Annotated in this window: 52 protein-coding genes (2 of these 52 running past the window's edge); 25 read left to right on the top strand and 27 right to left on the bottom strand. The window is 57.6% G+C overall.

Translation table 11 applies throughout. The features are described from left to right. The 4 genes in view from ABJM11_RS10340 to ABJM11_RS10325 are tightly spaced (at most 38 nt apart) and all read right to left on the bottom strand, a layout consistent with a single transcriptional unit that may run on beyond the window. Positions 1 to 1,370 carry the 5' portion of a DUF5666 domain-containing protein gene (locus ABJM11_RS10340; RefSeq protein WP_348295648.1) on the bottom strand. 136 nt of this gene lie to the left of the window's left edge, so 1,370 of the gene's 1,506 nt are visible here — the first part of the coding sequence; it begins with the start codon at positions 1,368 to 1,370; its stop codon lies off the left edge, out of view. Positions 1,371 to 1,408: 38 nt separating this feature from the next. Beyond that, positions 1,409 to 1,813 carry a hypothetical protein gene (locus ABJM11_RS10335; RefSeq protein WP_348295647.1) on the bottom strand — a complete coding sequence of 135 codons (405 nt, stop codon included), beginning with the start codon at positions 1,811 to 1,813 and terminating at the stop codon, positions 1,409 to 1,411. Continuing rightward, positions 1,810 to 2,667: a DUF6502 family protein gene (locus tag ABJM11_RS10330; protein WP_348295646.1), complete on the bottom strand. Its 858-nt coding sequence runs from the start codon at positions 2,665 to 2,667 to the stop codon at positions 1,810 to 1,812. The genes ABJM11_RS10335 and ABJM11_RS10330 overlap by 4 nt, the downstream gene beginning before the upstream one ends. 37 nt (positions 2,668 to 2,704) lie before the next feature. Further along, positions 2,705 to 4,144 carry a DUF5666 domain-containing protein gene (locus ABJM11_RS10325; protein WP_348295645.1) on the bottom strand — a complete coding sequence of 480 codons (1,440 nt, stop codon included), beginning with the start codon at positions 4,142 to 4,144 and terminating at the stop codon, positions 2,705 to 2,707. 161 nt (positions 4,145 to 4,305) lie between these two features. Here ABJM11_RS10325 and ABJM11_RS10320 point away from each other — a divergent pair, with 161 nt between their 5' ends. Next, complete coding sequence (locus ABJM11_RS10320) at positions 4,306 to 4,476, top strand: DUF6435 family protein (protein ID WP_348295644.1); 171 nt, start codon at positions 4,306 to 4,308, stop codon at positions 4,474 to 4,476. 32 nt (positions 4,477 to 4,508) lie between these two features. On the opposite strand, the gene ABJM11_RS10315 is transcribed toward ABJM11_RS10320, so the two are convergent. Further along, complete coding sequence (locus tag ABJM11_RS10315; RefSeq protein ID WP_348295643.1) at positions 4,509 to 4,853, bottom strand: chaperone modulator CbpM; 345 nt, start codon at positions 4,851 to 4,853, stop codon at positions 4,509 to 4,511. Between the two features lie 12 nt (positions 4,854 to 4,865). Then, positions 4,866 to 5,843, bottom strand: coding sequence for a DnaJ C-terminal domain-containing protein (locus tag ABJM11_RS10310; RefSeq protein ID WP_348295642.1), 978 nt, complete (start codon positions 5,841 to 5,843; stop codon positions 4,866 to 4,868). Between the two features lie 210 nt (positions 5,844 to 6,053). Here ABJM11_RS10310 and ABJM11_RS10305 point away from each other — a divergent pair, with 210 nt between their 5' ends. Continuing rightward, a complete protein-coding gene (locus ABJM11_RS10305; protein ID WP_348295641.1) occupies positions 6,054 to 6,806 on the top strand; it encodes a TVP38/TMEM64 family protein in 753 nt (250 codons plus the stop codon). Beyond that, a complete protein-coding gene (locus tag ABJM11_RS10300; RefSeq protein ID WP_407069989.1) occupies positions 6,803 to 9,034 on the top strand; it encodes a hypothetical protein in 2,232 nt (743 codons plus the stop codon). Before ABJM11_RS10305 ends, ABJM11_RS10300 begins: the two co-directional genes overlap by 4 nt. A 175-nt stretch (positions 9,035 to 9,209) precedes the next feature. Here ABJM11_RS10300 and fba read toward each other — a convergent pair whose 3' ends face one another. The 4 genes from fba to tkt all read right to left on the bottom strand — a co-directional run bounded on the left by fba (position 9,210) and on the right by tkt (position 14,678). Further along, positions 9,210 to 10,274, bottom strand: coding sequence for a class II fructose-bisphosphate aldolase (gene fba, locus ABJM11_RS10295; RefSeq protein ID WP_348295640.1), 1,065 nt, complete (start codon positions 10,272 to 10,274; stop codon positions 9,210 to 9,212). A gap of 186 nt (positions 10,275 to 10,460) precedes the next feature. Further along, the gene (locus tag ABJM11_RS10290; RefSeq protein ID WP_348295143.1) at positions 10,461 to 11,621 is read right to left on the bottom strand and encodes a phosphoglycerate kinase; all 1,161 of its coding nucleotides are present in this window, start codon (positions 11,619 to 11,621) and stop codon (positions 10,461 to 10,463) included. 28 nt (positions 11,622 to 11,649) lie between these two features. Beyond that, complete coding sequence (gap, locus tag ABJM11_RS10285; protein ID WP_348295144.1) at positions 11,650 to 12,678, bottom strand: type I glyceraldehyde-3-phosphate dehydrogenase; 1,029 nt, start codon at positions 12,676 to 12,678, stop codon at positions 11,650 to 11,652. Then, the gene (gene tkt / locus ABJM11_RS10280; protein ID WP_348295145.1) at positions 12,678 to 14,678 is read right to left on the bottom strand and encodes a transketolase; all 2,001 of its coding nucleotides are present in this window, start codon (positions 14,676 to 14,678) and stop codon (positions 12,678 to 12,680) included. Before tkt ends, gap begins: the two co-directional genes overlap by 1 nt. A 234-nt stretch (positions 14,679 to 14,912) precedes the next feature. On the opposite strand from tkt, the gene ABJM11_RS10275 reads away from it, so the two are divergent. The 7 genes from ABJM11_RS10275 (at position 14,913) to ABJM11_RS10245 (ending at position 22,080) form a co-directional block, all read left to right on the top strand. Further along, the gene (locus tag ABJM11_RS10275) at positions 14,913 to 15,914 is read left to right on the top strand and encodes a metalloregulator ArsR/SmtB family transcription factor (protein ID WP_348295146.1); all 1,002 of its coding nucleotides are present in this window, start codon (positions 14,913 to 14,915) and stop codon (positions 15,912 to 15,914) included. A 149-nt stretch (positions 15,915 to 16,063) separates the two neighbouring features. Continuing rightward, the gene (metK, locus tag ABJM11_RS10270; RefSeq protein ID WP_348295147.1) at positions 16,064 to 17,254 is read left to right on the top strand and encodes a methionine adenosyltransferase; all 1,191 of its coding nucleotides are present in this window, start codon (positions 16,064 to 16,066) and stop codon (positions 17,252 to 17,254) included. A gap of 68 nt (positions 17,255 to 17,322) precedes the next feature. After that, positions 17,323 to 18,717, top strand: coding sequence for an adenosylhomocysteinase (ahcY, locus tag ABJM11_RS10265; protein ID WP_348295148.1), 1,395 nt, complete (start codon positions 17,323 to 17,325; stop codon positions 18,715 to 18,717). 15 nt (positions 18,718 to 18,732) lie between these two features. Then, positions 18,733 to 19,602 carry a methylenetetrahydrofolate reductase [NAD(P)H] gene (gene metF / locus ABJM11_RS10260; protein WP_348295149.1) on the top strand — a complete coding sequence of 290 codons (870 nt, stop codon included), beginning with the start codon at positions 18,733 to 18,735 and terminating at the stop codon, positions 19,600 to 19,602. A gap of 218 nt (positions 19,603 to 19,820) precedes the next feature. Then, a complete protein-coding gene (locus tag ABJM11_RS10255; protein ID WP_348295150.1) occupies positions 19,821 to 20,579 on the top strand; it encodes a transporter substrate-binding domain-containing protein in 759 nt (252 codons plus the stop codon). A 69-nt stretch (positions 20,580 to 20,648) separates the two neighbouring features. After that, complete coding sequence (locus tag ABJM11_RS10250) at positions 20,649 to 21,320, top strand: amino acid ABC transporter permease (RefSeq protein WP_348295151.1); 672 nt, start codon at positions 20,649 to 20,651, stop codon at positions 21,318 to 21,320. 13 nt (positions 21,321 to 21,333) lie between these two features. Further along, positions 21,334 to 22,080, top strand: a complete 747-nt coding sequence (locus ABJM11_RS10245; RefSeq protein ID WP_348295152.1) for an amino acid ABC transporter ATP-binding protein — start codon at positions 21,334 to 21,336, stop codon at positions 22,078 to 22,080. 19 nt (positions 22,081 to 22,099) lie between these two features. Here ABJM11_RS10245 and ABJM11_RS10240 read toward each other — a convergent pair whose 3' ends face one another. Then, on the bottom strand, positions 22,100 to 22,588 hold the full coding sequence (locus ABJM11_RS10240) for a DUF2505 domain-containing protein (RefSeq protein ID WP_348295153.1): 489 nt from the start codon (positions 22,586 to 22,588) through the stop codon (positions 22,100 to 22,102). A gap of 179 nt (positions 22,589 to 22,767) precedes the next feature. Here ABJM11_RS10240 and ABJM11_RS10235 point away from each other — a divergent pair, with 179 nt between their 5' ends. The 4 genes from ABJM11_RS10235 (at position 22,768) to ABJM11_RS10220 (ending at position 27,541) form a co-directional block, all read left to right on the top strand. Continuing rightward, entirely contained in the window at positions 22,768 to 24,120 is a 1,353-nt protein-coding gene (locus ABJM11_RS10235; RefSeq protein WP_348295154.1) for an adenosylmethionine--8-amino-7-oxononanoate transaminase, read from the top strand. Between the two features lie 9 nt (positions 24,121 to 24,129). Then, entirely contained in the window at positions 24,130 to 24,864 is a 735-nt protein-coding gene (locus tag ABJM11_RS10230; RefSeq protein WP_348295155.1) for a 16S rRNA (uracil(1498)-N(3))-methyltransferase, read from the top strand. A 282-nt stretch (positions 24,865 to 25,146) separates the two neighbouring features. Beyond that, positions 25,147 to 26,376 (top strand): hypothetical protein, encoded by a 1,230-nt coding sequence (locus ABJM11_RS10225; RefSeq protein WP_348295156.1) that lies wholly within the window; start codon positions 25,147 to 25,149, stop codon positions 26,374 to 26,376. Between the two features lie 124 nt (positions 26,377 to 26,500). After that, the gene (locus tag ABJM11_RS10220) at positions 26,501 to 27,541 is read left to right on the top strand and encodes an HDOD domain-containing protein (RefSeq protein WP_348295157.1); all 1,041 of its coding nucleotides are present in this window, start codon (positions 26,501 to 26,503) and stop codon (positions 27,539 to 27,541) included. On the opposite strand, the gene ABJM11_RS10215 is transcribed toward ABJM11_RS10220, so the two are convergent. The 4 genes from ABJM11_RS10215 to ABJM11_RS10200 all read right to left on the bottom strand — a co-directional run bounded on the left by ABJM11_RS10215 (position 27,538) and on the right by ABJM11_RS10200 (position 33,009). Next, positions 27,538 to 28,857 carry a YihY/virulence factor BrkB family protein gene (locus ABJM11_RS10215; protein ID WP_348295158.1) on the bottom strand — a complete coding sequence of 440 codons (1,320 nt, stop codon included), beginning with the start codon at positions 28,855 to 28,857 and terminating at the stop codon, positions 27,538 to 27,540. The genes ABJM11_RS10220 and ABJM11_RS10215 overlap by 4 nt on opposite strands. Positions 28,858 to 28,956: 99 nt before the next feature. Then, positions 28,957 to 30,693: a methyl-accepting chemotaxis protein gene (locus tag ABJM11_RS10210; protein ID WP_348295159.1), complete on the bottom strand. Its 1,737-nt coding sequence runs from the start codon at positions 30,691 to 30,693 to the stop codon at positions 28,957 to 28,959. An 11-nt stretch (positions 30,694 to 30,704) separates the two neighbouring features. Next, entirely contained in the window at positions 30,705 to 31,922 is a 1,218-nt protein-coding gene (gene malE, locus ABJM11_RS10205; RefSeq protein ID WP_348295160.1) for a maltose/maltodextrin ABC transporter substrate-binding protein MalE, read from the bottom strand. A gap of 154 nt (positions 31,923 to 32,076) precedes the next feature. Further along, positions 32,077 to 33,009 carry a D-2-hydroxyacid dehydrogenase gene (locus ABJM11_RS10200; RefSeq protein ID WP_348295161.1) on the bottom strand — a complete coding sequence of 311 codons (933 nt, stop codon included), beginning with the start codon at positions 33,007 to 33,009 and terminating at the stop codon, positions 32,077 to 32,079. 98 nt (positions 33,010 to 33,107) lie between these two features. Here ABJM11_RS10200 and tmpT point away from each other — a divergent pair, with 98 nt between their 5' ends. The 4 genes from tmpT (at position 33,108) to ABJM11_RS10180 (ending at position 38,803) form a co-directional block, all read left to right on the top strand. Further along, positions 33,108 to 33,761, top strand: a complete 654-nt coding sequence (gene tmpT, locus ABJM11_RS10195; protein WP_348295162.1) for a thiopurine S-methyltransferase — start codon at positions 33,108 to 33,110, stop codon at positions 33,759 to 33,761. A gap of 234 nt (positions 33,762 to 33,995) precedes the next feature. Beyond that, positions 33,996 to 35,918, top strand: coding sequence for a PrkA family serine protein kinase (locus ABJM11_RS10190; RefSeq protein ID WP_348295163.1), 1,923 nt, complete (start codon positions 33,996 to 33,998; stop codon positions 35,916 to 35,918). Between the two features lie 48 nt (positions 35,919 to 35,966). Next, positions 35,967 to 37,262: a YeaH/YhbH family protein gene (locus tag ABJM11_RS10185; RefSeq protein WP_348295164.1), complete on the top strand. Its 1,296-nt coding sequence runs from the start codon at positions 35,967 to 35,969 to the stop codon at positions 37,260 to 37,262. Beyond that, positions 37,259 to 38,803: a SpoVR family protein gene (locus ABJM11_RS10180; protein ID WP_348295165.1), complete on the top strand. Its 1,545-nt coding sequence runs from the start codon at positions 37,259 to 37,261 to the stop codon at positions 38,801 to 38,803. Before ABJM11_RS10185 ends, ABJM11_RS10180 begins: the two co-directional genes overlap by 4 nt. Here ABJM11_RS10180 and ABJM11_RS10175 read toward each other — a convergent pair. Genes ABJM11_RS10175 through ABJM11_RS10165 form a run of 3 tightly spaced genes read right to left on the bottom strand, consistent with a single transcriptional unit; the run spans position 38,800 to position 41,173 of the window. After that, entirely contained in the window at positions 38,800 to 40,095 is a 1,296-nt protein-coding gene (locus ABJM11_RS10175) for a HAMP domain-containing sensor histidine kinase (protein WP_348295166.1), read from the bottom strand. The genes ABJM11_RS10180 and ABJM11_RS10175 overlap by 4 nt on opposite strands. A 38-nt stretch (positions 40,096 to 40,133) precedes the next feature. Continuing rightward, on the bottom strand, positions 40,134 to 40,805 hold the full coding sequence (locus ABJM11_RS10170) for a response regulator transcription factor (RefSeq protein WP_348295167.1): 672 nt from the start codon (positions 40,803 to 40,805) through the stop codon (positions 40,134 to 40,136). Then, a complete protein-coding gene (locus ABJM11_RS10165; protein WP_348295168.1) occupies positions 40,805 to 41,173 on the bottom strand; it encodes a PepSY domain-containing protein in 369 nt (122 codons plus the stop codon). The genes ABJM11_RS10170 and ABJM11_RS10165 overlap by 1 nt, the downstream gene beginning before the upstream one ends. A 155-nt stretch (positions 41,174 to 41,328) precedes the next feature. Between ABJM11_RS10165 and ABJM11_RS10160 the strand changes: the two genes are divergently transcribed. The 3 genes from ABJM11_RS10160 to ABJM11_RS10150 are packed head-to-tail and all read left to right on the top strand — an operon-like array spanning position 41,329 to position 44,019. Further along, positions 41,329 to 41,799 carry a hypothetical protein gene (locus ABJM11_RS10160; RefSeq protein ID WP_348295169.1) on the top strand — a complete coding sequence of 157 codons (471 nt, stop codon included), beginning with the start codon at positions 41,329 to 41,331 and terminating at the stop codon, positions 41,797 to 41,799. 2 nt (positions 41,800 to 41,801) lie between these two features. Beyond that, positions 41,802 to 43,742 (top strand): alkaline phosphatase D family protein, encoded by a 1,941-nt coding sequence (locus ABJM11_RS10155; protein WP_348295170.1) that lies wholly within the window; start codon positions 41,802 to 41,804, stop codon positions 43,740 to 43,742. A gap of 7 nt (positions 43,743 to 43,749) precedes the next feature. Beyond that, positions 43,750 to 44,019 (top strand): hypothetical protein, encoded by a 270-nt coding sequence (locus ABJM11_RS10150; protein ID WP_348295171.1) that lies wholly within the window; start codon positions 43,750 to 43,752, stop codon positions 44,017 to 44,019. A gap of 115 nt (positions 44,020 to 44,134) precedes the next feature. Here the strand turns inward: ABJM11_RS10150 and ABJM11_RS10145 are convergent, their stop codons facing one another. From ABJM11_RS10145 to ABJM11_RS10130, 4 genes are read right to left on the bottom strand one after another with little or no spacing between them, the layout of a single operon-like run. Next, on the bottom strand, positions 44,135 to 46,207 hold the full coding sequence (locus tag ABJM11_RS10145) for a TonB-dependent receptor (protein ID WP_348295172.1): 2,073 nt from the start codon (positions 46,205 to 46,207) through the stop codon (positions 44,135 to 44,137). Between the two features lie 13 nt (positions 46,208 to 46,220). Beyond that, a complete protein-coding gene (locus tag ABJM11_RS10140; protein ID WP_348295173.1) occupies positions 46,221 to 46,946 on the bottom strand; it encodes an LrgB family protein in 726 nt (241 codons plus the stop codon). Next, on the bottom strand, positions 46,939 to 47,319 hold the full coding sequence (locus ABJM11_RS10135) for a CidA/LrgA family protein (RefSeq protein ID WP_348295174.1): 381 nt from the start codon (positions 47,317 to 47,319) through the stop codon (positions 46,939 to 46,941). Before ABJM11_RS10135 ends, ABJM11_RS10140 begins: the two co-directional genes overlap by 8 nt. Then, positions 47,316 to 48,203 carry a bile acid:sodium symporter family protein gene (locus ABJM11_RS10130; RefSeq protein WP_348295175.1) on the bottom strand — a complete coding sequence of 296 codons (888 nt, stop codon included), beginning with the start codon at positions 48,201 to 48,203 and terminating at the stop codon, positions 47,316 to 47,318. Before ABJM11_RS10130 ends, ABJM11_RS10135 begins: the two co-directional genes overlap by 4 nt. Before the next feature lie 200 nt (positions 48,204 to 48,403). Here ABJM11_RS10130 and ABJM11_RS10125 point away from each other — a divergent pair, with 200 nt between their 5' ends. Beyond that, on the top strand, positions 48,404 to 49,879 hold the full coding sequence (locus ABJM11_RS10125) for a wax ester/triacylglycerol synthase family O-acyltransferase (protein WP_348295176.1): 1,476 nt from the start codon (positions 48,404 to 48,406) through the stop codon (positions 49,877 to 49,879). A 30-nt stretch (positions 49,880 to 49,909) separates the two neighbouring features. Here the strand turns inward: ABJM11_RS10125 and ABJM11_RS10120 are convergent, their stop codons facing one another. Next, entirely contained in the window at positions 49,910 to 50,539 is a 630-nt protein-coding gene (locus tag ABJM11_RS10120; RefSeq protein ID WP_348295177.1) for a TetR family transcriptional regulator, read from the bottom strand. A gap of 182 nt (positions 50,540 to 50,721) precedes the next feature. Here ABJM11_RS10120 and ABJM11_RS10115 point away from each other — a divergent pair, with 182 nt between their 5' ends. Beyond that, positions 50,722 to 51,825, top strand: coding sequence for a ferredoxin reductase (locus ABJM11_RS10115; protein ID WP_348295178.1), 1,104 nt, complete (start codon positions 50,722 to 50,724; stop codon positions 51,823 to 51,825). Positions 51,826 to 51,894: 69 nt separating this feature from the next. Further along, positions 51,895 to 52,992 (top strand): acyl-CoA desaturase, encoded by a 1,098-nt coding sequence (locus tag ABJM11_RS10110; protein ID WP_348295179.1) that lies wholly within the window; start codon positions 51,895 to 51,897, stop codon positions 52,990 to 52,992. On the opposite strand, the gene ABJM11_RS10105 is transcribed toward ABJM11_RS10110, so the two are convergent. The 4 genes from ABJM11_RS10105 to ABJM11_RS10090 all read right to left on the bottom strand — a co-directional run bounded on the left by ABJM11_RS10105 (position 52,983) and on the right by ABJM11_RS10090 (position 56,067). Further along, positions 52,983 to 54,827 (bottom strand): 7TM diverse intracellular signaling domain-containing protein, encoded by a 1,845-nt coding sequence (locus ABJM11_RS10105; protein WP_348295180.1) that lies wholly within the window; start codon positions 54,825 to 54,827, stop codon positions 52,983 to 52,985. The genes ABJM11_RS10110 and ABJM11_RS10105 overlap by 10 nt on opposite strands. A 136-nt stretch (positions 54,828 to 54,963) precedes the next feature. Further along, complete coding sequence (locus ABJM11_RS10100; protein WP_348295181.1) at positions 54,964 to 55,401, bottom strand: Rrf2 family transcriptional regulator; 438 nt, start codon at positions 55,399 to 55,401, stop codon at positions 54,964 to 54,966. Between the two features lie 29 nt (positions 55,402 to 55,430). Then, a complete protein-coding gene (locus ABJM11_RS10095) occupies positions 55,431 to 55,799 on the bottom strand; it encodes a YbaN family protein (protein ID WP_348300474.1) in 369 nt (122 codons plus the stop codon). Positions 55,800 to 55,851: 52 nt separating this feature from the next. Next, positions 55,852 to 56,067, bottom strand: coding sequence for a hypothetical protein (locus ABJM11_RS10090; protein WP_348295183.1), 216 nt, complete (start codon positions 56,065 to 56,067; stop codon positions 55,852 to 55,854). A 215-nt stretch (positions 56,068 to 56,282) separates the two neighbouring features. On the opposite strand from ABJM11_RS10090, the gene ABJM11_RS10085 reads away from it, so the two are divergent. Next, on the top strand, positions 56,283 to 56,971 hold the start of the coding sequence (locus ABJM11_RS10085) for a nitric-oxide reductase large subunit (RefSeq protein ID WP_348295184.1). The gene runs 1,603 nt beyond the window's last position; the window shows 689 of its 2,292 coding nt (coding positions 1–689); it begins with the start codon at positions 56,283 to 56,285; its stop codon lies off the right edge, out of view.

The following is a 56,971-nucleotide window of genomic DNA, read 5'->3' as shown; positions in this document are numbered from 1 at the left end:
AACTCGGTGTCGATGTCGAATTGCATGCTCACACCCAGCACATCGATTCCATTGAGATCCGCACTCCGCAAGCGCCCGACCAACTCAAACCCACCATCAGAAAACTCGTCATCAACGTCGACCTTGAACGCCTCGAGGTAGACAACGCCATTGGCACCAACCCGCTCGATGCCACTAACTTCCACTTCCTCCGGCCCTCCAAGTTGCTGAAACCTGATGCTGAGATCATCGTCACTTGTCAGGGTGGTCAGCGGTGTTACCTGGACCAGAACCCCGCCGATACGGAACGTTTGGTCGTTTGAATTGACACTGTTGGTTGCGATACGGCCCTCAACCCCGGATTCGCCTTCGCGCAGCTCTATGTCCTCAGCTTCTATCGAGCCGTCGCTCAGGAACTTACCTTCAATCTGAATCAGAAGGTCCGGAACGAGATCGTTTTCCGACAGACCATCATCAAACCCGGTTTCGTTGGTTACCCGAACGACAAGGCCATTGATCCCGAACGTTCTGTTATCGGAATCAAGTGCACGACTGACGGGACCTGCAAATTCAATATCGTCTTCATCCCCCCGGCGATACCGGCGAAGATCATCTTCCCGAATTTCCCAGGCGGACAACACGCTGCCGGTAATCTCCCCCTCTACTTCGATAAAGGGCTCATCGGTCAGGTCCGACGGCTCAATGCCGTCAAAATCGGTGTCATCCACATCACAGTTCACAATGATGTTACCGATTTCGAAGGTGCAAAGGTCCGGATTGAAATTACTGACCTTACCTTCGACTTCGATTTCGTTATCCGAATCAAACTCACCAACAGCTGAGTCATCACGGACGCGGAGCAGACTGGCCCGGAACTCTCCGTTTGGCAATCTCCAGGCGCTAACCCGGGCAAAATCGCCGTTCGCAAGATCCGTCACTTGCTTGCCCTTGACGACTGTCTGGTTATCAATATGAACAACCAGCCCGTAAATGCTGAGTGTGGCTGTCTTTGTTGCAAGGTCCCAGCGCTGCGTAACAACAATCTCGCCCCTCAACGTATCGTCATACTCAACGCTGTTGGCAGTGCCCGTGCCATCATCCCGCCATTCGCCGTCAATCCGCAGGATCATACCCTCGTCCAGTTCGGACTCTGTGGTGATGCCGTCATCGCTTTGAACCTGGCCGTTCAGATCCCCTGTATCAAACCGGACCCCGTTAACAAATACGCTACCAAATCCGGAAACCGGCCCCACGCTGGACCCCGTGCCACGAATGCCACCATCCGCGACATCGAGGCTGTCACTGCCTCCGCCACCGCAGGCGGCCAGGATACCGATGGCCAGTGCACTTAACGTAAACCGGGTAGCTAACTGGATGGACTTCGGCTTCATGCGTGTTTCTCCCTGGCCAGCAACGGGGCCAACAGTGTTCATCGAAAATCGTTACTCCGCCGGCGAAGAGCCCTGCCGGCTTCCGCCTGCTCTTCTGTGCAGGGAGCTGTATCGCCCTGACGGGGCACTTCCGGTACATAGGCACTGCGGCGCAACAGCAGGCAGCCGTTTTCATGCTGCTCGACGATTCCCTTGCGAAGTAATTCGTTGAATATGACCGTTGGTGCAAGATCACTGTTCACCAACCCGACCAGCGCGTTGAAACCCGTCTCATCCGAGCTTGCCATTGGCAGCAACGTCGGTTCGTTGTTGGCGTCCAGGAACGGGCGACTGCTGATCCAGTGCCGGACGACTTCCCTGGCATTGACGGATAACAAGGTGCTCACCAGTTCCGTCGGCTGCCAGCAGTGCCCGTTTCGTGAAAACCTTCCACGGTTCGTCATGTCTGTTCTCCACCCACATCGGGCTGAACCGGATCTTCAAAATAGAAAATACCTACTCCCGTTCGGACTGCATCTCCGGTCACATTGTTTTCGCCATGGCCGGCGATGTCACGGTCATGGGGGCCAAGCCACTTGTCCAGCTGTTCCAGCATGGCCTGTGACTGTTGCGCCGCATACCGGCGCCAGCGCGCCATGATTTCCGGAGGTATGTTGTTATACACCAGTGTTCTCTGGAAAAGAGGCGGAGTTTCAGCCTCGCTGCCCACCAGATTGTGGTCGATGGTCGCTATAAGATCTGATACGTCCTCACCGAAGATCTGGAGCATTTCTTCACTGTCTCCGGCGGGTACATAGGCCCGCTGGCGCAATGCCAGCTTACCGGATACTTCAGTCTCCACTACGCCTACCCGCATCAACTCCTGAAGAACCGCCCGTGGCGTCATATCACCACTGTAACGTTTAACCAGTTCGCTGAAGCTGAGCGGACCATCGAACGGCAACTCTGCCGGTTCGCCGAGACCGGTCTGAAACGCCGAATCATGAACCCACCCGGAAACAACGCGCGAGGCTCGGTTTTCATGCCGATTGCCCGGGCTGGCGTCGTGCTCACCCGAAAGGATCTCACGCTGTTTTCTGACCTCTTTTCGTGTCAGGCCTGTCATTACCGCAGCGCGGGAGTCTGTCGGTTTTTTGCGGTTATCGGAGAAGTCTTCCAGGGCGGCATCCACATAGGCACGCCTGGCCAGCTCCGCAAACTCCGCAAATGGAATGCCATTGCGGAGCAGCAGACGAGCCAGGGGGCGCAGAATTCGGTACAGCGCCCGGTGCAGGGGTTGGGTATTGGGCTTTCTCATGTTTGGGATTGTATTCCCATAGTGACGTCAAGACCAATCAGTCGTCTTCCTCGATTTCGTCGATCACATAGCCACCGCCCGCGTTGCGGAAGTAGTCGACTTCTACCTGGTTGCCCACACGGATACCCGACAGATCCGCGCCGCCAACTGACAGCGTGAGACCAAGAACCGTAACAGAGCTGTCAGTAACGGCCGTTACGCGCCCTTCCATCTCATAGCCGTCGTCATCACCGTCCTCACGTTCGATTTTGATCGCTTCCAGATAACCACCACCGGACGAACGCTGGCGACCTTCAATCTCTATAAAGTCACCAACACGAAGGCTTTCAATATCGCGGGTTCTCATGGTGATGTTGTCACCATCGTCGTCATCTTCGATAAGGGTGTTACCGGAGAGCACGACGCGTACACCGCTGACAACAAGTTCGTCATCATTTCTGGATTCAATGACGCCATCCAGTTCAGCATCACCATCACGGGGTTCGATCTCTTCGGCCACGAGCACACCGTTACGGAAACCACCCTCGACTTTGACCAGCAGCCCATCGCCAAGGTCGGTTTCCCTCAGGCCGTCGTCAAACTCGGTGCCGCCAGTGACCTGGACGGTAATACCGTTGAGGCTGAACTGCCTGCCGGCATCGTCGTAGTCTCCGGAGATGGCCCCGGCAATCTCCACATCGTCGTCGTCATCAAACAGCTCGTCTTCCTCGTCAATCTCTTCGGCAATCAGAACGCCATTACTATCAATGAACCCCTCAACTTCGACAGCCAGGTCATCAGCGAGATCGCCCGGCTCCAGATCATCGTCAAACTCGGCACTCTGGTAATCCACGTCAATGCCATTGATCCGGAATGTCTGCGCGACGCTGTCCAGGTTTCGAATCAGGCCTTCGATCTCCACTTCGTTGATGTCATCGAAATCTTCGCTGACGGGTTTTATCCCCACGAAACTGGCGCGGAAGGTACCATCGTCAAGGCGCCAGGCACTGACTCGAGCACGATATGTGCCAGAGGCCACACCATTCAGTTCAGCGGGGGTAGCGCCCTTGAAGACCGTTTGCCCGTCCACAAGGATGGTCTGCCCGGCGACAATCAGCCTGCCTTCTCCATCCAGCAGGTCCGGCCCGTTCCAGTTCGCGGACTGTAATTCGCCGCGGAGGGTGTCGTCGTAATCCAGGCGATCTGCTTCGCCCTGGCCGTCATCGCCCCACCGGCCACGTACTTTGAGAATCATGCCTTTCTCGAGCTGAGTTTCCCGCTCAATACCGTCGTCGCTGTTTACGCTGCCGTTGGTATTAAAGCGGGTGCCGTTCACATAAACACTGCCAAAGCCGGAGACCGGCCCGACACTGGTGCCAGAGGACGCGGAGTCATCACTGGGTGAGCCGGAACCGCCGCCACCGCAGGCTACCAGGGAGCCGGCGATTGCACCTGTAACGGCCAGTTTGATCGCTGTTGCTAAGGGATTAGGCTTCATTGGTTTTCTCCTTCCATTATTGGGATTATTTTCCCAATTTATAATTGGGAATTTATTCCCATATTTTTGAGTTGTCCAGCTATAAACATGAAAATTGTGTGAACTTTCCGGCCCAGGAGGCGTAACCTACTGAACACACGAATGAATACAGGTGATAAACAATGCTGGGATTTCTGAAGGGCGATCCGAAGAAAAAGCTACAGAAAGAGTATGAGGCGAAGCTGGAGAAAGCACTGCATGCCCAGCGCAATGGCGACCTGCGTACCCATGGCACGCTTATGGAGGAAGCTGAGAAAATCTATGCGGAATTGCAGAGGATGGAGAAGGAGTAAACCTCCGAGTTAGCGGGAGGGCCGGCCGGGAACTAGGAGTCGCCTAAAAACTGCCGGAGTTGCCGGTTTAACCGATCGACTTCACGCCTCATTTCCTGCACCTCGTCGAGAAGTTCCAGCGACATGGCGAGACCAGGCAGGTTCATCTTCAGATCGCGCTGCAACCGTTGGGCTTTGCGCAAACGGGCCAGGGCGTCAAGATCGAACTGCCATTGCCGTGCTTCCGGTGATTCCTCCACCGGCGCGATCACACCGTAGTTCACCAGTTTGATCACGAACTCCGCATGGCAATCCCCACGCTCGCAGATTTCCCGCAAGGTGAATGTAGCGGTGGGCTCCACCAGTTCGACGCTCAGAATCCGGTCTTCGTCAGTCATCCTTCACCCCGCTCACACATGCAACTTGCTACGTGGATTGAACCCTTTTTCAGCCTCGGCCAGCCGTTTGTAAAGCTCCTCGGCTTCTTCGCTGTGCCGCTCGGGCATCACGATCTGCAACACTACCAGCTGGTCCCCGGGATGTTTGCCCGGCAGACCTTTGCCCTTGAGCCGCAGTTTGCGGCCATTGGACGAGCCCTTGGGCACCTTCACGTTCACCTTCGAGCCAACGGTGGGAACCGTAACCGAGGCACCGAGGGCGGCCTCCCAGGGTGCGATGGGCACTGTTACCAGTATATCCTTGCCTTCCACCGTGAACAGGGGGTGCGGTGCATACTCCACTTCGATAAACAGGTCGCCATTCTCAGCACCGCCCATACCGGGCGCGCCCTGGCCTTTCAGGCGGATATGCTGCCCCTCTTTCATGCCGGCGGGAATTTTGACGTTCAGGGTCTTCTGCCGTGGCACTACCCGGCCTTGGGCGTCGGCCTCATGGACATTAAACGAAACCTGCTTCTCGCAACCGTGGAAGGCTTCCTCCAGGAACAGCGCCAGCCGGGCGTGGACATCTTCGCCCCGCATGCGCATGGAGTGGCGCTGACCACCAAAGCCACCGCCAAAGCCGGCACCGGCGCCTGAACGACGGCCGCCGCCGAAGATTTGCTCGAAGAAGTCACTGAACTGCGAGGCGTCGGCGTCGGTAAAGCCACCGCCACCAAAGCCGGATGCACTCTCCCATCCCGGAGGCGGCTGGAAGGATCCGTCCTGCCGGGCCCCGTATTTCTTCAGCTCGTCGTATTCGGCCCGTTTTTCGGGGTCTTTCAGTACTTCGTACGCCTCGCCGACGTCCTTGAATCTATCGGAGGCGTCTTCTTCCTTGCTGACATCCGGATGGTATTTCCGGGCCAGTTTCCGGTAGGCCTTTTTGATCTCCTCGGGGGAGGCAGACTCGCTCACACCGAGCACGGCGTAATAGTCTTTGAAGTCCATTCTGCTCCTCTCACCTGTTCAGATGACTGGGCAATGTTTGCCCGGTTACTAACTCTATATTTGATGAGGAAATGGAAAATACAAGGCAGGTGTGTATCAGAATTGATGCGTATCAGTTGTTGCCCTAGGCTGTAATGAATGCCTGAAACACTCCGGCCATGGTATGGCGATTATTGCAATGGCCTTCAGCCGAGGAGGACACCTTCCGTTATGCAGGATGCAAAGCTGGAGCGAAGAGCCGGCTGGAAAAAATCACCCATTGTCGGAATGCTGGCCAGCATCGCTTTTGTCGGCGTTATTCTTGCGATCCTTTATTCCCTGGGTATCCACGAACAGGTCCTGGTGATGCTTCAGTGGTTCGAGGCTCAGGGAGCCTGGGCGGCTATTCTATTCATTCTGCTCATGACCATAACCGTCGTGGCGTTGCTGCCCGGTGTTCTGTTTACCACTGGCGCAGGCTTCGTCTTCGGGGTGGTCGAAGGCACCCTCTACGTGGTTACGGGGACAGTATTGGGTTCTGCTCTGGCCTTCCTTATCGCGCGACACCTTCTCGGCAACCGGGCAAAAGAGTTCGTGATGGCCAGAGCACGCCTGCGGATGGTGAGTAATGAGCTGACGCCCCATGGCTGGAAGATCGTACTACTCACCCGGCTGATCCCCTTCTTCCCCGGCAAGCTTTCGAATTATTTCTTCGGCCTGACCCGGTTTTCATTTCGGGGCTTTGTCGGGGGCTCTGCCATTGGCCTGATTCCCTTCTCTCTCCACAACGTGTACCTGGGTTCCATCGCCGCCGACCTGACGGTTCTTGGCGTTCGTGAAACCGGCCGGTCAGGGCTTGAGTGGGCCATATACGGAGCAGGTTTCGCCGGTACCGTGGTGGCCGTGGTGTATCTGAATATCTTGGCGCGCCGCGCACTGGCCAAATACACCGACGAAGAACACAGTCTGGAGATCAAACCGTGACCTGGATGAAGTGGCTCCCCTGGCGCTATGTCGTGAAACGAGTAGCCCGCCACCACGGCTTTCTTGACCCCATTGCCCTGCTTTCAAAGCTCCACGGCTTTGCCCAGCCGTCGGAGGTTGGCGAACCCATCGAACTGCTGCGGGCCGGTGTGGTTTTCCACGCCCGGGGCCTGATCAACAGCCGGGTGATACAGCATAACCTGGACTGGGTCTGGCCCTACTGGATCGAACGGCAGTTCGATCCGAAGGACCCGTCGTTCATTCCCCGGGCGTTTTCCATTACCCACATCAACCTGAGCAACCGGAACTGGACAGCGGTGGGACACCCTGACTGCGACGAGCTGCCTGTCGTGGACCCGAGGGGCCTATTGACCCCCTTCTTTGACGGCTGGTCCCTGGACGGCTGGCTGTTGGCCGACGACGGCCGCTGCCTGCTGCCGTCACGGACAAAAGAGGTCAGACAGTGGCAGGAAACCGATGACACCGTCAGTGTCCACACGGAGTCTGCTATGGACGGGCTGGCTCTGAGCAGCCACTGCTGGGTAGAACTTGAAAATACCATCCCGGTCTGTAAATTCCGGCTGCGAGCGAAGTCCGACGTAGCCGGCTCGGTGGTACTGACCCTGAGGCCCTCCAACCCGGAAGGCATCAGCTTCATCCATCAGGTCAGCCTCTCGGAAAAACGGGACGCGTGGACCGTGGATGGCAAACGTACCGTGAGGTTTGACACCCCCGCCAAGCGCCATCATGTTTCGGACTATCACAACGGTGATGTCCATATTCATCTGACCGACCGTGAGGACCAGACCGATGGCATCTGTGACGTCGGCATGGTTACCGCAGCGGCGCTGTTTTCCGTCGAAGCAGGAGTAGCCCGCGAAATCACCGCCAGCATTCCTTTGAGTAAAACCCCTGCTCGCCTGCCTGTAAACGACGCCTGGCAATCAGAGCGGGAAGGCCACGCCCGCCTGGTGTGCCCCGAACCCCGGTACCAGTCCCTGTATGATTCGGCGGTTGCCTCCCTGATCCTGCACTCGCCGGAGGATGTCTATCCCGGCCCGTTCACCTACAAGCGATTCTGGTTCCGTGACGCCGCGTTCATCATCAACGCGTTGTTAAGCGTCGGCCTGACTCAGCGCGCGCAGCGAGCCCTGTCCCGCTTTCCCGAGCGCCAGACCAGTAACGGTTACTTCCGCTCCCAGGAGGGCGAATGGGACGCCAACGGAGAAGTGCTCTGGATACTCAAGCGCTTTTTCGACCTGACCGGGCGCCGCCCGCAGAAACACTGGCAAGGTCCCATCAGCCGTGGCGCGCGGTGGATCATGAACAAGCGACTGTGGAAGGAAACCAACGTACCCCACGCCGGGCTGCTGCCCGCTGGCTTCAGTGCCGAACACCTGGGCCCCAATGACTATTATTACTGGGACGACTTCTGGGGCATCTCGGGGCTCCACGCCGCGGCGGACATGTTGGCCGAGAACCACCCCGAAGACAGCCGCGCCTTCCGCGAGGATGCCGCCAATTTCACCCGGGCCGTTGACCGCAGCCTCGAGCGCTGCCAACAACGGCTGAAACGGCCGGGCATGCCCGCCTCCCCTTACCGTCGCCTGGACGCCGGCGCCATTGGCTCCCTGGCCGGGGGTTACCCTACCCAGCTCCTCGCGCCCGACGACCCGCGCCTGCTGGACTGCGTGGAATTCCTGCTGGAACGGTGCTTCGTCGACGGCGCCTTCTACCAGGACATGATCCACTCCGGCCTGAACGCCTACCTGACCCTGCACGTGGCCCAGGTACTTTTAAGGGCCGGAGATCCCCGTTACCTGGAGCTGATGGACACAGTCGCCGACCTGGCCTCCCCCACCGGCCAGTGGCCGGAAGCTATCCATCCGGGCACCGGTGGCGGATGCATGGGGGATGGGCACCATGTCTGGGCCTCGGCCGAGTGGGTACTGATGGTGCGCAACTGTTTTGTGCGGGAAGAAGGCGAACGTTTGGTGCTTTGTGGGGGCATACCCGAACGCTGGCTGGAGCAAGGGGCGACCATCAGCTTCGGGCCCGCACCGACTGCCTTTGGCACTGTCACCGTTAGCATAACGCCCGGCTCCGAGGGTGCTCCAGAGGTAGAGTGGACCGCCGACTGGCACACCGAGGAACCACCGATTGATGTGAAGCTGCCTGGGTATCAAGCAGTGGTGGCGAGCCCTGGAACAAACTTCGCCAAGCTGTAACAAAGGAGGTATCGGGAAGCTAAAACAAGCAGTGGTGGGGCGTCCTTTCGGGAACGTCAAAAACATGGATGTTTTTGTCGAGCGTACATGGACGTATTTACAGCGTGTCCCGGAAGGACGCCCCACCACTGCGAAACCTCCACAACCAACAGGCTACAGAGGCTAACTCCCAGCCTTACTTGACCTTAGGATCAAGCTCACCAGAAGCATACCGCTCAAACATACGCTCAAGGTTAACCGGCTTGATCTTGCTGGCATTGCCGGCGGTCCCGAAAGCCTCATAGCGGGCAACGCAGACTTCGGTCATCGCCTTCATGGTTTCCTTCAGGAACTTGCGCGGGTCGAATTCGGCCGGGTTCTGGGCCAGGAAGCGACGGACCGCCCCGGTGCTTGCCAGACGCAGGTCGGTGTCGATGTTGACCTTGCGAACGCCGTGCTTGATACCTTCCACGATTTCCTCAACGGGGACACCGTAGGTTTCCGGGATCTCGCCGCCGTATTCGTTGATGATCTTCAGCCACTCCTGGGGAACAGAGCTGGAGCCGTGCATAACCAGGTGGGTGTCCGGAATACGCTTGTGGATGGCCTTGATCTGCTCGATCGCCAGGATGTCGCCAGTGGGAGGACGTGTAAACTTGTAGGCGCCATGGCTGGTGCCGATGGCAATGGCCAGGGCGTCGACGTGGGTTTTCTTGACGAAATCCGCAGCTTCTTCGGGGTCGGTCAGCATCTGGCTGTGATCCAGGGTACCTTCCGCGCCAATGCCGTCTTCCTCACCGGCCTGGCCGGTTTCCAGGGAGCCGAGGCAACCCAGTTCGCCTTCTACAGAAACGCCACAGGCGTGAGCCATTTCCACGGTGCGGCGAGTAACGTCGACGTTGTACTCGTAGTCGGTAGGCGTCTTACCGTCTTCACCCAGGGAACCATCCATCATCACCGAGCTGAAGCCCAACTGGATGGAGCGTTGGCACACAGACGGGCTGGTGCCGTGATCCTGGTGCATGACCACCGGAATGTGCGGAAACTCTTCAATGGCCGCCAGAATGAGGTGACGCAGGAACGGCGCCCCGGCGTACTTGCGGGCGCCGGCAGAGGCCTGAACAATGACCGGAGAATCAGTCTTGTCGGCCGCTTCCATGATGGCCCTCATCTGTTCCAGATTGTTCACGTTGTACGCCGGCACGCCGTAGCCGTGCTCGGCGGCGTGATCCAGCAGTTGCCGCATCGATATCAGGGCCATTGGGTTTGTCTCCTTGGTTTATTTAATGTCTTTGGCAGACTTTTTGGTTTGGAGTCTGCTTCGGAGGGCCGGTAAGCCTCTTCCGGGACACGCTGTGAATACGTCCCTGTACGCTCGACAAAAACATCCATGTTTTTGACGGTCCCGGAAGAGGCTTACCGGCCCTCCTTGCGATTCAACTTTGTGCTATTCGCCGCGCTCTTCAAGAACTGCGACAGCCGGTAGCGTTTTACCTTCCACGAATTCAAGGAAAGCACCGCCGCCGGTGGAAATGTACGAGATTTTGTCACTCACACCGTACTTGTCAACGGCGGCAACGGTATCACCACCACCAGCCAGGGAGAAGGCATCGCTTTCTGCGATGGCTTTCGCCAGGGCCTGGGTGCCGTTGCTGAACTGGTCGAATTCGAAGACGCCGACCGGGCCGTTCCAGAGGATGGTCCTGGCATTTTTCAGCAGCTCGGCGAACTGGCCTGCGGTTTCCGGGCCAACGTCGAGGATCATGTCGTCATCGCTGACGTCCGAGATGTTCTTGGTGGTGGCGGTCGCAGTTTCCGAGAACTCGCTGGCAACCACTACGTCCACCGGCAGCGGGATTTCAACGCGGGAAGCGATTTCCCGGGCAGTGTCGATCAGGTCGTGTTCGCACAGGGATTTACCCACGGGGTGGCCTGCCGCCGCCAGGAAGGTGTTGGCGATACCGCCACCGACGATGATGGAGTCACAGACTTTTTCCAGCGCATTCAGCACGTCCAGCTTGGTGGACACCTTGGAGCCGCCAACGATGGCGACCACAGGCTTGGCCGGGTTATCCAGGGCCTTGCCCAGAGCTTCCAGTTCTGCTGCCAGAAGCGGGCCGGCGCAGGCTTCGGGAGCAAAGCGGGCAACGCCGTGGGTGGAGGCCTGGGCGCGGTGGGCGGTGCCGAAGGCATCCATCACATAGACGTCGCACAGAGCGGCGTACTTTTTCGACAGTTCTTCGTCGTCTTTCTTCTCGCCCTTGTTGAAGCGCACGTTTTCAAACAGCACCACTTCGCCCTCGGCGACTTCAACACCGTCGAGGTAATCGGTAATCAGGCGTACATCCTGGCCCAGCAACTTGCCGAGATGTTCAGCAACCGGTTTCATGGAGGAGGCTTCGTCGTAAATGCCTTCTTCCGGGCGGCCCAGGTGGGACATCAGCATGACCCGGGCGCCAGCCTCTTTTGCGGCCTTGATGGTGGGCAGCGAGGCGCGGATGCGGGCGTCGCTGGAGACTTCGCCATTCTTTACCGGCACGTTCAGGTCTTCGCGAATCAGCACCCGCTTACCTGCGAGGTCCAGATTGGTCATTCTCTTGATAGCCATAATGTTCATCCCCTGATCAAAAATAGTTTCAGTGGCCGGACAACCAGTGTTTGCTGACGTCCAGCATCCGATTTGCGAACCCCCACTCGTTATCGAACCAGCACAGCACCTTCACCATGGTGCCACCGGTTACACGCGTCTGGCCTCCGTCCACAATCCCGGAATGGGCATCGTGGTTGAAATCGGAGCTGGCCAGAAGCTCGTCGGTATAGCCCAGAATGCGCTTCAGCGGGCCGTGGGCGGCGTTTTCTAATAAATTATTTACCGCCTCCACCGAGGTTTTCTTCCGAACGTTCACTACCATATCGATGGCCGACACATTCATGGTGGGCACCCGCATGGCCACCGAGCTGAACCTGCCCTCCATATTCGGAAGCAGGCGCTCGATGCCTTTGGCCAGGCCCGTGTCGACGGGAACGATGTTGTGCAGGGCGCTACGGGTACGACGCAAATCCTGGTGATGGTAGGCGTCAATTACAGGTTGGTCGTTCATGGCAGCATGAATCGTCGTGGTGCTGCCCTGCTCCACACCCAGGGCCTCGTCCAGTATCTGGATGACGGGCACCAGGCAGTTGGTGGTGCAGGACGCCGCCGCAACAATACGGTCTGCTGCTGTTAACTGATCGTGGTTGACGCCATAGACCACCGTGCGATCCACATCGGACTCTGCCGGCTGCGAAAACAGCAGACGTTTGGCCCCCGACGCCAGATGCTGCTCCGCGGTCGCCCGGTCGCTGAAAGCCCCCGAACATTCCAGCACCAGGTCCACGCCCAGTTCACCCCAGGGCAGCTCCGAGGCATCCGCATGGCGGAGCACCCGGATTCGATCACCATTGACCACCAGGGAGTCGCCCTGCACCCTTATCTCGCCCTGAAACCGACCGTGGGTGGAGTCATAACGGGTGAGATGGGCAATGGTGTCGATATCCGCCAGCTCGTTAATCGCGACAACCTGGAGGTGGTCTCGAAAATCGTTTTCATAGAGCGCCCGCAGGACGCACTGGCCGATACGGCCGTACCCATTGATGGCGATGCGATACGGTGCAGCGGTGCTCATCAGGCTTCCAGCAACTCCCCAGCCACGGCCAAAACGTTATCCACGGTGAAGCCGAACTCCTTGAACAGCTCGCCCGCAGGCGCAGACTCACCGAAAGTGCTCATACCCACAACCCGTCCATCAAGACCAACATACTTGTACCAGTAGTCTTCAATACCGGCTTCGACGGCGATACGGTTGGTCACTTCCAGCGGCAGCACTTCCTGCTTGTAGGCAGCGCTCTGGGCATCGAAGGTATCAGTAGACGGCATGGAGACCACGCGCACCTTGCTGCCCTTCTCCCGCAGTGCAGCCGCAGCATCCTGGGCCAGGCCGACTTCGGAGCCGGTGGCAATCAGGATCAGGTCAGGCGTGCCTTCGCTGTCGGAGAGGGTGTACCCACCTTTGGCGATGTTCGCCAGTTGCTCTGCGTCACGCTGCTGGTGAGGCAGGCCCTGACGGGAGAACACCATGGCCGTCGGGCCGTCGGTGCGCTCAAGGGCGGCTTTCCAGGCAACCGCCGATTCCACGGCATCCGCCGGGCGCCACGTGCTCATGTTCGGAGTAGTGCGCAGGCTGGCCATCTGCTCGACCGGCTGGTGTGTGGGGCCATCTTCACCCAGGCCGATGGAGTCGTGGGTAAACACGTAGATGGAGCGTTGCTTCATCAATGCGGCCATACGCACGGCGTTGCGGCAGTATTCCATGAATATCAGGAAGGTGGCGCCGTAGGGGACAAAACCACCGTGCAGGGCGACACCATTCATGATCGCGGCCATACCGAATTCGCGAACGCCGTAGTAAACGTAGTTTCCGCTGGCATCGTCTTTGGTCAGCGGCTTGCTGCCGTCCCATATCGTAAGATTGGAACCGGCCAGGTCGGCAGAGCCACCCAGCAGCTCAGGCAGCAACGGGCCATAGGCGTTCAGAGTATTCTGGGAAGCCTTGCGGCTGGCGACGGTCTCGCCCTTGTCCTGACACTCCTGAATGTACGCCTGGGCTTTTTCGGAGAAGTCTGCCGGCAGGTCGCCAGCCATGCGGCGTTTGAGCTCGGCAGCCAGGTCTGGCTCAGCTTTCTCGTAGGCGGCAAAGGCCTGCTCCCACTCGGCCTGAGCGGCAGCGCCCTTCTCGCGCGCGTCCCAGGCGCTATAGATTTCAGAGGGAATTTCAAAGGCTCCGTGATTCCAGCCCAGCTTCTCGCGGGTCAGGGCAACTTCGTCCTCACCCAGTGCCGCACCGTGACAGGCTTCTGTGCCCTGCTTGTTGGGGGAGCCGAAACCGATAATGGTCTTGCAGCAGATCAGGGTGGGCTGGGAGGTATTGGCACGGGCCGCCTCAATGGCACTGCGGACCGCTTCCGCATTGTGGCCGTCAACGGAAGGAATGACCTGCCAACCATAGGATTCGAAACGCCTGGGAGTATCATCAGTGAACCAGCCGTCCACTTCGCCGTCGATGGAGATGCCGTTGTCGTCATAGAACATGATCAGCTTGCCCAGGCCCAGCGTGCCGGCCAGGGAAGACACCTCGTGGGAGATACCTTCCATCAGGCAGCCATCGCCAAGGAACGCATAGGTGTAGTGATCAACAATGTTATGGCCAGGGCGATTGAACTGTTCGCCCAGGGCCTTCTCTGCCAGTGCAAAACCAACCGCATTCGCAATCCCCTGGCCCAGCGGTCCAGTGGTGGTTTCAACACCCGGCGTATAGCCGTACTCCGGGTGGCCCGGAGTTTTGGAGTGCAGCTGACGGAAGTTCCTGATGTCGTCAATGGAGACGTCATAGCCACTCAGATGCAGCAGGGAATACTGCAACATGGAGCCGTGGCCATTGGACAGCACAAAACGGTCGCGGTTGGCCCACTTAGGGTTGGCCGGGTTGTGGCTGAGGAAATCATTCCAGAGTACCTCGGCGATGTCCGCCATACCCATGGGCGCGCCCGGGTGGCCGGATTTGGCTTTCTGAACCGCATCCATGCTCAGCGCGCGAATGGCGTTGGCGAGATCTGTGCGAGATGGCATTGACGTTTTCTCCAGTTTTGGTCGGCAAAAAGGTGAACTGATAAAAAGAAGGCGCGTATTTTCGCCGATTAGTGACCACCGGGGCAAATCGGCGTCAGTCTTTTTATCCCCCTTTTATACGACGGGTATCAGTGGCAGGAATTTTGACTGATTTTTCAAACAGATCTAATTCTATATCAATTTATTTTGATATAGATATTGAATGACTGGCCAGACACCCCTAAACTTCCTTCCATGACATCACTGACCACGCACGTAGTTGACCCGTCCTCCGTGGACGCACTGGCACCGATCTTCAAAGCGAGCGGTGACCCGCTGCGCCTGGAGATTTTGCGTGTGTTACGCCGGGACACCTTTGGCGTTCTGGAACTGAGCCAGTTATTCGATATGCGCCAGTCCGGCATGAGCCACCATCTGAAAGTGATGCACAAGGCAGGGCTGCTGGAGCCCCAGCGCGAGGGCAACGCCATTTTCTACCGGCGCCCGCTGAACCTGGAGAGCGACAAGCTCACCGACCAGACCATCCGCCAGGTGTTCGACACCGTCGACCGCATTCCCCTGCCGGAACACCTGCAGGGCAAGATTGAGGCTATCCGGAATCAGCGTGCCAACCAGTCCCAGGCCTTTTTTGCCCGCTATGCGGATAAATTCCGGGAGCAGCAGGAACTGATTGCCGCATTCGAGCTGTACGCCGAACCGGTGGCCAACCTGATCCGCAACCGCTCCACCCGGCACGACTGGAAAACCGCGCTGGAAATCGGCCCCGGCGAAGGCGCGTTCCTGCCGGTACTGTCGAAACTCTGCGAACACGTGGTGGCCCTGGATAACTCCCGCGACATGCTGGCCAAGGCCTCACGCACCTGCATCGACGAGCGCCTGAATAACATCGACCTGATCGAAGGCGTAACCGACAACCTGCTTGCCCGGGGGGACGATTTTGATCTGGTGGTGGCCAACATGGTGCTGCACCACGTACCCAGCCCGGCGGACATTTTTCTGGACGCCGCAGCCCTGATGAAAACCGGCGGTTGCCTGGTGATCAGCGACTTGTGCAGTCACGACCAGGACTGGGCCAAGGAAGCCTGCGGCGATCTCTGGCTGGGCTTTGAACCTGAAGAACTCACAAGCTGGGCGGCAGACGCCGGACTGATTGCCGGCGAGTCTTTATTTATTGGCCTCCGCAACGGATTTCAGGTGCAGGTAAGAGAATTCTGGAAGAACCCGGAGGCTGTCTGAAGGCGGAAATCAAAACTGTATCAATTTTTTTTGATATAGAATTATGCAGACTCTGAAAACTGATTTACGATACCGATATCAACACAGCCGGACGGAAACCGAGAGTCCCCACCGGCACGAATTTGCAACGCTCACAGAGGAGCAACCCTATGTCTGATTACAGCGTCTTTACCTCCGAATCGGTCTCTGAAGGCCATCCTGACAAACTGGCGGACCAGATTTCTGATGCCGTACTCGACGCCATCCTCGTGGACGATCCCCACGCACGGGTTGCCTGTGAAACCATGGTAAAAACCGGCGTCGCCATTGTGGGCGGTGAAATCACCACCAGCGCCTGGGTGGACCTGGAAGACCTGGTACGGGGTGTAATCAAAGACATCGGCTACACCTCCTCCGACGTAGGCTACGACGGCGACACCTGCGGCATTATCAACATTATCGGCAAACAGTCCGTGGACATCGCCCAGGGTGTCGACCGCAAGAAGCCGGAAGACCAGGGTGCCGGCGACCAGGGCCTCATGTTCGGCTACGCCAGCAACGAAACCGACGTGCTGATGCCAGCCCCGATCACCTTCTCGCACCGTCTGGTACAGCGCCAGGCCGAAGCCCGCAAGAGCGGCCTGCTGCCATGGCTGCGCCCCGACGCAAAAAGCCAGGTTACCTGCCGCTACGAAAACGGCAAGGTTACCGGCATCGACGCTGTGGTGCTGTCCACCCAGCACGACGAAGATGTGTCCCAGGCGGATCTGAAAGAAGCGGTGATGGAGCTGATCGTCAAGCACGCCCTTCCGGAGGAACTGCTGCACAAGGATACCCAGTTCCACATCAACCCCACCGGCAAGTTCGTGATCGGCGGCCCGGTTGGCGACTGCGGCCTGACCGGCCGCAAGATCATCGTCGACACCTACGGCGGCATGGCCCGCCACGGCGGCGGCGCCTTCTCCGGGAAGGACCCGTCCAAGGTGGACCGTTCTGCAGCCTATGCCGGCCGTTACGTGGCGAAGAACATTGTGGCCGCCGGCCTGGCGGAAAAGTGCGAGATCCAGGTGTCTTACGCCATCGGTGTTGCCGAGCCAACATCCATCTCGGTCAACACCTTCGGCACGGGCAAGATCGGCGACGACAAGATCATCCAGCTGATCCGTCAGAACTTCGACCTGCGCCCGTATGCGATCACCAACATGCTGGACCTGCTGCACCCGATGTACCGTGCAACAGCGGCCTACGGCCACTTCGGCCGCGAGCCGGTTGAGATGACGGTTGGCGGCAAGACGTTTACCGCCTTCCCCTGGGAAAAAACAGATCGTGCAGCCCTGCTGAAGGATGCCGCTGGTATTTAAGGGGCTGATTAACAGCTTTGATCGTACAAAGACTGCGATCACCACTCTTTTAATGACGGGAGAACACCATGAGCACTCCGGCAGAAAAACTGAAGCAATTCGACGACTACAAAGTTCGCGATATTTCACTGGCGGCCTGGGGCCGCAAGGAAATCAAGATCGCTGAAGGCGAGATGCCTGCGCTGATCAAGCTCCGTGAGAAATACAAGGGTGAGCAGCCGCTGAAAGGCGCCAACGTCATGGGTTGTATCCACATGACCATCCAGACCGCCGTATTGATCGAAACCCTGATCGAACTGGGCGCCAACGTGCGCTGGTCATCGTGCAACATCTTCTCCACCCAGGACCAGGCTGCAGCGGCCATCGCTGAGCGTGGCATTCCGGTGTTTGCCTGGAAAGGCGAAACCGACGAAGAGTACGACTGGTGTCTCGAGCGTACCGTCGGTGCCGACGTGGAAGGCTGGGAACCCAACATGATTCTGGATGACGGCGGCGACCTGACAGCACTGCTGCACGAGAAGTACCCGGAAGTCCTGGCCAAGTGCCACGGCGTGACCGAGGAAACCACCACCGGTGTGCACCGCCTGCAGGAAATGATGCGGGACGGCAAGCTGAAGGTGCCGGCCATCAACGTTAACGATGCAGTTACCAAGTCCAAGAACGACAACAAGTACGGCTGTCGCCACAGCCTGAACGATGCCATCAAGCGTGCCACAGACCACCTGATGGCCGGCAAGAAAGCACTGGTGATCGGTTATGGCGACGTTGGCAAGGGTTCTGCGGCGTCACTGCGCCAGGAAGGCATGATCGTGAAGATCACCGAAGCCGACCCGATCTGCGCCATGCAGGCCTGCATGGACGGTTTTGAAGTGGTGTCTCCGTATCTCGACGGCGTGAACACCGGCACCGAAGCCGGCGTGGACAAGGCACTGCTGCAGAACACCGACCTGCTGGTCACCACCACCGGCAACATGAACGTGTGTGACGCCAACATGCTCAAGGCCCTGAAGAGCGGCGCCGTGGTGTGCAACATCGGCCACTTCGACAACGAAATCGACACCGCCTACATGCGCAAGAACTGGGAGTGGGACGAGGTCAAACCACAGGTGCACGTGGTGTATCGCGACAAGGCCACCAATGACCACCTGATCCTGCTGTCCGAGGGCCGCCTGGTGAACCTGGGCAACGCCACCGGTCACCCGTCGCGGATCATGGATGGCTCGTTCGCCAACCAGGTGCTGGCGCAGATGTACCTGTTCGAGCGCAAGTTTGCCGACCTTCCGGAAGACGCCCGCGAGAAAGGCATTTACGTTCAGGTTCTGCCCAAGCAGCTGGACGAGGAAGTGGCCCGCGCCATGGTCGAAGGTTTTGGTGGCGTGATCACCAAAATGACGCCGGAGCAGGCCAGTTACATTGGTGTACCGGTCGAAGGCCCGTACAAGCCGGAAAGTTACAAGTACTGATCAGGTAGTAGCAGCATGGAAACCCAGAAACAGTTCAAGCGCCGCTTCAGCTTTGAGTTCTTCCCGCCCAAGACCGACAAGGGCTGGGAGAAGCTGCAGGGCGTTCGCAACACGCTGGCAGAGGTTGACCCGGATTTCTTCTCGGTCACCTTTGGTGCCGGTGGCTCCACCCGGGACCGCACCGTGCAGACGGTGCTGGACCTGCACAAGCGGGGCGTCTCCACCGCCCCGCACCTGTCCTGCGTAGGCGCCACCCGCGGCAGCATTGCGGAGCTGCTGGACGTTTACCGTGACAACGGTATCAACCGCATCGTCGCCCTGCGGGGCGATATGCCCTCCGGTATGGGGGCAGCGGGCGAACTACGCTACGCCAATGAGCTGGTGAGCTTCATCCGTGAACACAGCGGCGATGCCTTCAATATTGAAGTAGCGGCCTACCCTGAGTTTCATCCCCAGGCCCGCACCGCGGAAGATGACCTGAAGAACTTCGCCCGCAAGGTGGAAGCCGGCGCCAACAGCGCCATTACCCAGTATTTCTTCAACGCGGACAGCTACTTCTACTTCATTGACCGGCTGGAAAAGATGGGCGTCACCATTCCAGTGGTGCCGGGCATCATGCCCATCGTCAACTTCTCCAATCTCACCCGCTTCTCCGATATGTGCGGCGCTGAAATTCCCCGCTGGATACGCAAGCAGCTGGAAGCCTACGGCGACGATAGCGACAGCATCCGCAAGTTCGGCGAGGAAGTGGTGACCCGCATGTGCGAGAAATTACTCGCCGCCGGGGCGCCGGGGTTGCACTTCTATACCCTGAACCAGGCTGAGCCCAGTGTCAGTATCTGGAAGAACCTGGGGCTTGGTGAGCGCGAGAAGATTGCTTTCTGATGACGCTCCCTGGTGTCGGATCAGGCGAAGCCGTAATCCGACACTTCCCACCCTCCTACTTCCAACCATTTGATTTCCTGCATTTCTCCGGTTAATGGTCTAGAGTATAAAGGTTGCAGTTCCATTAACTGCCCCCGGAAAGAACCGGCTTGATCAGCCCGCATTTCCGGAGCACTCCACCGGGTGCACGGGCAACAAAAGTAAAAACAGGAGATTGTATGAGCACCAAATGGCTTAAAACGGTTGGCGCAACCCTGGCATTCACCGTTGCAGCGGGAACCGTCAGCGCAGAGACACTGCGAGTTGTTACCGACCCGAGCTTCGTGCCTTTCGAAATGATGGATCAGGAAACCGGTGAGATGATCGGGTTCGATATGGAGATCATCCGCGAAGTGGCAGATCGTGCCGGCTTTGAGATCGACCTGAACACCATGGACTTCAACGGCATCATTCCTGCCCTGCAGACGGGTAATGTAGACATCGCCATCGCCGGTATCACCATCACCGAAGAGCGTGAGGAAATCGTCGATTTCTCCGACCCGTATTATGATTCCGGCCTGCGGATTATGGTGCGCCAGGACAACGATCAGGTCGAAGAGATTTCCGACCTCGAAGGCAAGAAGATCGGCACCAAGATCGGCAGCACCAGTTACGACTACCTGATGAAAACCCTGGACAAAGACGACGGTGTAACCCCATATCCGGGCAGCTCGGACATGTATATGGCACTGATGTCCGGCGCGGTTGATGCGGTGTTCTACGATGCGCCAAACGTAGGCTACTTCGCCAAGACCCGTGGCGAGGGCAAGGTCAAAACCGTTGGTAAGCTTTACGAAGGCCAGCAGTACGGTATCGCCCTGAAAGACGGCAGCGAATGGGTAGAGGATGTCAACAAAGCTCTGGCATCCATCAAGGAAGACGGCACTTACAAAGAAATCTACGAGAAGTGGTTCGGCCCCATGCCGGAAGACAAGTAAAACTGAAAACCACAGCCGGGGCGCACCATGCCCCGGCTGGCAACTCCCCATCCAACGGAGACATCCACTGTGGAATTCCAGTTTCAGTTTGACTGGCAGGCAGCCATCAACTCGATTCCTTACCTGCTTAAAGGTATTCCCTACACCCTTCTTATTTCCTTTGGCGGCCTCGCCATCGGCTTTGTACTCGGCATCATTTTCGGCCTGCTGAGCATCAATAAAAAGTGGTTTCTGCGCTGGCCCGCCACTGCCTATATCGAGATTTTTCGCGGCACCCCCATTCTGGTGCAGGTGCTGTTCATCTTCTACGGTTTGCCAGACCTGGTGGGCGGCCCCATTGACCCGCTGACCGCCGGTATCGCAGCTATTGCCCTGAACTCCGGTGCCTATATCTCCGAAGTTGTCCGGGGCGGCGTGCAGTCTATCGACAAGGGTCAGACCGAAGCGGGCCTGTCGCTGGGCCTGTCACGGTCCCAGACCTTCTGGTCGATCATCTGGCCGCAGGCCTTCCGCCGCATGATTCCACCCTTGGGCAATCAGGCCATCGTGAGTATCAAGGATACGTCGCTGTTCTCGGTAATCGGCGTGGGTGAGCTCGTTCGTCAGGGCCAGGTGTATATCGCCAATACCTTCACCGCATTCGAGGTCTACTTCGTAGTGGCTATCATGTACCTTGCGATTACCCTCTCCCTCTCTCTCGTGCTCCGCTTCATAGAGCGGCGCGGACTGGCTTCTGTCTGAAGGATAGGTACCCATGACACAGATCGTGCAAATGCGGGGCATGAACAAGTACTTCGGTACCCTGCATGTCCTCAAGGAAATTGACCTGACCGTTGAAGCCGGGGAAGTGGTGGTGATCATCGGCGCCAGCGGCTCCGGCAAGTCCACCCTCATTCGATGCGTCAACGGCCTTGAAGAATTCGAGTCCGGCAAACTGGTGGTGGACGGCAACGAACTCGCCCCGAAGGGGGGCAACCAGAAAGCCCTGGCGGAAATCCGCAAGGAAGTGGGCATGGTGTTCCAGCAGTTCAATCTCTTCCCCCACCTCACGGTGAAGAAGAACATCATGCTGGCACCCAGGAAGGTCAAGGAAGCGCCAGAGCCCATCGCCAGTGCCACGGCAGACCGTCTGCTGAACCGTGTTGGCATTGCCAGCCAGGCGGACAAGTTTCCCAGCCACCTTTCCGGCGGCCAGCAACAACGGGTTGCCATCGCCCGTGCCCTGGCCATGGAGCCCCGGCTGATGCTGTTCGATGAACCCACCTCGGCACTGGACCCGGAAATGATCGGCGAAGTGCTGGACGTTATGCGGGAACTGGCCAGGGAAGGCATGACCATGATGGTGGTGACCCATGAAATGGGCTTCGCCCGTGAAGTGGCCGACCGCGTGATCTACATTCACGAAGGCCAGATTGTCGAGGAAGGCAAACCGGCGGATGTGTTCGACAACCCGCAAAACGAACGCACCCAGTCGTTCCTGAGCCGGGTGCTGTCACACTGACCCCACCCCGCCACACGCTTTAAAGCAACTGGCGGGTAATCCTGTACTCCTTCTCGATCTTGGTATGGGAATCATCCGCCAGAAACCGGGCAATCTTCTTGCCCAGCAGCGGCACTTCGCACAAGACATTCAGTGTCACGTAGTTGATACAGGCCCGGTCTGTGCCCTGCAACCGCATATTGCCCTTGATCTTCGCCGGGACCCCCTCGATCCGCACCCGGAATTCGCAGTGCCATTCGCCGTCATCCTTGCGGAACCAGTGTTCTTCCTGGCGTACGCGATTCCACTCCTTGTGAAAGCTAGAGAGAATACCGGGCACCTCGGTGGAGGCCATCATTTCCCGCTCAACCACCACTTTTGCGGACAGATCGTCGCGGGTCAGTTCTGGTATGCGCACATTGCGCGAACCCAGCCGCTGGTTTTTCTCCTGGATATGGGTCTCGTCAAAAAATGCCCCCAGTACCCGATCCAGGCCAGCGTTGTATGAATGTCTCAGTTCCAGTTCCATAATGGCCTCCGTAAATGAACGGTCCGATTGTGAGCGGGGACGTTTACGGACGCATTGGCCCACCGGTCATCGGTGGTTGGCATGGTGGTCAGCAGGCGCTGTTAACTGTAATATTCGCACAGGTTAACAGCCAACCATCACGAACCTGACAGAACCCCACCGTCTGACGGAGATTTATCATGCGCAATGCTGACCTCGTCGCCCGCGGCCTCAAATCCGTATGGCATCCCTGCACCCAGATGAAAGACCATGAAGGTACTTTGCCACTGGTACCGATCAAGCGTGGCGAAGGTGTCTGGCTCGAGGATTTCGAGGGCAACCGGTTCATTGACGCAGTGAGCTCCTGGTGGGTCAACCTGTTCGGCCACGCCAACCCCAGAATCAACGCCGCCATTCAGGAGCAGATCGGCCAGTTGGAGCATGTCATCCTGGCCGGCTTTACCCATGAGCCGGTGGTCAACCTCTCGGAGCGACTGATCGAAGTAACGCCGGAAGGCCTCAACAAGTGCTTCTATGCTGACAACGGCTCCTCCGCCATCGAAGCGGCGCTGAAAATGAGCTTCCACTACTGGAAGAACCACGGCAAACCGGGCAAGAAGAACTTCGTCAATCTGAGCAACAGCTATCACGGAGAAACCCTGGGAGCCCTGGCCCTGGGCGATGTTTCTCTCTACAAGGACACCTATCAGCCACTATTAATGGAAGTGCTCACTGCCCCTTCCCCGGACGCCTTTAACAAGGAACCGGGTGAAACTGACGAGGAGTACGCGCTGCGCCAGTTCGAAGCCATGGACGCGCTGCTGGCAGAAAAGCACGACGAAATCTGCGCCGTGGTGGTGGAACCCCTGATTCAGTGCGCTGGCGGCATGCGTATGCACCATCCGATCTACCACACCAAATTGCGCGAAGCCTGTGACCGCTATGGCGTCCACCTGATTGCTGACGAGATCGCTGTTGGCTTCGGACGCACCGGCACCCTGTTCGCCTGCGAGCAGTCCCGCATCACCCCGGATTTCATGTGCCTGTCGAAAGGCCTGACCGCCGGCTACCTGCCGCTGTCCGTGGTGCTGACCACGGACACGGTGTACAACGCCTTCTACGACGATTACGAGACCCTGAAAGCCTTCCTGCACAGCCACAGCTACACCGGCAACCCCATTGGCTGCGCCGTGGCCCTGGCCACCCTGGACATCTTCCGTGACGACAATGTCATTGAGAATAACAGGCGCCTGAGCGCCTGCATGGCTGACTCCGTGGCACACCTGGCGGACCATCCCAACGTCGGCGATATCCGCCAGCACGGCATGACCATGGCGGTGGAGATGGTGAAGAACAGGGCCACCAAGGAACCCTTCCCATGGCAGGAACGCCGGGGTATTCGCGTGTACCAGCACGCACTTACCCGCCAGTCGCTATTGCGGCCGCTAGGCAATGTGGTCTACTTTATGCCCCCTTACGTGATCACCGAAGAACAGATCCGCCACCTGGCCCAGGTGGCCACAGAAGGCATCGAAATCGCCGTACGGGACTGACAGACAATCATGCGCATCCCCCGCATCTACACCGACTCAGCCCTGAGTGAGGGCAACACGACCGACCTGGACGACAACGCAGCACAACACGTCGGCCGCGTACTGCGCATGCAACCCGGACAGGAGTTGTTGCTGTTTAACGGCGACGGCAACGACTACCCCGCCACCATCACCGAGTCCGGCAAAAAACGGGTGGAAGTCCGGGTTGGAACCCCGGTGGCAAACACCACCGAATCGACCCTGGACATCGTCCTCGGCCAGACTCTCTCCAAGGGCGACCGTATGGACTACGCTGTTCAGAAAGCAGTGGAAATGGGTGTCACCCGCATCGTACCGCTCACCACCGAACGCTGCGACGTCAAACTCAAGGGCGACCGGGAAGACAAACGCCTGCGCCACTGGCAGTCCGTCGCCGTCAGCGCCGCCGAACAATGCGGCCGCGCCCGAGTGCCCGAGATACTGCCGGTAATGACACTGCCCGACTGGTTTGACCACACCGAAGACTGCGACCTGCGCCTGGTCCTCCACCACCGTACCGAACAGTCCCTGGACACCCTGGCCAGACCCGCCCGCGTCGCCCTGATGATCGGCCCCGAAGGCGGCCTCAGCCCGGAAGAAATCACCGCCGCCGAAACCGCCGGCTTCCTCCCCGTCGCCCTCGGCCCCCGTGTTTTACGAACAGAAACCGCCCCGGTCGCGGCCATTGCTCTGTGTCAGTGGCTGTGGGGAGACATCGGAAGCTAGCATCACCCGACCGTGCCGCCGTCTCGGGCTGGCAGGTAAGTCATTGACAGCGGCGGCGTCTGACAACATGATCCCTTTCGAACTGAATAAGGCTCGAAACTGTTGAAGACATCTTTGTGGTTTGGGCTGGCTTACGGGGAGGGTTCTCCAAAACTGTGCGGAGCCATGGATGGCGGAGCCCAAGCGTCACATGGATGTGCCGCAGGAGCGTGTTTTGGAGAACCCTCCCCGTAAGCCAGCAGGCACCAAATCACCAATAACCAGCAAAAAAGCGAACACCAGATGACAAGCCTGCTAAGCAACCCAGAATTCTGGCAATACCTCAGTATCCCGGTCATTGCCGCCCTGATTGGCTGGACCACCAACTGGCTCGCCATCAAAATGACCTTCTACCCGCTGGAGTTCATAGGCAAACCGCCACTACTGGGCTGGCAAGGCATCATCCCCTCAAAAGCCCGAAAGATGGCCGCCATCAGCGTCGATGCCACCATCTCCAAGATCGGCACCGTCCGGGAAATCTTCCAGCAGATCGACCCCAAGGTACTCGCCGCCCACATCATCTACACCGTCGAACCCCGCACCGAAGAATACGTCGACGAACTGATGCTGAAAGAGTACCCCACCTTCTGGGAAAACCTGCCGGCTTCCGCCAGAAATATGGTCTATGACCGGGTGAGGAAGTCCACCCCGCACCTGGTGGACAATCTGGTGGAAGACGTATCCGACAACATCGAAGACCTGCTGGACATCAAGAGCATGGTCATCAAGCGCCTGGCGAAAGACAAACAACTGCTTAACCGGATATTCATCGAATGTGGCGAAGTGGAGTTCCGCTTCATCATCAACTCCGGCTTCTACTTTGGTTTCCTGTTCGGCCTGGTACAAATGACCGTCTGGTATTTCTACCAGAGCTGGTGGGTGTTGCCGTTCTTTGGGCTGCTGGTGGGTTGGGCCACCAACTGGATTGCATTGAATGTGATCTTCCGGCCGCTGCACGAGAAAAAATTCGGGCCGGTGCGGCTTCAGGGCTTATTCCTCAAGCGCCAGCAGGAAGTGGCCGAGTCCTTTTGTCACATCGTGACCCATGAAATCCTGACGGTGGGCAATATCATCAATGCCATCCTCGAGGGCCCGAAAGGCGACCGTGCCCGCAACATGGTCAAGAAGCACATCAAACCGCTGGTGGACGAAACTGCCGGCATGGGCAAGGCCCTGACCCAGGTGGCCTTCGGGCCTACCGGGTTTGCCACTCTGAAGAATCAGGTGGGACAGAAGGCCATTGAGATTTCCCGCACCTCGTTCGACAACCCGGTGTTCGAGACAGACCGGGCAAGAGCCGTGGAAAGCATTATGGTTGAACGGATGATTGCCCTGTCCTCGGAAGAATTCCAGGACCTGCTGCGTCCCTGCTTCCAGGAGGACGAGATCAAACTGATACTGGTGGGCGCCTTCCTGGGCTTCGCCGCCGGTGTCTGCCAACTGGTCTTTGTATTCGGCGGTTCCGTCTTCTGACTTTATAACGCCACACAAGCTGCCGTTATACCGGTTTACGCTGGGCTTATCCGCTATCGGCCTCTATACTCCGGAATTACGGGTGTGTATTTCCCGGCGACTATTCTTTTCCCGGAGGCATCGGATGCCAGGCTTTCTTTCCTGGATTTCAGGTTTATTTTCGTCCGACGTACCAACAACCGTATCAGCGCCCGAGTCCCGCCTGCTTAATCCGTCTGCGTCTGTGGAAAACGAGGTAGCGACCGATCCCGCTCTGACCGACCAACTGGAAGAACACCTGTTTTGCTGGCTGCTGGACTCGCCACCCACGGCACTTCGAGCAGACCCCGGGCAATGGGAGCCCATTCTTGAAAGCCTGCGTGAGCGCATCGCCCATCGGACGCTGAACGAATTACCGCGCCAACCGATGACTCTGCCAATGCTGATGCGGGCGCTATCCGATGAACAATCGGACCGGCACCGTCTGACAGAGATCATCCTCAACGATCCGGCACTGACCGACCAGTTGCTACAGATTGCGAACAGCCCCTACTTCAGGCCCGGCGACCAATCCATTGATTCCGTGGACCAGGCTGTTTTTCTGCTGGGTCTGGACGGCATTCGTAACGTCATTTCCGCCGCCATCATGCGCCCCATGATGGCGGCACGGAACAGTCGCGAAGCGCTCTTTGCCCAGCGTGTCTGGCGTTGGGGGCTTACCTGCGCCCGCAGCGCGGAGCTGATTGCCAAGGTTCAGGGCCAGGATTCCAGCGTCTACTTCATGGCGGGGTTGCTACCGGCACTCTCCTACATCACTTTAAGGAGAGAACTGCAGCGACTCTGCCTTACAGAGCCGGGGATGACAGAAGCACCACCGTCGCTGATACACGATGCCCTCTCCCGCTACCAGTGGGCCACGTCGCAGTTGCTGGCCAATGAGTGGAACCTTCCACCCAAATACCATGCACAGTTGCTGGCGGCGGAACGGCCTGCACCACGGCAGAGCCACACCCCACTGAACGACGGCATCATTGTGGGCACCCGGGAAGTGTTGCGCCACGCGCACCAGCGCAACATGCCGGAGGAAAACGTTCTGCAGCTCATCCACATGTCGGGAGAGCAGTACACCCGGGTACGCAGAGCCATTCTCGATATTCTGGAGGCCGGCGCCAGAACACGCGCCTAATGTTTGTTCCGCTCTTCTTCCTGCCTCAATAATTCGGCAAAGGTAACCGACTCGTCTTGCGGAGGCTGGGCAAGAAGCTCTCGTGGCACCAGATACGGCAGCCGATCAACCACACGATCCTCGTCATGGCGGATGGCGTCCAGAACCCGACCGATGGTGATTTTGTCCAACGACTGCCCTGGCACCAGGCAATCCCCGTTACGACCCGCCAGCGCAAGCAGGCGCGCCCGAATAAGCTTGTCGCTGATTCCCCGTGTCACCTCGCCGGGCACACGCAGGTTCTGCTCTATATCCTCCTGCTGGGGTGCTGGCCGGCCTTCACTGAAAGGTTTCGCCACCAGCCACATCAGTGCCAGGCCGGTTTTCTCCAGCAACTCCGGTGATAACCTTACCTGAGAGCGCTTTGCGACCGCCCCCGGATTCTGCAGATAGAACGCAATGCTGGAGCCCAGTAAAAGGATGATCCAGTTCAGGTACAGCCAGATCAACAGGATGATGCCAATGGCGAAACTGGAATAGATGGCGGCGTACTTCGCCGAACCTGCTACAAATGAGGCAAACAGCATGCCTGCAGCCTGCCAGGAAATACCCGCAATCAGGCCACCGATAAGGGCATAACGCAGCTTCACTCTGGTATTGGGAATAAACACATACACAAAGGTGAATGCCCCGACTACCAACAGGAACGGGGTAAAGCGGGTGGCAAAGATGATCACTGACCCCAGCGGCTCCACCGCCATCAACGCCTGGACAAACGCCGACGAAAAAATGGTGGCACTGATGCCAATGGCCGACACCATCAACAGCGGGCCGATCATGATCACGCTGAGATAGTTGCTGAAGCGCTGGGCCATGGAACGCATATCCGGCACCCGCCAGATCATGTTGAACGAGCGCTCGATTTTCTGCACCAGTGAAATCACGGTATAGACCAGCAAGGCCAGGCCCACGGAACCCAGCACCCCTACCTTCATATTATCCACGAACCCAAGAACCTGCTCCGCAATATCGATGCCCTGTGGGCCCATGGGTTCGAAGAACTGGTACAGGAAGGGCTCCATACGCTGGTGTACGCCCAGCGCCTTGAGCACCGAGAAACTCAGCGCCAGCAGCGGCACAATGCTCAACAGGGTGGTATACACCAGGCTCATGGCATGCAGGGTCAGGTTGCCGGCAATGATATCCCGCACCAGGGCATAGGCAGTACGCCCGGTTTTATACAACCAGGTCCACGGCCAGCGTTGCGGAGGATTGGGATTGGCCAGAATCCAGGTTTCAGCTTCCTGAAGCCGGTCTTTAAATTGGAAAGAAGCCACACAACGTCCTGTTTGCCAGAGTTTTGTACAGATTATCAGTCAGATACCAAATCACAACAAAGTATGGCCGATTGTGTGGCTTTTACTAGCCATTTCCGCTCAGTAACGGAATTGGCGAATATTGCTCCTCAGCACCTCGCTCAGCGACGCCAGGGTGTCTGTCATGGAGTCGGTAGTACGGGCATTGCCGGAAATTTCCTCGATCTGACATTTAAGATTTATCAGGTTTTCATCAATCTTGCTGACTGCATCGCTCTGTTCTGCCGCTGCCTGGGCCACCTGCTGATTGAGTGAACGCATTTCTCCCGCCCTGTCGTCAATCAGTCTCAGGTTCTCGCTGCATTGCTGAATGCGCGTAACGGTAGCGCGACTCTCCTGCCGCCCAGCTTCAACTTCATCCACCGCATTTCGCGCCCGGCCCTGCAACGATGACACCAAGTCATCTATCTGTTCCGTCGAGTTCGCCGTCTGACTCGCCAGGCCACGCACCTCATCGGCAACGATCGCAAAGCCCCGGCCCATCTCTCCCGCCCGTGCCGCTTCAATAGCGGCATTCAGAGCCAGCAGATTGGTTTTTTCAGAGATGCCACGAATGACATCCATCACCTGGCCGATTGACTGGCTCTGGCTCGCCAGTTCACCAATGGTGGCTGCCACTGTCTCTACCCGGCTTTCCAGCCGCGCCATGGCCGCAACAGCTTCATCAGCTGATTCACCGCCACCGTGGGTCAGGTGGCCAATCTCATCTGCAAGGCGAGCAGCCTGGTCCGCATTCCGGCGCACCTCCTCCGCCGTTGCGGTAACCTCGTTGGCAGCCGTCGCTACCAGGTTGGTTTCCTGTTCCTGTCGCCCTACCTGCTCTGCAAGGCTCTGGCTGCTCTGGCGTCCCCGTGCCGCCACGTCTCCCAGTTCAGCGGTGGACTTCGCTACATGGCCAATCAATCCACCAAACCGTGACAACATCTGGTCGAATGCGCGGGTAACCACACTGAGTTCGTCGTTCCTCTTATATCCCAGAGTACCCCGCAGATCGTTGTCAGCCTGAATTTCTTCAATGCGCTGCCCCAACGTTCGCACCGGGCGTAGCAAGGATCTCAGAAACAGTGTGCCCATCAACAGCGCTGACAGTACCAGCACCCCCGCCATAATCAGGCTTACGGTGCCGGCCCGGTCAATCTCCCCACGGATAGCGCCCCCACTCATCGCAACCTCATTACTGGCTTCTCTGACGCTGTCCCCAGCCTCCAGGACCCCTTCGGTAAGCGCCATTTCCCTCAGCTGGTAACCGGCACGGATGTTGTCAAGTCCGGCCGTCAGGCTAACCGCCTCCTGCCTGGCGGCTTCGGCCATTGACCGCCCCATGAGCATCATCGACTTCTCGAAAAACTCAAACATTTTCTGGCCCAGGGTTTGGTACTGGTCGATTGCTGCTGTCATTCCTGCAATCTCTTCTTCCAGGCTCTCATCAGCCGAGGCCATGATTCCCAGCTCGTCGATCAGTTTCTCTGAGGCAGCCTGAGCCTTATCAAGGGATTCCATATCAGCGTTAAGGGCGGCATGAAAGTACCAGTACTGCATAGCACCAAGGTGTTGCTGAGCTATCGTAACCCGCTCGGAGAGTTTCCCCAGCGCTCTTTGCTGGTCGATCAGTCCGGATTGGTCATTTATGGCAATAGTCTGGCCGGCAATGCTTTTTACCTGGTCGTCGACGCTGTCGCCGATACCGGCTATGTGCCGGTAGACGAATGCTGACGAGAAGACAGACAGGCCTATCAACAGGGTAAACAGCAGAATCACCCGGGCACGGATGGTTAATTCGAAACTTGGAAAGGCCATGGCAAGCTCACTCAATTGGTCACGTAATGCCGGCGCGTCCACCCACGCATCTCATCCAGTCTTTCAAGGCGGCCGGCTGCCTCATCGAGGGTGGATCTGATGGGGTAGTCGCCTTCCAGCATGCCGGCAAAGCGAATGGTCATCAGGTCCCAGAAACGCTTCATTTCCGGAATGTTGGGCATGATTTCGCCACGACTGGCGGAACGGAAGGTGTGGTCGATAAAAGGGTCCTCGCTGAGTGTCTTTACCACCTCCAGGTGCGCAACTGCGCCCAGCGGCTTGTCGTCATTGACCGAGTTCAGGCCGGATTCTGTCAGCAGGTAGTCCTCCATAAACCGGCGGGCCAGTTCGTGGTTGGTTGAGACAGCGCTGATTCCGGCCGCCAGAACCCCCACGAAAGGTTTTCCGGGGGCGCCAGTTACCGTGGGCACATCGGCTATGCCCACATTGATGCCGGCCTCCCGAATCTCGCTCCAGGCCCATGGGCCATTGATGATCATGGCCGTATTGCCGGACTTGAACCCCCCCATCATGGAGCCGTAATCGGCCTCTTTGGCCAGCACGCCGGAATCCAGCAGACCCTTGATACCCCTCACCGCACTGACAGCTCCGTCGGTGGCCACTCCGACATCAGAGAGGTCGTACACCTGGTTCTGCAGACCAAAACTGTAGCCACCCGAGCCGGCAAAGACCGGCCAGGAAAAATACACGTTCCTGTAGTCCCAGGAGATGGCCTCAACGCCCTGAGCACTCAACCGGCGATGCTCGGTTTTCAGCTGCTCAAGTGTCGTGGGTGGGGTTGCCACCAGGTCCTTGTTATAGAGCAGGCTTACCACTTCCATGGCAATCGGGTAGCCATACACCCGCTCTCCCACAGAAACCGCCTGCCAGGCAAACGGTGCAATGGCACTGCGAACCTGCGCTGAGGGCTTAATGGGCCGCAGGTGCCCTTCGTTGATCCAGCTGCCAAAACGGTCGTGAGGCCAGATGACAATGTCGGGCGCTTTGGAGGAATAGCCGTAATGATCGTATTCGGAGGTGAGGTCCTCCGGGGTTTCCACGGTGACAGCAATGCCGGATTCCGACTCGAAGCGCCGGCCAACCGCAGCCAGGCCTTCATATCCCTTGTCGGAGTTGATCCAGATAAGCAGTTCGCCACGCTCGAAGGCAAACGCCGGTGCAGAAAAGAGAACGAGAGAAAGCGCAAGAGCCAGGATGGGTCTGATCATAAGTATCGCCCTGTTGTTATTGTTGGAGCGTTGTTGAAACGCATGCCCTCATTTGGGGCATTTCAAAGGCAGTTTAAGCAACAGGGAACCGCAGCCGCGTCATACGGCTGCGGTTTTTCTAGGGGTGAGTCAGGGGGAGTACCTGAAAATACAATCAGACAGAGGACAGGTTACGGGCCGTGATCTCCACAATTCTCTGCCTCGCCTCCCGGCTCGCCCAGGCGGAATGGGGTGTCACGATCAGGTTGGGAATGTCGTCCGCCAGCAGCGGATTGCCGTTACGGGGCGGCTCCTCTGCCAACACATCGAAACCGGCTCCGCCAATGATCCCTGCGCGCAAGGCATCGGCCAGTGCCTGTTCATCCACCAGGCCACCACGGCTGGTGTTGATCAGCAGCGCATGCTTTTTCATCATCTTCAGCTCACGGGTACCGATCATGTTGCGGGTCTCATCCGTCAGCAGGCAATGCAGGGACAGCACATCCACCTTTGGCAATAGCTCGTCCATGGGGAGCCGGGAATAACCATCCACCTCGCCGGCGGACTGCCCCGGTCGGGCACCGAGCAGAACATTCATCCCGAAGGCCTTCGCCCGCTCAACAACCCCCTGGCCCAGGTCACCGTAACCGAAAATTCCAAGGGTCCGCCCTTCAAGTTCCATAATCGGGTGATCCATCAGGCAGAACATGGAGCTCTGGCCCCAGCGTCCGGCACGTACATCTCTGTCGTAATCCACCAGCCTGGTGGCCAGCGCCAGAATCAGTGCCATGGTGTGCTGTGCAACGGTGGAGCGGCCATAGTTGGTCACGTTCATCACCCTGATGCCCTGGGCTTTTGCCGCCTCCTGATCGATGTTATTCAGCCCCGTGGCCACCACCGCAATCGTTTTCAGCTCCGGGCAGGCCTCAAAATGCTCCCGCGACAGCACTACCTTGTTCACCAGCACCGTATCGAATCCCCGGATACGCTCCAGGATCTGTTCCGGTGATGTGCGCGGGTACTTCTCCATCTCACCCGTTACCGTCTCTATCGGTGCCAGGTCTACATCGGCCCCCAGTGTCTCTGCATCCAGAAATACGGCTTTCATTCATCAATCCTTATCCATGATGTTTTCGATCAACCACCAGTCCCCAAGATTAAGTTAGACTGAATGAAACCTCCAACCGGGAATCAAGGGGAACGCACATGGAACACGAGTTTTGGCACGAACGCTGGGCCAAGAAAGAAATCGGCTTCCACGAAGGCACCGTGAATCAGTACCTCCATGACCACTGGCCCGAACTTGCCGGCAACGGCACCGGTGCCGTCTTCGTCCCCCTGTGTGGCAAGGCCCACGACATGTGGTGGCTCCACGATCGCGGCCACCCCGTCATCGGCGTGGAGCTGAGCGGAGTAGCCTGCAAGGACTTTTTCGAGGAAGGCGGCGAGAAAGCCAGGGTCCACCCCGGCGAGCCCTTTACTACCTTCAAGCATGACGACCTGGAACTGTGGTGCGGCGACTTCTTCCAGTTGGTGCCGAAGGATCTGCAACACGTGCGTCTGGTCTACGACCGTGCCGCGTTGATCGCCTTACCACCGCATATGCGTAAGGGCTACGTTGATCACCTGACGGCGGTCATCCCGGACGGCACACGGATTCTGCTGATCACCCTGGACTACGACACCGAAATCAAGGGCCCTCCCTTTAACGTGAGTGACAAAGAAGTTCTGGAACTCTACTCCGACGATTACGAAATCGAACACATCCTCACCAATACACTGGCAAAGGATCACCCCTTCACCAAGCGGAAAGGCCTTGCCGGAGCCACGGAGAGCGTGTTTCGGCTCCGGAAACTGTGATACACAATTTAATGAACCTTAACGCTTCTATCCCTGTCCAAGTCCCGAAGCTTGAACTAAGCTCAAAGTAACCGGACCGACATGAGCGCACCAGCGTAATTCGGGCCGGTACTCCTTATACTTTCACCCATAACCATAACCACCGTCCGGAGCGACGGAGCCAACAGCAACGGGGAAATTGCGTGAACTAAAAGCTGTCTTTCAAACAGTTAGAGAGCAAGCGAGGGGCCATCTATGAGCATCGTGCAGCACTTCAAAGACCGGTATGAAGCAACTCAGGAGGAAGAATACACCCTTGAGGAATACCTGGAGATCTGCAAAAAGGACCCAACGGCGTATGCCACCGCCGCGGAGAGAATGTTGCTGGCAATCGGCGAGCCGGAACACATCGACACATCCCGTGATTCCAGGATGTCCCGTATTTTTTCCAACAAAGTTATCAAGCGTTATCCGGAGTTCTCCGAGTTCTATGGCATGGAAGAGGCCGTAGAAAATATTGTTTCCTTCTTCCGCCATGCCGCACAGGGCCTGGAAGAGAAGAAACAGATACTTTACCTGCTTGGCCCCGTTGGTGGTGGTAAGTCTTCTCTGGCTGAAAAGCTCAAGTCACTGATGCAGAAAGTGCCCTTCTACGCCATTAAAGGCTCACCGGTGAACGAGTCTCCACTGGGCCTGTTCGATCCAGCCGAAGACGCCGCCATTCTGGAAGAGGAATACGGCATACCGCCCCGCTATCTCAAATCCATCATGTCGCCCTGGGCCGTGAAGCGCCTGCATGAATATGGCGGCGACATCAGCCAGTTCCGCGTGGTGAAGATGTACCCGTCGGTTCTGGACCAGATCGGCGTATCCAAGACCGAACCCGGGGATGACAACAACCAGGACATTTCGGCCCTGGTGGGCAAGGTGAATATCCGCATGCTGGAAGACTATTCCCAGGATGATCCCGATGCCTACAGCTTCAGCGGCGGCCTGTGCAAGGCCAACCAGGGGCTGATGGAATTCGTGGAGATGTTCAAGGCTCCCATCAAGGTTCTGCACCCGTTGCTGACCGCCACCCAGGAAGGCAACTACAACACCACCGAGGGCATGGGTTCCGTGCCTTTCGACGGTATCATTCTGGCCCACTCCAACGAGTCTGAATGGCAGACATTCCGTAACAACAAGCACAACGAGGCCTTCCTTGACCGGGTCTACATCGTCAAGGTGCCCTACTGTGTACGTGTGACCGAAGAAATTGATATCTATCGCAAACTGCTGCGTGACAGCTCCCTGGCCGGCGCCCCCTGTGCCCCGGACACGCTGGACATGCTGGCGCAGTTCTCCATCCTGTCGCGCATCAAGGAGCCGGAAAACTCCAGCATTTTCTCCAAGATGCGGGTGTACGACGGCCAGAACATCAAGGATACCGACCCCAAAGCCAAATCGATGCAGGAATACCGGGACGCCGCCGGTGTTAACGAAGGCATGGACGGACTTTCTACCCGTTTCGCCTTCAAGATCCTGTCCAAGGTGTTCAACTTCGATACCACAGAAGTGGCTGCTAACCCGGTACACCTGCTCTATGTGCTGGAAAAACAGATCGAACAGGAGCAGTTCCAGGCCGAAACCCAGGACCGCTACCTGCGCTTTATCAAGGAGTTCCTGGCTCCCCATTATGTGGAATTCATCGGCAAGGAAATCCAGACCGCCTACCTGGAAAGCTACAGCGAATACGGGCAGAACCTGTTCGACCGCTACGTGACCTACGCCGATTTCTGGATACAGGACCAGGAGTACCGCGATCCGGAAACCGGGGAAATCCTCGACCGTTCGTCCATCAATGACGAGCTGGAGAAAATCGAGAAGCCCGCGGGCATCAGCAACCCGAAAGACTTCCGCAACGAGGTGGTGAACTTCGTGCTGCGGGCGAGGGCCAACAATCAGGGCCGCAACCCGTCCTGGCTCAGCTATGAAAAACTGCGCAGCGTGATCGAGAAGAAGATGTTCTCCAATACCGAGGACCTGCTGCCGGTTATCTCCTTCAATCCGAAGGCCAGCCAGGAAGATCAGAACAAACACAAGCAGTTCGTCGAGCGTATGGTCGATCGAGGCTACACGGAAAAACAGGTTCGCCTCCTTGCGGAATGGTACCTGCGGGTTCGTAAGTCTCAATAAGTCAGCCGCTATATGTGCTGAGAAAGTGCGCTGAACTGGAGTGAAACTATGGGTATGACCCACGTAGTCGACCGGCGACTGAACGGAAAAAACAAGAGCGCGGTAAACCGGGAACGGTTCCTGCGCCGCTATCGCCACCATATCAAGAAGGCGGTGGCGGATGCGGTTCACCGGCGCTCCATCACGGACATTGAACGCGGCGAGAGCGTCAGCATCCCCTCCCGGGATACTGACGAGCCCATTTTTCATCACGGCCAGGGAGGCAAACGGGAGGTAATCCATCCTGGCAACAAGGAGTTCGTGGCCGGTGATACTGTCCCCAAACCTCCGGGAGGCGGTGGTCAGGGCCAGGGGCAAGGCCAGGCCAGCCCCGACGGCGAGGGCATGGATGAGTTTGCCTTCCAGATTACCCAGGAAGAGTTCCTGGATTTTCTGTTCGATGACCTGGAGCTGCCCAATCTCGCCCGCAAAAAACTGAAAGATACCGAAGCGTTCAAGTATGTTCGATCCGGTTTCTCCACCCAGGGCGTTCCGGCCAAACTGGATGTGGTGCGCTCTTTGAGAGGAGCTCACGCACGACGGCTTGGCCTCGGCGGCGCCCGCAAGAAAAAAATCCGTGAAATGGAAGCACAATTGGCGGCGCTGAAGAGTGCTCCGGACGATCTGGACCCGGCGTTCAGCCACGAAGACCAGATCAAGGCACTGGAAGAGGAAATCGCCGAACTCAAGGCCAATGTCCGTCGCATCCCGTTTATCGACGAGATTGATCTGCGATACCGCCAGCACCTGAAGAAGCCACAGCCGGCCACCAGCGCCGTGATGTTCTGCCTGATGGATGTGTCCGGGTCGATGACCCAGATGCACAAGGACATTGCCAAGCGGTTCTTTATCCTGCTCTATCTGTTCCTGAAGAAGAATTACAAGAAGATCGACGTGGTCTTCATCCGGCACCACACCAGCGCCAAGGAAGTGGATGAGGAAGAGTTCTTCTACTCACGGGAAACCGGCGGCACCATCGTCTCAAGTGCTCTGAAACTGATGCACAAGATCATTGAGTCCCGCTACTCCCCCTCGGAGTGGAACATCTACGCAGCCCAGGCCTCGGATGGCGACAACTGGAACGATGACTCTCCCATCTGCAGCAAGTTGCTCGCCGACAGCATTCTGCCCCTGGTGCAGTACTACGCCTATGTGGAGATCACGCCTCAGGATCACCAGATGCTGTGGTACGAATACGAGAAAATCCAGGAGCGATTCCCCCAGAGCTTCGCCCTGCAGCAGATCGCCGACCCCGGTGAAATCTACCCGGTCTTCCGCCAGTTGTTCGAGAGGAAAGCCGCATGACCGACACCATGGACAAACCCAACGAGCCACGCACCCGGGAACCGATTTCCACCAGTTCCGAGTGGACCTTCCCGCTGCTGGAAAAATACGACGAGGAAATTGCCAAGTGCGCGGCAGAGTTCGGGCTGGACACCTATCCCAACCAGGTAGAAGTGATCAGCGCCGAGCAGATGATGGACGCGTACAGCTCCGTGGGCATGCCTGTGGGGTACCACCACTGGTCCTTCGGCAAACAGTTCCTGTCCACCTCCAAGGGTTACCAGCGGGGCCAGATGGGGCTGGCGTATGAGATTGTCATCAACTCCAACCCGTGCATCGCCTACCTGATGGAAGAGAACACCCTGCCAATGCAGGCACTGGTGATAGCCCATGCCTCCTATGGCCACAACTCGTTCTTCAGGGGTAATTACCTGTTCCGCACCTGGACCGATGCCAGCGCCATTATTGACTACCTTGTGTTCGCCCGGGATTACGTGGCCCAGTGCGAGGAGCGCTATGGCCTGGATGCGGTAGAGCAGATACTGGACTCCTGCCACGCACTGATGAACTACGGCGTGGACCGCTACAAGCGCCCCGCACCGATTTCGGCCGCGGAAGAGGCGCGCCGGCAGAAAGAGCGGGAGGAGTACCAGCAGCGCAGGCTCAACGATCTCTGGCGCACCATTCCCAGAATGGAAGATGACGAAGACCCAGTGAGGCGCAAGCAGCGTTACCCGGAGGAACCCCAGGAAAATATTTTGTACTTCATCGAGAAGAATGCGCCACTACTGGAAACCTGGCAGCGGGAACTTATACGCATCGTGAGAAAGCTGGCGCAGTATTTCTACCCTCAGCGCCAGACCCAGGTCATGAACGAGGGCTGGGCCACCTTCTGGCACTACACGCTGCTGCACCGCATGTACGACAAGGGCCTGGTGAACGACGGCTTCATGCTGGAATTTCTGCAAAGTCATTCCGCGGTGGTTTACCAGCCACCCTTTGACAGCCCCTGGTATTCGGGCATCAACCCCTACACCCTGGGTTTTTCGATGTTCACCGACCTGCGGCGAATCTGCGAAAACCCGACCGACGAAGATCGGGAATGGTTCCCGGATATTGCCGGCAGCGACTGGGTGGAAACTCTTCACTTCGCCATGAAAAATTTCAAGGATGAAAGCTTCATCCAGCAGTTCCTCTCACCGAAGGTGATGCGGGACATGAAGTTTTTCGCCATCCAGAACGACGATCAGGAGGATGTTTACCGTATTACCGCGATTCACGACGACCCCGGTTATCGTGTACTGAGGGAAAAACTGGCGCGGCAATACAACCTCAGCTATCGCGAGCCCAATATCCAGGTGTGGAATGTGGATGTGCGCGGGGACCGCTCCCTGACGCTGCGGCACATCCCCGTGGACCGGGTGCCGTTAGGGGACGACACCGAGGAAGTGCTCCGCCATGTACATCGGCTATGGGGCTTCGATGTGCACCTGGAGAGCGTGGATGATGGCGAGGTAGTGGATGAAGCCCACTGCCCGCCGAAAGAGCTGGATGAGGACTAAACCGGCAACTCAATGCTGGCCAGCAAGCCTCCATGGCGTGAGCGGGTCAATTGAAGGGTACCACCGTAGATTCTGACCAGGTCGTTCACGATCGAAAGCCCAAGACCTGAACCGGACCGCTCTTCGTCAAGACGGGCGCCCCGGTTCAGTGCTTCGGCGCATTGTGAATCTGACATGCCCAGGCCGTCATCTCCGACGCTAATGGTCAGCTTGTTCGGGGACTGGTCAATGACCACTTCAACATATTTTTGTGCCCAGTTAACGGCATTTTCTACCAGATTACCCACAATTTCCTGGATATCCTGTTTTTCAAACCTTACTGGCCCAACAACGCGGCAATCCTTCTCCAACACAACCCCCCTGCGAGCAGCGAGGTTGTCCAGAGCCGTAAACACAGGAGTCAGGGACTCCATCAGATCTGTCTGCCTGCCAAGACCCACCGGGCCCGCCGCAGAGGCGCGCGCAAGGTGATGCCTGACGGCGGCATTCAAACGCTGCAACTCAGCACGGAAGGCCTGTTTCTGCATCGTAGATAGCTGCTCGGACAAGGTGGCAAGAACCGTTAGCGGTGTTTTCAGCGCATGGGCCAGGTTGCCTGCAGCAGAGCGCCCACGCTCGATCAGGATCTGATCCCTCTCAAGGACCAGGTTAATCGCCCTGGCCAGGCGAGCCAGTTCCTCCGGAAAATCGGTCGCCAGGGCATTCTGCTGCCCGGCTTCAACTTCCTTCAGGCTTTTTTCAACGCGCCTAAGGGGATCAAGCCCCCAACGGATCTGTAAGCCGATAAGCAGTAATAGCAGAGAACCCAGTGTCGCCAGTGAAACAATCAGCAGCCGATGAAAACGGGACACCTCGGCACGCACTTCTGTCAAATCAGCCGCCACTGCCACATGCACCGGGTCCGCCAGGTTGGGGATCTGGATCGTGCGCGCCGCCAGGCGTAACGTCTGCCCCCGAGGTCCGAGGGCCTGGCGATAAACAGGCTGGGAACCTTCAGTGACCGGCAGGCGCTGGTCCCACAGGGACCTTGATGTAATCACGCGTTCGCTGCCGTCACTCACCTGCCAGTACCAGCCGGAAAACACCCTATCAAAACGGGGATCGCCAAGTTGCCGGTCCAGCATCAATGCATCCCTGGAGAGGTTATAAGCGACACCTGCGATCACCACGTTCAGGAGGGATTCCAGCCGGTCGTTAAAGGAGGTATTCACAGCCTCGCGAAAATTCCACGCGAGCAGTCCTCCGGCAATAGGCAGCACCAACAGTATCAATGCCACAGCAGATATCATCATCCGCCTGGCAATACTCCAGTTTTTCAGCCCTGCGAGCATCATTCCGAGACTTTCCCACCATTTACCCGGTAGCCCTGCCCCCGGACTGTCTCGATGAACTCACCGCCCAGCTTCCGGCGAAGCCGACTCACCTGAACATCGATAACATTCGAATCCGGTTCCTGATCGCCGTCATAAACATGTTCGGAAATCTCTGTGCGGCTCACCACCCTGGGTGACGCGTGAATCAGGTGTGATAATAGCCTGAACTCCTGAGCCGTCAGGCCTACCGGCATGCCAGCCCTTGTAACCTGCCCGGCGTGAGTGTCAAGGGCAATTTCGCCGACGGTTATCACCGGGTGGGCGTGACCATGGGCCCGGCGTACCAGGGCGCGGAGACGAAACAGAACCTCGGCCGTTTCGAAGGGTTTGGTAACATAATCATCCGCTCCGGCTGAAAATCCAGCAGCCTTGTCCGACCAGCGTTCCCGGGCGGTCAGTATCAGAACCGGAAGATTGATTCCGCGCGCTCGCCAACCCGCCAGCCATTGCGAGCCACTTCCATCGGGTAGCCCAAGATCGAGGATTACGACATCGTAGCGTTCAGTGCTGACCAGGTAGTCTGCGCTGCGGCCATCTTCCGCAAGTTCCACCAAAAGGCCAGCATTGCGCAGCGCGCCAGCAAGTCCTTCCGCCAGGGTGATATCATCTTCAACCAGTAATATCTTCATCAGCGCCTCATTCCCCGGATATTCCGGCCTTCCATTTCCATAATCTCGCCGGTTGCCGCATCCACTTCGAATTCAACCACCTGCCCCTGGGGCCCGAGAAGTTCGATCTCGTATATCCGCCGGCCATCCTCAGTGTCCAGCTCCACATCGATAACATCGCCGATCCAGTCTTTCGACAGAGTATCGAGAATCTCGCTCAGGGGTTTGATTCTGCCCGCCTGCACCTCTTTGTGTAGACGATGCCAGTCCTCGTCATCATCTGCGACAGCATGAGGAACGGGAGCCGCGGCTGCGAACACCAGGGCCAGAAGCACCGGCAGCAGCCGCGGGCGGAGGTAATAGTTTGCTGTTTCGTGGCTGTTCTTCATGGCGTCATTCTGTCAAAGCGCGGATGAACGAATCATGAACGGAGAACTCACGCTACGGTAAACCCATCCCCCTTAAAGTGCAGTCAGGCTGACAGGGTAACTTCCCTTCCGCCGGTTTTGTTTCAACTACTATCGAAGGCTACAAGGAGATTACCATGAAGACGATAATAGCTCTTACTCTGGCAGGCAGCATGATTTCCGCTCCTGCGGCAATGGCGAAAGGCTCTTTTCAGGATGCTGAACGTATTCTCCAGGCAGGCAGCGACTACGGCATCACGCAGTTCCGTAGTATCGAGTTTGACGAAGATGATGACGACTACGATGACATAGAACTCGAAGGTTGGGTCGACAGCGACTGGTATGTAGAGCTGGACATGAAGGATGATGGCTCCGTTGGCCGCGAGCAGCGACGCAAACACGATGGAGAAGTCTACGGGTTATCTGCGGATGATGTTCGCGACTATCTGAAGGCCGCACAGGCCGAGGGAATGGACAAACTCGAGGAGTTTAAAGTCAGCTCAAGTGGCAATATTGAGGTGGAAGGTGACGACTCGTCTGGTCGTGAGGTCGAGGTCGATTTCCGCCTGGGCGATCTCACTCCGGTCAAGGTTCAAAGGGATGACTAGATGTGACTGAAAGGCATTCTGCAAAGAAGGCACAACCATTGGGGCCGGTATTGGCCGGCCCGGTCTTGCGCCACACCACTCCGAACTCACTGACACTCTGGTTCGTTACCCGCCAGAGTGTCAGTCTCACTGTGCAGGTATTCAACGGCGGGAAAAGTTTGCTGGACCGACCGGTGACAGAGCACGAGATCACCCGCCTACGGATTGGCACTCACGCCTGGCTGAACCTGCTGGCGATTAAACCGGACTCTCCACTCCCCCGGGATACTCCCCTGGAATATGACATTGGACTGGAGGGCACTGCGGAGCCACACCAGACCTGGATACGGGATTGGGCACCTCATCTTTGCCCCGAGGGTAGGGACCGTCCCGGTTTCACTCTGAAATCAAAACTGGACCGAATTCTCCACGGCTCCTGCCGCAGGCCTCACCACTCTGCTGCCGATGGTCTGGTGAGGGTTGATGAAGAACTCCATAAGGCGGAACGCCTGGAGGATATCCCGGCCCTGCTGCTTATGACGGGCGACCAGATTTATGCTGATGATGTAGCGGGCCCGATGCTGCATGCCATTCAGTGTGTCATTCACCAGCTTGGCCTCTATCAGGAATCGCTGGAGGGCGCGTCTCTCACGCATAGCCGTGACCTGGCTTCGATGGAAAATGCTTACTACCACCGTGACTCCCTTTTACCGGAATCTGAATTCAATGAAGACCTGACCGAACGTTTCTTTGGTGGTGTCAAAAAGCCGGTGTTTACCACCGCCAACGCTGGCAATCACCTGATTTCCTTCGCCGAGGTGATGGCGATGTATCTGCTGGTATGGTCACCGGAACCCTGGGCTCTGGTTACGGAGGCTGAACCGGTCGATAACCCCGATGATCTGGCCCGTTATCGTAAAGAACAGGTTGCCATTGATGGTTTTCGCGAGAGCCTTCCCCTGGCCGCCCGGGCAATCGCTAACATGCCGGTGTACATGATTTTCGATGATCACGACATTACCGATGACTGGAACCTCTCCGCGCTCTGGGAGACCACCGCTTACGAACACCCTTTTTCCCGGCGGATCATCGGAAATGCCCTGCTGGGGTACCTGCTATGTCAGGGCTGGGGTAACCAGCCTGAAAATTTCGGGGACCTCATTTGCAAGTGCCGGGAACTGCTTGATGCCCGGAAAGACCGGTACGAACTGGATAAGGTGACCCAGGACAAGCTGATCGATCAGTTGCTGCACTTCCACCACTGGCACTACAGCCTGCCAACGTCACCCAGACTGGTCGTACTGGATACCCGCACCCACCGATGGCGAAGTGAGATTCGCCGGGGACACCCTTCAGGGCTTATGGATTGGGAGTCACTGACCGATTTTCAGCAGGCGGTCATGGGAGAAGAGGCCGTGGTTGTGGTCTCTCCGGCGCCCATGTTCGGGGTGAAACTGATCGAAATGATCCAGAAAGTCTTCACTTTCTTTGGTAAACCGCTGCTGGTGGACGCGGAAAACTGGATGGCCCACCGGGGCGCCGCGAACGTTCTACTCAATATCTTCGGACATACCAGAACACCACGCCATTTTGTGATCCTGTCCGGGGATGTGCATTATTCCTTTGCCTACGACGTGCAGCTTCGCCACAAAACCAACGGTCCGAAGATCTGGCAGATCACCAGTAGCGGCATCAAGAATGAATTTCCCGGTAGTCTGCTGGAGTGGCTGGACCGCCTCAATCGTTGGTTGTACGCGCCCTGGTCGCCCCTGAACTGGTTCACTAAAAGACGGCGGATGCGGGTTTCACCCAGATTACCCGAAGGCAGGGAGGCCGGTGAACGGCTCTGGAATCACTCTGGGGTCGGCGACCTGAGACTGGATGACGAGGGCGCCCCCACCGCCATCCGGCAACTGAATGCCGGCGGCGGGGGCACCCTGTTTCAGCAACGGAAGGACGAGTAATCAGGCCGTGACCACACAGGTTGAACAGAATCACTTCCTCCCTGCCTTCCAGCTTGCAACGCAGGGCTTCATCAATCGCACCCTTGACCGCGTGGTTGGCTTCCGGTGCCGGTACAATGCCCTCGTTGCGGGCGAACAACACGCCGTCGTGGAAACCCGGCGGGGTGAAGTCCCGCTCTGTCGTCACTTCCTGTTCAATCAGCGACAAGGGGAACAGCGGCTCAAGATCCGAGGGGCCTACTGGCTGCTGCGTTACAGGGTGGAGCACCGCGGGTAGCGGTTGCGGAAAATCGGCCTGAAGGTTGTACCAGTACTTCAGCATCTGGCTTCTTCAAGAAGAAACTTTGTTTGCATTGTTGTGAGCACCCTGAGGTTCGTATTGTTGTCAGCTCTCAGAATACCCATTCGATGCCGGCATAAAAAGTTCTGCCTGGGGCTGGCTCATAGTAGCCGCGCTCTTCCACCGGCCGGTCAGCATTGGCGTTGATGCGGATGTTGCTGAAATAGTCTTCATCCAGCAAATTGCGAATACCCCCGTACAGGTTCAGGCTCTGGCTGCCGAGGCGAACAGTGTCTCCTGCCCTGATGCCGAACAGCCAGTAATCACTGACCCTGGTCTGGTTGCTGTTTTCCGCGTACAGATCACCTACGTACTGCCATTCCAGCGCTGCAAAACGCTGACCATCACCCCGCCACTCCACCGCGGTTACCCACTGCTCACGAGGCAATCCGGGCAGGCGATTGCCATCGGCATTGTTGCCCTGCTCATCCTCGAAATCCTCTAGTGTGTAATCCGCCAGGGTAAGGGCGCTGGTAATGCGCCAGGCGTAGGAAATGTCCCAGCCCACCCCTAATTCAACACCATTTCGCTCGGTACGGCCGGCGTTCTCGTAAAACGTCCGGTTATTGATTTCGAAGGGCAGGATTTCATCATCAACCCGGATGGAAAAAAGGGCCAGATCATAGCTGAGCCCCTCGCCGAGCCCACCACGAATGCCTATTTCCCGGTTAATGGCCTGTTGCGGTTCAATGTCGGGGTTGAAGCCGCCGCTACCATCGGGGTTGGCAAACTCGGTGAAGGTTGGCGCTTCAAAAGCGGTACCGATGGTCGCGTACAACTGCTGACGCGGGGCAAGGCGGTAACTGGCGCCGGCAAATCCGCTGAACTCGTCGTAGGTGCGGCTGCCGGAGTCGTCCCCGTCGATCAGTCGGTGATCCTCTACCGATAGCCGCAGGCGGTCGAAGCGGGCGCCAAGAGACAGGCTAAAGTGCTCCGTCACCGCCAGGTCCCCCTGGGCAAACACGGCGGCGGTTGTGCCATTCTGGGTTTCTTCCTGGGTCTGGGCAGTAACGTCCCCGTTGAATGACACGGCGTAGCGGCGGCGTTCGTCCACCTGGCGATGCAGATCCGCCCCCACCATCCAGATCAACGGCAACCCGACCAGCTCGCTATCCAGCTGGTAATCCGAACTGATTCCGTAGAACTGGCGGTCGTAGGCGATCCGGCTGGGACCGGGGAACGGCAGTTGCTGGGTAAAGTCGCGGCGGGTAAAGAAGGTGCTCACCGTCCACTCTCCGGCTCCGACAACTGGGGCTTCGTACAGCAGCCCCAGCGTCTGCTGGTCTACGTCCTGACCCGCATCAAGTCGTTCGGCATTGGGCGTCGACTGGCGACGATCCTCTTCGACCTGTGCGGCAGTGAGACCAGCAGGGTCTTCGGCTTTGGGTGTGTGCAAGGCATTGAAGGTTGCCGTCAGCCGTTGCCCGTCCTCCCACTTATGGGACAGCCGGCCGTTGAAAAGTCCTTTTTCCACTTCGCTCTGATCACGGTAACCGTTGAAGTTCAGCCACGACATCGTCGCGATGCCGCTCGTCGCTCCCTGGCTTCCGTTGGCCTGGACAGTGGTTTTGTAGTAATCGTCGCTGCCCACATCCTGGCGCAGCCGAGTTCCTGCCGGCTGGTCATCACCCCTGGCGGTGGTAATATCGATCACCCCGCCGGACGCATTGCCGTACTGGACCGACGAGGGCCCGCGAATGACCTCAATGCGCTGGGCTGAGTCCAGGTCCACGGCGTCAATCTGGGACTGGCCATCTGGCAGGGTGTAGGGGATACCATCCACCTGGATGCGGATACCGCGGATGCCAAACGGCGCCCGGGCGCCGAAACCACGAGTAGACAGTCGCAGGTTCTGGGCAAAGTTGTAGCGATTCTGGAAGAACAGGCCGGGAACAGTGTCCAGGGACTCATCCAACTGCAGGCGTTGCTGCCCCTCGCGGATCTCCGGAGTATCGACGACCGACACGGCTGCGGGTGTCTCGTAAAGATCCCGGACTAATCGAGGTGACGTAACCTTGATGACGGTTTCAGAAGTGTCCGGGGCCTGCTGGGCATTTGCGCCGGGAAAGGCAAAGACCGTCGCCAGCCCTGAAAAAATCACTATCGATGTCCTGAAGAAAATCATTGTGCCTCCGCCTCTAGATCCCGATCAGGTCCACCAACCATGGCACAATCAAGGCTGTTGCGAATGCCGACAACGCCATTGCCAGGCCGGAAAACGCGCCCATCTGCGAACTTACCTGGAAGGCCCGGGCCGTGCCTATGCCGTGGGCCGCCACCCCCATGGCGATGCCTTTTATACTATCGTCGGTGATGCGCATCCATTCAAACAGTTTCGTGCCAAGCACCGCTCCGACAATACCGGTTGCAACGACCAATACAGCGGTCAAGGAAGGAATGCCGCCGATGGTTTCCGAGATGCCCATGGCCACAGGTGCCGTTGCGGATTTTGGTGCCAGTGACATCTGGATTTCTGTGGAGCCTCCCAGCAGCCAGGCCAGACCGATGGAGCTTCCTGCAGCAATCACCACACCACAGACCAGGGAAATGGTGACCGGCAGCCAGAGCTCCCGGAGCCGGGAAAACTGCTGGTACAGAGGCACCGCCAGCGCCACCGTTGCCGGCCCCAGCAGAAAATGAACAAACTGCCCACCCTCGAAATATTCGCTGTAGGAGGTGCCGGTGACCATCAACAGGGCAATCAGCATGGCCACGGACGTAACCACCGGATTGGCAAGTGGGCTGGAGTTGGATTTCAGGTACAGGCGATAGGCAAGACCGTAGGCCACCAGCGTTATAGTCAGCCCCAGCAATGGTGAGGTGGAGAGATAAACCCAGATATCCCGTATCGCTGGCTCATTCATCCGCTCGCCCTCCCCCGTTGCCGGGCCGGGCAAACCACCGCGTGGTTACCTGCATGATGCCGGCGGTGACAACCATGGTAATAATCGTGGAGAAGAACAGCGCGAGGGTGATCGGCAGCCATTCATCCGCGATACGGTCAAAATGGGCCATCATGCCGACACCGGCCGGCACAAACAGCAGCGACAAATGGCTGAGCAGCGCGGTTGAGGCGTCCTCCAATGGCTCCGGCGTGCGGCCCCGGATCATCAGGGTCACGAACAGCATGACCATACCCAGAACCGGCCCCGGTATGGGTACCGCCAGGAGGCGAACGGTGACTTCGCCTACCAGTTGATAGACCAGCAGCAGAGTCATTCCGTTGAGAAAATTCATGGCGACGGCTTCGCGATGACCGGAGCAGGAATGATTTTCCGGCCATAGGCCGCCAGCACAAAGCCAATGGGGAACATCAGAACGCCGTAAACGGCCGCCGGAATCGACATGGCACTGGACTCCAGCAATGTCAGAGTCACCAGCAGGGCAATGGTACTGTTCTTGATACCGAGCTCCACGGCAACGGCGATGGACTCACGCTGACTTAATCCGGTCGCACGCCCGGCCAAAAGCCCCACGAAGATCCCGGCCAGGTTCAGCAGCAGAGTTGCGGGGCCCGCCTGACGGAGAAGATCCCAGATCTGGTCACGCACGCCCCAGACCAGGCCCACCACAAGCAGCGCCAGTACCACGCCACCGAATACACTCACCGCGCTTTCAGCGCGGCGAGACAGCTCCGGGGCGCGAGTGCGGAAAATCATCCCCACGGCGACAGGGAACAACACGATACCAATCAGCATGCCCACGGTTCGCCCGACCGGCAGGGTGATGGACTCTTCGGTTCCTGCATACACCTGCAGGGCGTAGTTGGTGAGTATCGGAAGGGTCACGATCGTAATCAGGCTTGCAGTTACGGTCAGCACGATCGACAGGGCAATATTGCCGCGGGCCAGCAACACAAACAGGTTAGAGGTGGTGCCGCCCGGGCAGGCCGCGATAATCACAAGGCCCACGGCGATCGCAGGGGAGAGGCCAAGCATTGAAGCCAACGCAAAGGCAATCAGTGGCATCAGCAGGATCTGGGCAATCGTTCCGACAATCATGCCCTTCGGATAGACCGCCACCTGACGAAAGTCCCTGATCGACAAGGTCATTCCGATTCCGATCATGATGATAAACAGGGCGATCGGCAACCCGGCAGAAATCAGGGGACTGGACTCCACAGTGCCTCCACGGATTATTGTTCTAATGAAGTTAGCCGGCTAAAGAAAATAGCACAAACGACGCAAAAAAAGTGAAACCTTTCGCTACGTTCATCGTGTGATTATCCCTGTTGTTGCGTATACTTGCGAACAACAACTATGTGAACGGAAATGCCCGGGACGGCTTCCCGTTCGGCGAAACAAAAGTAAGAGGACGAGCGATGAAACGCCTGGGAACACTGGACGCATCCTGGCTGGCTGTGGAGTCGGAAGATACTCCGATGCACGTTGGCAACCTGCAGATTTTCTCGCTTCCGGAAGACGCCCCGGAAACCTTTCTGAGAGACATGCTTGCCCGCATGAAAGCCGATGCCGATATTGCCCCGCCATGGTGTTACAAGCTGGCGTTTTCCGGACTCCTGGGCCGGCTGGTTGCTCCCTCCTGGAAGGTGGACAAGAAGCTGGACCTGGATTACCACGTTCGCCACTCGGCCCTTCCCCGCCCCGGCAGTGAGCGCGAGCTGGGCATTCTGGTATCCCGGCTGCACTCCAACCCGCTGGATTTTGCCAGGCCCTTGTGGGAATGCCACATCATTGAAGGCCTGGAGAACAATCGCTTCGCCCTTTACACCAAGATGCACCACTCAATGATCGACGGAATCAGTGGTGTTCGGCTTATGCAGCGCGTACTGAGCAAAGACCCTGGCGAAATCAACATGCTGCCGCCCTGGTCGTTGCGTCCGGAACGTACCCGGGGCAACAAAACAGACGCCGAAGCCAGTGTAACCGGAGCATTTTCTCAGGCACTGGATGCATTGAAGCTACAGGCGGATATGGCCCCGCGCCTATGGGACGCCATGAGCAGACTGATCCAGTCGGCCAGGCATCCGGAAGATGGCCTTACCGCACCTTTTGCTGGCCCCCTGTCGCCGCTCAATCATCGAGTGACGGGCCAACGGCGTTTAGCCACCCAGCATTATCAGCTGGAGCGTATCAAACAGGTTTCCCATGCCACCAATGCGTCCCTCAACGATATCGTCCTTTACCTGTGCGGAACTGCCCTGCGGCGTTTTCTGCTGGAACAGGATGGCCTGCCAGACACGCCGCTGACGGCGGGTATTCCCGTCAACATCCGGCCCTCAGACGACCAGGGAACCGGCACCCAGATCAGCTTTATGATTGCGTCGCTGGCCACGGACGAAGCCGACCCTCTTGCGCGGTTACAGAACATCAAGCAGTCTACCCGGCGGGCCAAACAACATCTGCAGAAACTGCCCCGCAAGGCGTTGACGCAATACACCATGCTGTTGATGTCACCCTACATTCTGCAACTTATGTCGGGCATGGGCGGGCGTATGCGGCCAGTCTTTAACGTCACGATCTCCAACGTGCCGGGCCCCCAAGAGACGCTGTATTATGAAGGGGCGCGGCTGGAAGCCATGTACCCGGTATCGCTGATTGCCCACGGCGGCGCACTTAACATCACCTGCCTGAGTTATGCCGGATCGCTGAACTTCGGTTTTACCGGATGCCGGGACACACTCCCCAGCATGCAGAAGCTGGCCGTTTATACCGGTGAGGCTCTCGATGAACTGGAAAGCCTTGTATTGCCTCCGCCGGGCGGCACTGCCAGCAAAGAAAAGCCTGCCGCCCGGGTCCGCAGGGCTGCACGCAAGAAACCCACTCCCAAAGCCTGATCACCAGCCACACACCCGGCGATAGCCGGGTTACTCAGGGCGACTGTTCCAGTGAGCAGCGCCAACAAAAATCAGCTGCAGGAAGCGGGCGGTGCGCTTCCTGACCTGTTCCTCCTGATATTCGTCCTCGGGCGAAATGACAAGGATATCGGTAAGGCTGAATGCCACACTGCGCACCACCAGGTCGCAGGTCATATCCAGATCGGCGTCACTGAGATGATCAGCCACCTTTAGTCGCCGCAGGTCATTCGCCAGCTCGCTGGCAAAATAGCGCATTTCACTGCGAATGCCGTCCTGAACCGCCCGGCTCTCACCTGCCAGCCCCTGGGCCATGAACATGAAGAAGCTGCGATTATTGCGTGCATGGGAAATGAAAATGCCCACCGACTCATCTATGAGCTTGTCGGCCTGCAATACGTTGGCGCGGGCCTCCCTCATCATGCGACGCAACACCAGCCCAAGTTCATCCACCAGTTGCAGACCCAGGTCATCCATATTTCGGAAGTGCCGGTAGAACGACGTTGGGACGACACCCGCCTGCCGGGTAACCTCCCGTATACCCAGACTGGCAAAGTGCCGGCCTTTCCCTACCAGAGCCAGTGCCGCGCTCATCAGTTTCTCGCGGGTTTCCCCCGGTTTGCGTCGCTGTTTGTCTGCCATAGCCCCGGTAATGTCCGCCTGTTATTAACAAGTCAACAAGTGTACACATCCATGCATCGAAAATAACCTGAACTTGTCATTATAGGACAATGTTGTTCGCCTGATTGCTGGCTTAACTCCCCGTGTGTACAGTCGTACACATCAGTGAACACTTGTACACATCAGTACAAAGGAGAGCAAATATGATATCCGTACTGGAAAATTCACCCACTCTGCACTGGCTGGGCAGGCAGCTTTTTAACCGGGAAGATCCGGCTGCCTTTTTCGACCCCCTGCTGGAGCGCATCAATCCCATGTGGGTGCAGCAGTACACTCCGGCCAGGGTAACTGCGATCTACAACGAAACCGCAGATACAAAGACTTTCGTTCTGGCGCCCGCTAGGCGCTGGCAGGGTTTCGAAGCCGGCCAGCACGTCAATATCAGCATCGATATTGACGGCATTCGCCGCAACAGGACTTTCAGCTTGTCCAGCTCTCCGATCCGGTGGCGCAGCGACGGCACGGTCACGCTGACCATCAAGCGGCTTCCGGGCGGACTGGTGACAAACTGGATGCACGACCATCTGGAACCGGACACCGTCATCGGTCTGGGCGAAGCATTCGGTGAGTTCCGCCTTCCCACCCCACCGGAACCGGCTCTATACATTGCCGGTGGCAGTGGCATCACGCCGGTACTGAGCCAGCTGGAAACCATGGCGGCATCGGATTACCTGGCACCGGTTACCCTCCTGTATTTCGTTCGCACCCAGGCGGACGTGATTGCAGCGGAAAAGCTGCAGGCGCTCGCAGGGCGCTGGTCGGCCCTGACCCTGCAGGTGGTTGCCACCCACGAGACAGAAACCCCGCAGTTTCTCAGCGATCAGCATCTGGATGAGGTTCCCGGGCTGGCAGCACGACGCTGCTATCTCTGTGGCCCAAAACGGCTGATGGACCTGGCCAATGACCTGCTCTATCGCCGGGGCATTACCGAGGACCGCATTCACAGCACCTTCTTCTCGGTACCCGCAGCCAACCTGGATACCGACACCCTGGGCGGCGCGGTGCACTTTGAGCGCAGCAATCTGGACGTATCTTCCGAAGGCGATGCGGTAATACTGGAGATTGCCGAGGCAGCGAAGCTGTCCCCCCGCTACGGCTGCCGCATGGGTATCTGCCACCAGTGCAGTTGCCGCAAGACCAGCGGCACCGTCATCAATCGCCTGACCGGAAAGGCCTCGGGGCCAGGAGAAGAAACCATTCAGCTTTGTGTGTCTGTTCCCAGCGGGCCGGTGTCCATCGATATCTGACCGGCCCCGCCTCAACACCTGAACCCAATATTCGCAGTGCCGGCCTGACGGTACTGCAAGGAGGACATCATGAAGAAAATGAACGAAACACAGCTGAAAGAACTGGAGCAGGACCTGGACACCATTCGTGATCAGGTGATCGCAGACCTTGGCGAGCGGGATGCCCGTTATATCCGCAGGATTGTGCGGCTGCACCGCTCCCTGGAAGTAGGCGGGCGTGTACTGATGCCGTTCGGGTTTATCCCGCCGGTGTTCATCGCCGCCACCACGGCGCTGGGCATTTCCAAGATCATCGAGAACATGGAAATCGGCCACAACGTGATGCATGGCCAGTACGACTGGATGAACGACCCGTCCCTCCACTCCCAGACCTACGAGTGGGACACCGTGTGCACGGGCGACTCCTGGCGCCGCACCCACAACTATGAACACCACACCTACACCAATATCATCGGCAAGGACCGTGACTACGGGTACGCCTTGCTGAGGTTGAGCGACGACGACAAGTGGAAGCCTGCCCATAGCCTGCAGTTCATTAACTACGTGCTGCTGAGCGTGTTTTTCCAGTGGGGGGTGGGGCTGCATGAACTGGAGTCGGAGCGTATTCGTCGCCGGGAAATTTCCGTGCGGGAGAAGATTCCGTTCCTGAAGGACTTCTTCCGTAAAGGGGGGCGCCAGGCCTTCAAGGACTATGTGTTCTTCCCCCTGGTCACCTTCCCGGTGGCCCCGGTGGTGCTGGCCGGCAACATTGGCGCCAACCTGATCCGCAACCTGTGGTCCTCCACCGTTATCTTCTGTGGCCACTTTACGCAGGATGCGGAGACCTTTACCGAAGAAGAATGCGAAGGTGAGAGCAAGGGCCACTGGTACCTCCGCCAGCTGACGGGCTCAAGCAACTTTACCGGCGGCAAGTGGGTGCACGTGCTGAGCGGCCATCTGAGTTATCAGGTCGAACACCATATTTTCCCTGACCTGCCGGCCCATCGCTACCCCGAGATATCGGAACAGGTGCAGGCGGTGTGCAAGAAGCACGGCATTCCCTACAACACCGGCACCTTCGCCAGACAGTACTCAACGGTGCTGAAGCGTATTCTGGGGTATTCACTGCCGGACCGCCTGCGCAACCGGATGTTACCGGAATTCAGCAGTACCGCCGTTCAATCGTGATAGGTCGGGGATTGCTGGCCTGCATCGCTGCTGGAGCAATCCCTGTACCTGACGGCATTGCGCCCACCCTGCTTGGCCTCATACAGGGCGGCATCTGCGGCCCCGATCAGCGTATCGGGGTCAGTCCGCTTTCCCGCCGGTGCGGTTGCTGCGCCAATGCTGACGGATACCGGGACACGGCGGCTATTCCACGTAAATCCGAGATCATCGCAGATCTTTCTGCGGATTCGGCCAGCCATACGTACTGCCCCGGCCGAATCGGTGTCGGGCAGAATAACCACAAATTCCTCGCCGCCATATCGGGCCACAACGTCCGCCCCACGGTTAACCATTTCCAATATGGCACCGGCAAGAGCCTTGAGACACGCATCACCGGCCTGGTGGCCCAGAGAGTCATTAAGTGGCTTGAAAAGATCCACATCAATCATCAGCAGCGACAGCGGGCCACTGCGGCTGCAGCGTACCGACTCTTCGGACAACCTTTCGTCGAAATAGCGTCGATTGAAAACGCCGGTTAATCCGTCGGTTGAACTGAGCGCCTCCAACTGCCGATTGGCCACTTCCAGCTCCGAGGTTCTTTCAGCTACGTGTTGCTCAAGACGATGCGTCATTTCTTCCTGAATCTGCTGGTTTTCCAGCATCAGTAGTCTCATGCGGTCAGCAAGGGCCAGCGACAGCAGAATCACCTCAAAGGCGGAACCGATCTGGATGGCATAGTCAGTAATAAAGTTGGCGGGCGCCAGGCCGAAGGTTTTCAGGGTGTACAGGATCATCCCCGTCAGCAGTGCCGACCAGGCAATCATGAAATAGCGGGCAGGCTTGAAATTCCGGTACAGACAAATGCCACCAGCGGCCAGGATAAAGAGTACCGACACTGAGGCCATGAACGTGGTCACCCGAATGACCGGGCCATAATCAGGCCAGAACAGCGAGGCCACAGCCATGACCGGGAAGAACACCATGAACCCGACGAATATCCGCTCCAGCCGCGGAGCATTTACCTTGAGGGCCAGGAATGACCTGGAAAAGCCAAGGATACTGAACATCCCCATGGCGATCAGGAACGATATGGCACGGTTATTCCACCAGGTGCTTGCTGGCCAGAGATGCTCGAATGCAAGCCCGTTCAGCGTAAACTGCAGTAATCCGTAAAAGCCAATGTAAGACACGTACCAGAGATAGTTCTTGTCACGTATGGATACGAAAATCAGCAAGTTGAATGCCGCCATACAGAACAGAAGGCCGTAAGAGATACCCAGGACAAACCGCTCCCGGTGGTCGGCTTCACTGAACGCTTCGTTCTCCCACAACAGCAGCTGCATCTGGACCGCGCCGGATGTCCTGACGCGGAAGAACACGTCGGTGGACTCACCTTCCGCGAGCTCGAACGAAAAATTGATGTTGTGATGAGTCCGCCCCCGGCTGGCGAAGGGAACCGAGTCACCGGCCTGCTGATGCTCAATGCGACCATCTTCACGAAGGAAAAAGACGTCCATCCGATCAATAATCGGGTAAAGCCCCTCTATTACCCAGCGATCTTCAGGGTTGTCGCGGTTCTCAATGCGGGTGTGAAACCAGTAGGTGGAGTCAGTGAAACCAAAGTTGTAGGCTTCGTCCGGCTTTTCGGTAGAAGCAATGTCAGGCCAGTCAGCCAGAATGTCCTCAATCCCGTAGACGCCCGGAACATCCTCATAAAAAGACAGGTGGCGGGAGATATTCAGGCGCTCGGTGTCCTCGCCCAGAATCACCGGACGGAGATCTGTTATCCCGGTACTGGCTAACGCCGCCCCATGAACCAGGCACAGGAGCAGCATCACAAACATGGACAGCCGCAAAACCCGCCCTCTCGATTGACATTGTAGTGATTGAAGTTGTTATCACTACTCTATCGAAGCGGGACCGCCCAATCTGATTAAAGATGTCTCAAAACTGTAAGTTTTTGTTCCTCCCCCGCCCCTGGGGAAGAAAGCGTTATGCAATCTGCAACAACCTGAGCAACTGGGGACGATGCTGGTCCTGGATCACGTCAGCCAGAGTATACTTGTCGAGCGTTTCCAGGAAGGCTGTCAGCGCTTCGCCAAGCATCGACTTCAGTCCGCAAACCGGAGTAATCCGGCAGGCGTTCTTTGAGGAGAAGCACTCAACAATGTTGAGATCCTGCTCCGTCTCACGTACGAGAATGCCAACGTTGATGTCTGTGGGCGCCATATGCAACCGCATGCCCCCCTTCTTGCCCCTGACTGTCTCGATATAGCCCTTTTTGTTGAGCTGATGGACCACTTTCATCAGGTGATTCTTGGAGATATCGTAGCTGTCTGCAATTTCCTGGATCGTTGCAAGTTCGTCACCCTGCACCGCCAGATAAATCAGAACACGCAGGGAATAATCGGTGTAACGGGTGATATGCATTTACCAACTCCAATACTTCAGATGCATCGTTAGCACGAGGCACGCGTTAAGAGATAACAGGCGAGGCCCGAGAACATCAGACCTGTCATTACCAGCACCACAGGTGCCGCACCACCAATAAACAATAAGGACCAGCTTACACATAGCATGGCGCAAGCAAGCCACTTTCCCTTGAGGGGTATGGCGCGCCTGCTGCGCCAGTTTTCTATGGCCGGGCCAAATGTCCGGTGGTTATCCAGCCAGTCAGCAAAAGCCGGCGACCCCTTGCTTGCAGCCCACGCAGCCAGCAAAACAAACGGTGTTGTCGGTAACAACGGCAACACCACGCCGATAGCAGCCAATGCGATACTTGTATACGCAAGGATTCTGAAACCGGTTCTTCCGGGCAAGGGAATCATCAGCATCTTCTCTTCAGAACGGCGGCAATATATGTCGCCATTCTACCTTTAATCAATGGACGGGTCTCCCCAGTTGTTTCAATGACACCAGCCTCGCGACGTACGAAATCTTGATGCAGGTGGCAAAAATCAGCGTTCCGATGTGGGCTACAATCTGCCCTGCCATCGGCAATGCACTGGCAAACGGGTAGGCGAGCAGAATAGTGGCCACCAGGCCAACCGTCGACGCAAGCAGAGCGCCATTCGAGAATCCGAGCAACTTCTCCATCCCCTTCCCTCCATTAAAATATACTGAATACTTCTTTAATATATTCCTTACTGATCAGAATTTCAACAGCCAGCGCAAGCCTTTCAACCTGCGCCTTTTATTAGCACCAATGAATACCACCCTGTAGTTACCTCTCCAAAAATGGTGCAAACCAGTTACTTTTTATTTTTATAGATGTATTATTGACGCATCTTTAAACCAGAGAGGAGCTGACCATGGCCAAATACCGCCGCCTATGGTTTCTGTTGATTGCCATCGTGGGGGTTACCTTCACGTTACTGGGCTACTTCGGCGCGGAAGTTTACCGCGCCGCACCGCCCATTCCTGACCGGGTCGTGTCCGTCAACGGCGACACCCTGATGACCGAGGAAAGCATTCTCGACGGCCAGACCGCCTGGCAGTCCGTCGGGGGCATGCAGCTCGGGTCCATCTGGGGCCACGGCGCCTACCAGGCGCCAGACTGGACCGCCGACTGGCTGCACCGCGAACTGGAAACCTGGCTGGAAATTGCTGCCCAGGAAGAATACGGACAGGACTGGCACAGCCTGAGTGGCCAGCAGCAGAACGCCCTGCAGTATGACCTGAAGACCGAGTACCGCACCAATACCTACGAAGACGCTACCGGTACCCTGCACCTGTCGGAACGCAGGACCGCCGCCATTGCCGAGACCGCCGACTACTACAGCCGGTTGTTCAGCGACGCACCTGAGCTGCAATCCACCCGTTCAAACTACGCCATGAAGGAAAATACCCTGCCCAGCGCCGAGCGCCGCGAGCGGATGACGGAGTTCTTCTTCTGGACCGCATGGGCTGCCGCTACCGAACGGCCGGACAGTGACGTAACCTACACCAACAACTGGCCCCACGAGCCGCTGATCGACAACCGACCGAGTGGCGAGAACAT

The sequence above is a fragment of the Marinobacter sp. genome, assembly GCF_039977835.1.
Lineage (GTDB): Bacteria > Pseudomonadota > Gammaproteobacteria > Pseudomonadales > Oleiphilaceae > Marinobacter.
This window is presented reverse-complemented; position numbering and strand designations above follow the sequence as displayed.

Excerpts from the sequence above, each read along its gene's own strand:
- ABJM11_RS10335 (WP_348295647.1), bottom strand. The coding sequence starts at position 1,813 with ATGACGAACCGTGGAAGGTTTTCACGAAACGGGCACTGCTGGCAGCCG.
- ABJM11_RS10330 (WP_348295646.1), bottom strand. The coding sequence starts at position 2,667 with ATGAGAAAGCCCAATACCCAACCCCTGCACCGGGCGCTGTACCGAATT.
- ABJM11_RS10325 (WP_348295645.1), bottom strand. The coding sequence starts at position 4,144 with ATGAAGCCTAATCCCTTAGCAACAGCGATCAAACTGGCCGTTACAGGT.
- ABJM11_RS10320 (WP_348295644.1), top strand. The coding sequence starts at position 4,306 with ATGCTGGGATTTCTGAAGGGCGATCCGAAGAAAAAGCTACAGAAAGAG.
- ABJM11_RS10315 (WP_348295643.1), bottom strand. The coding sequence starts at position 4,853 with ATGACTGACGAAGACCGGATTCTGAGCGTCGAACTGGTGGAGCCCACC.
- ABJM11_RS10310 (WP_348295642.1), bottom strand. The coding sequence starts at position 5,843 with ATGGACTTCAAAGACTATTACGCCGTGCTCGGTGTGAGCGAGTCTGCC.
- ABJM11_RS10305 (WP_348295641.1), top strand. The coding sequence starts at position 6,054 with ATGCAGGATGCAAAGCTGGAGCGAAGAGCCGGCTGGAAAAAATCACCC.
- fba (WP_348295640.1), bottom strand. The coding sequence starts at position 10,274 with ATGGCCCTGATATCGATGCGGCAACTGCTGGATCACGCCGCCGAGCAC.
- ABJM11_RS10290 (WP_348295143.1), bottom strand. The coding sequence starts at position 11,621 with ATGGCTATCAAGAGAATGACCAATCTGGACCTCGCAGGTAAGCGGGTG.
- gap (WP_348295144.1), bottom strand. The coding sequence starts at position 12,678 with ATGAGCACCGCTGCACCGTATCGCATCGCCATCAATGGGTACGGCCGT.
- tkt (WP_348295145.1), bottom strand. The coding sequence starts at position 14,678 with ATGCCATCTCGCACAGATCTCGCCAACGCCATTCGCGCGCTGAGCATG.
- ABJM11_RS10275 (WP_348295146.1), top strand. The coding sequence starts at position 14,913 with ATGACATCACTGACCACGCACGTAGTTGACCCGTCCTCCGTGGACGCA.
- metK (WP_348295147.1), top strand. The coding sequence starts at position 16,064 with ATGTCTGATTACAGCGTCTTTACCTCCGAATCGGTCTCTGAAGGCCAT.
- ahcY (WP_348295148.1), top strand. The coding sequence starts at position 17,323 with ATGAGCACTCCGGCAGAAAAACTGAAGCAATTCGACGACTACAAAGTT.
- metF (WP_348295149.1), top strand. The coding sequence starts at position 18,733 with ATGGAAACCCAGAAACAGTTCAAGCGCCGCTTCAGCTTTGAGTTCTTC.
- ABJM11_RS10255 (WP_348295150.1), top strand. The coding sequence starts at position 19,821 with ATGAGCACCAAATGGCTTAAAACGGTTGGCGCAACCCTGGCATTCACC.
- ABJM11_RS10245 (WP_348295152.1), top strand. The coding sequence starts at position 21,334 with ATGACACAGATCGTGCAAATGCGGGGCATGAACAAGTACTTCGGTACC.
- ABJM11_RS10240 (WP_348295153.1), bottom strand. The coding sequence starts at position 22,588 with ATGGAACTGGAACTGAGACATTCATACAACGCTGGCCTGGATCGGGTA.
- ABJM11_RS10235 (WP_348295154.1), top strand. The coding sequence starts at position 22,768 with ATGCGCAATGCTGACCTCGTCGCCCGCGGCCTCAAATCCGTATGGCAT.
- ABJM11_RS10230 (WP_348295155.1), top strand. The coding sequence starts at position 24,130 with ATGCGCATCCCCCGCATCTACACCGACTCAGCCCTGAGTGAGGGCAAC.
- ABJM11_RS10225 (WP_348295156.1), top strand. The coding sequence starts at position 25,147 with ATGACAAGCCTGCTAAGCAACCCAGAATTCTGGCAATACCTCAGTATC.
- ABJM11_RS10220 (WP_348295157.1), top strand. The coding sequence starts at position 26,501 with ATGCCAGGCTTTCTTTCCTGGATTTCAGGTTTATTTTCGTCCGACGTA.
- ABJM11_RS10210 (WP_348295159.1), bottom strand. The coding sequence starts at position 30,693 with ATGGCCTTTCCAAGTTTCGAATTAACCATCCGTGCCCGGGTGATTCTG.
- malE (WP_348295160.1), bottom strand. The coding sequence starts at position 31,922 with ATGATCAGACCCATCCTGGCTCTTGCGCTTTCTCTCGTTCTCTTTTCT.
- ABJM11_RS10200 (WP_348295161.1), bottom strand. The coding sequence starts at position 33,009 with ATGAAAGCCGTATTTCTGGATGCAGAGACACTGGGGGCCGATGTAGAC.
- tmpT (WP_348295162.1), top strand. The coding sequence starts at position 33,108 with ATGGAACACGAGTTTTGGCACGAACGCTGGGCCAAGAAAGAAATCGGC.
- ABJM11_RS10190 (WP_348295163.1), top strand. The coding sequence starts at position 33,996 with ATGAGCATCGTGCAGCACTTCAAAGACCGGTATGAAGCAACTCAGGAG.
- ABJM11_RS10185 (WP_348295164.1), top strand. The coding sequence starts at position 35,967 with ATGGGTATGACCCACGTAGTCGACCGGCGACTGAACGGAAAAAACAAG.
- ABJM11_RS10180 (WP_348295165.1), top strand. The coding sequence starts at position 37,259 with ATGACCGACACCATGGACAAACCCAACGAGCCACGCACCCGGGAACCG.
- ABJM11_RS10175 (WP_348295166.1), bottom strand. The coding sequence starts at position 40,095 with ATGATGATATCTGCTGTGGCATTGATACTGTTGGTGCTGCCTATTGCC.
- ABJM11_RS10170 (WP_348295167.1), bottom strand. The coding sequence starts at position 40,805 with ATGAAGATATTACTGGTTGAAGATGATATCACCCTGGCGGAAGGACTT.
- ABJM11_RS10165 (WP_348295168.1), bottom strand. The coding sequence starts at position 41,173 with ATGAAGAACAGCCACGAAACAGCAAACTATTACCTCCGCCCGCGGCTG.
- ABJM11_RS10160 (WP_348295169.1), top strand. The coding sequence starts at position 41,329 with ATGAAGACGATAATAGCTCTTACTCTGGCAGGCAGCATGATTTCCGCT.
- ABJM11_RS10145 (WP_348295172.1), bottom strand. The coding sequence starts at position 46,207 with ATGATTTTCTTCAGGACATCGATAGTGATTTTTTCAGGGCTGGCGACG.
- ABJM11_RS10140 (WP_348295173.1), bottom strand. The coding sequence starts at position 46,946 with ATGAATGAGCCAGCGATACGGGATATCTGGGTTTATCTCTCCACCTCA.
- ABJM11_RS10135 (WP_348295174.1), bottom strand. The coding sequence starts at position 47,319 with ATGAATTTTCTCAACGGAATGACTCTGCTGCTGGTCTATCAACTGGTA.
- ABJM11_RS10125 (WP_348295176.1), top strand. The coding sequence starts at position 48,404 with ATGAAACGCCTGGGAACACTGGACGCATCCTGGCTGGCTGTGGAGTCG.
- ABJM11_RS10120 (WP_348295177.1), bottom strand. The coding sequence starts at position 50,539 with ATGGCAGACAAACAGCGACGCAAACCGGGGGAAACCCGCGAGAAACTG.
- ABJM11_RS10115 (WP_348295178.1), top strand. The coding sequence starts at position 50,722 with ATGATATCCGTACTGGAAAATTCACCCACTCTGCACTGGCTGGGCAGG.
- ABJM11_RS10110 (WP_348295179.1), top strand. The coding sequence starts at position 51,895 with ATGAAGAAAATGAACGAAACACAGCTGAAAGAACTGGAGCAGGACCTG.
- ABJM11_RS10100 (WP_348295181.1), bottom strand. The coding sequence starts at position 55,401 with ATGCATATCACCCGTTACACCGATTATTCCCTGCGTGTTCTGATTTAT.
- ABJM11_RS10095 (WP_348300474.1), bottom strand. The coding sequence starts at position 55,799 with ATGATTCCCTTGCCCGGAAGAACCGGTTTCAGAATCCTTGCGTATACA.
- ABJM11_RS10090 (WP_348295183.1), bottom strand. The coding sequence starts at position 56,067 with ATGGAGAAGTTGCTCGGATTCTCGAATGGCGCTCTGCTTGCGTCGACG.